The following is a 55,069-nucleotide window of genomic DNA, read 5'->3' as shown; positions in this document are numbered from 1 at the left end:
GCACCGGCGGCCACCTCGGCGCTGCCCGCTTGCAGGCCGTGGTCAACGACGACGGCCCCCACCCGGTAGGGGCGGACACCGTTGCGGGCGGGCCGGTTGAAAAATTCCGCGGCGACGGCCAAGGCCAGCGAATCCGGCCCGCCGCTGCAGGCCACCAGCAGCAACTGCGGTTCGGCTGCCTCCGAGGCCGCTGCCGGCGGGCCGAACTGCGCAAGCACCTGCCGCAACTGATGCCGGGCCTCCCCCACGCGTGGATGCAGCCGGGGCTTGCGCCGGACCGCAGCACCTTCGCTCATGGGCGGTTGAGGTCCATCCGGCTGATCCACCGGTCGGGATGGTGGATCTCGTCTTCGGAGGGCAGGTTCTCCGGCCGCTCCCACACCGCGTTGAAGCCCTCCATGCCGATCTGCGCCGTGACAGCCCGGACAAACTTGGCGCCGTCGGAGTACTGCCGGGCCTTGGCGTCCAGTCCCATAAGCCTGCGGATCCAGTTTTCCAGCGCCCCGCGGCTGGTGCCGCGCGCGTTGAACCGTTGCCGGATGGTCTTCACTGTCGGGACGATGGAGGAGTCCACCGCGTCCATCACCACATTGGCGTGCCCCTCCAGCAGGCTCATCACAGCGGTTAGGTGCGAGAAGACTGCTTTCTCCTCCGGTCCCTGGATCAACTCGAGGAGGGACCCCTTCAACGACGAACCCGGCCCTCCGCCGTCGTCCTTTCCGCTGTCCTTGGCCGCGGAAACGGCCGCCTTGACCGTTTGCTGCAGCCGCTCGCCCAGGGTGTCGGCTTTGTCCACCAGCGACGACGAGAGCTCGCCGATCTGCTCCATCATGTGGTCGCGCAGCCACGGCGCCGCGGCGAACTGCACCCGGTGGGTTTGCTCGTGCAGGCAGACCCATAGCCGGAAGTCAGACGGAACCACGTTCAGTTCCCGTTCCACCGTCACAATGTTCGGCGCCACCAGCATCAGCCGGCCGGCCGCCGGGCCGCCCGGCAAGAGCGAGCAGAAGGGATCGTACTGGCCCAGCACCTTGCTGGACAGGAAGGAGAGAATGGCACCCATCTGGGTGCCGGTGAGCGCGCTGCCCACGGCCGTGGTGGCGCTCTTCAACTGGTCCGGGCGCTTCTCGGCGAGCGCCGTGATGGCGGGGGCCAGCATGACCTCGAAACTGCGGGCATTGGCCCGGGACCAGGCCGCACGGTCAATGATCAGCACCTCGGAGTCGCGCAGGTTGCGGGCGGCCTCCAAGCCGGTAATGCGGTGCACATGGTCCACCGATTCTTCGGCCAGCCGGCGCAGGTCCGCTACGGCGGCGCGGATATCCGCAGCCTTCATCTTGGGGCCGGCAGGAGTCAGGGCGGCGGCCGTGGAGGCCGCCAGTTCCCAGTTGACCAGCCGCGGGGCCGGACCTCCGGTGGCGCCGGATTCGTTGGGGGTCGGTGCGCTGCTGTCCATCGTCCCATCAGATCACATCAGCGCGGGGGCGGTCACTACCGGCCCGGGCGGATCGGCGGCCCCTCAGCGGCAGCCGCAGCCTGCCAGCACGGTCGCCGCGCGGTCCGCGGCGACCCGGGCGGCATCGGTAGAACCGCTGAGCCCGTTGGCCACGAAGGCAAAGACCAACAGCCGCCCGTCTGCGCTGGCCACGTAGCCGCTGAGCGACGTCACGGCGTTCAGAGTGCCCGTTTTGGCCCGGACCAGTCCGGCGCCGGCGGAGTTCTCCCCCAGATAGCGTCCGGACAACGTGCCGGTCAGGCCGGCGACCGGAAGCGAGCCGATTCCGGCCCGGAGGTCCGGGTCCTCGGAGGTCGCCATCAACGTGACTGCCGCGGCCAGCTGGGCGGGACTGGCCCGGTTGTTCATCGACAGGCCGCTGGCGTCGGCGAGCACCATGCCTTCCGCCGGAATTCCCAGCCGTTCCACGGCCTCGCGCACGGCTTCGGTGCCTCCACCGAAGGAAGCGGGCTTCCCTACTGCCACGGCGGTGTTGCGGGCGAGCACCTCGGCCACGTAATTATCCGAGTGCTGCATCATGTAGGCCACCTGGCCGGCCACCGGGGCGGAATGCACGCCGGCCAGCACGGTGCCGTCCTCCGGTGCTGCTTCACGGCCCACCGGGCCCGCGACGGTCAGCTTTTGGCCGGCAGCAGCCTCGGCCAGTGCGTCGCGGAACACTGCCCCCGCCACCGCGGCGGCGTCGGCTACCAGGTCCCCGCCGCCGTCGGCCTGTTCCCGCCCGGCATACAGTGCCAGCGGATAGACCGCGGCGATTTCACCGTTCTTCACGTCCCCCGCGTCCCAGGCTGCGCTGATGGCGGCCCCGGAGTACAAGGAGTCGTCCACCGCCACGGACAGCTCGCCGCTATACCCCTCGGCGGCCAGCTTCGCGGCGGTCCGGGCCGCCAGTGTGGCCAGCCCTGCCTCGCCCCAGACCGCGCCCGGTGTGGACTCTCCCGCGCCCAGCAAGGCATCACCGCCGCCCACCAGGTACAACGTGCCGGGGCTGCTGCCGCGCTTGACCGTGGTGGTGAACCGCCGGTCGGCGCCGAGGGATTCCAAGGCGGCGACGGCGGTGAGCACCTTCAGGTTGGACGCCGGAATCAGCGGCTCGGCGGCGGCTTTGTTGTACAGCACGTCACCGGTGGCCGCATCCGTGACGGTTCCCGCGAAGCTTCCGGCGCCATCGAACGCCAACGCCTTGTCCAAGGCGGGCCCCAGCACGGCGGGATCCGGCGCCGGGGCCCCGTCGGCTGACGTGGCAGCCAGCGGATCCTCAGGCACCTCCGTGGGGGGCAACTGCGCCGCGGGCGTGCTGATCACCGGTTCTGGCTCCAGCCACTCGATGGCCTGGGCCAGGTTTATGCCCGCGGGGACGGCCAGCACGGCGAACACGGCAGCCAGCAAACCTGAGGTGAGCAGCCGGAAGCCACGCCCCATTACTGCCCTCCTGCGGATCTTGAAGTGTTGCGTTGCCCCGCACACACCCGATGCCGGGGCGGTAGGGCAAGACCGATATCGTTAAGCGTAGTCTGGCGCCGGGCAACGGTTGTGCATCGGCGGCGCCCTACCAATATCTGACCGTCTCCAAGGAGCGAAGCCATGCAGCATGACGTCACCATCGAGATCCCCAAGGGGTCCCGGGTCAAGTACGAAATCGACCACGAAACCCACCGCCTCCGCCTGGACCGGGTGCTGTTCACCTCCATGCAGTACCCCACCCATTACGGCTACTTCGAGGACACCCTGGGCGAAGACGGCGACCCGCTGGACGCGCTGGTCATGCTGCAGGACTTCGACCTGCTGCCGGGCGTGCTGGTCGAGTCCCGTCCCATCGCCGTGTTCAATATGACCGACGACGGCGGTGGAGACGCCAAGGTGCTGTGCGTTCCGGCCGACAAGCGCTTCGACCACATCCAGGAACTTGCCGACGTGCCGGAGTTCCTGGTCAAGGAGATCGAGCACTTCTTCACCCGGTACAAGGACCTGGAGCCGGGCAAATGGGTCAAGGCCGAAGGCTGGTCCGACCGTGCCGCCGCTGAGGCCGAACTGGAAGCGTCCATCAAACGCTTTGCCGACAAGGGCGAAGGGTCGGCCCACGACGAGCCGCAGGGCCGCGACGTCTAGGCTGAACTGAACCTGGCCGCCGGGAATCGGCGGAAGGACAACGACGGCGGTCCGGGCCCTTGAAGGCCCGGGCCGCCTTTGTCTGCCTGCACTGCTGCGCCAGGACACACCAGCCAACCGAAATCGGTTGTTCCGCACCTTGGGGGCGCAATACTTGTGCCATGTACGTGCTCACCATCAACCAGCGCGATTCCCGCGAGGTGGGCGATCTGGTGCCCGAGCTGATCCGGTCGCTGCGCCACCTTCCCGCGTCCATCCCGTTCCAGCGGTCCGTCGGCGACGAGGCGATCGGTGTGGTCGACGAGGCCGCCACGGCCATCGACGCGGCGATGATCGCACTGCGCAGCCGGCGCTGGCATGTCGGCATCGGCGTAGGGGAACTGCGGCCGCCGCTTCCACCTGACATTAAGGACGCCGAAGGCTACGGGCTGGTCTATGCACGCCGCGCGGTGAACCGCGCGCAGAAAACCGGAGAGCGCGTTCCCCTGGCCGTCTCCGGCCCGGACGCAGACATCGCGGCGGAAGCAGAGGCGGTGCTGCGGCTCATTGGCCAGATTGTCGCCACCCGCACCGACGCGGAGTGGAAGGTGCTGGACCTGATGACGCCGGGAGCGCGCGGCCAGCAGAAGTACATCGCCGAAGTGCTGGGCATTACCAGCCAGGCCGTGAGCAAGGCGGTGGTCCGTTCGCACTGGGTCGAGGAGTGGGCCTGCCGTCCCGCGGCGGCTCGGCTGCTGGGCCTGGTTTACGGGCCCAGCTCGCTACCTCCCGCCGTCCTGCCCTACTGACCGGCCGTGCTGCCGGGTGGTTGACGCCCCGCAAAGCTAGACTCCGTGTCAGGAGGGCGGAACATCCGCCAGTTGGCTTGCGAACAGAGGAGTGCACGCATGGTTCCGGAGATCAACGTCTGGGCGGTCATCGTGGCCACCCTGTCAACCATGGTCGTCGGCGCCATCTGGTACACGCCGAAGGTCTTCGGCAACTACTGGATGAGGGTTGCCAAGGTCACCCCCGGCGAAGGCAAAGACGCCGTCCGGCCGCTGATCCTCACCCTGATCGTCAGTCTCGTCAGTGCCTGGGTGCTGGCCGGCTCGGCTGCCATCGCGCAGGACTTCTACGGAGGCAACTTTCTGTGGAACACGGTGTTGACGGCCCTCATCCTCTGGGCCGGCTTCACCGCAGCCCGGCTGGTCACCCACGACGCCTTTGAAGGCCGGCCCGCCGGTTTGACCGTGCTGAACATCGTGCACGAGTTGGTCACGTTCCTGGTCATGGCCCTGGTCATCGGCCTCTTCGGGATCAGCGGCGCCTAGAGCCGGCCCGGCCGCGGGCCACCCCCGGCACCTGCCCGGGTGGGATGCACCCGGGCCGCAGCGTCAGTCAAGCAGGCTGCGCAGGACGGCGGCTGCGCCGTCTTCCTCGACCGTCCCGGTGATCTCGTGGGCGACGGCCCTGACCTCTTCGGGCGCCTGCCCCATGGCGACACCGCGGGCGGCCCAGTCGAGCATCTCGATGTCGTTGCGGCCATCGCCCATGGCGACAGTATGCGACGGCTCCACGTCCAGCTTCCGGCGCAGGGATTCCAGCGCGCTGGCCTTGGAGACGCCGTTGGCCGCGATGTCCAGCCACGCGGTCCAGCCCACCGAGTACGTCACGCCCTTGAGCCCGGCGGTGTCGATGGCTTCCTTGAACTCCTCCGGCGTGTTCTCGGCGCTGGAAACCACCACGCGGACAGCGGTGGCCTCCAGCAGGGCCTCGAAGTCCACACCCTTCGCCTCGATGCCGAAGCTGCCGTCCTGGAAACGCTCGGTGGACAGGAAGTTGCCTTCTTCGTCTTCCAGCGCGAACTTGGCGGTTGGCAGCTTGGACCGCATCACGCGCAGCGCGGGGCCTGGATTGAACGTCACCCGGTCGATGACTTCGTAGCCGCTGTCCAGCGAGGTGTCGATCCGCAAGGTGACACCGCCGTTGGAGCAGACTGCGTGGCCCTTGGTCAGGCCGATCAACTCGATAATCGGCAGCGTTGCGTTCAGCGACCGCCCGGTGGACACGACCACCTCGTGGCCTGCCTCAACGACGGCACGCGCTGCTTCGCGGACGGCGTCGCTCATGTGGCCGTCGTGGTTGACCAAAGTGCCGTCCACGTCCAGGGCCACCAGCTTGCGGGACCCGTTTTCCACGAAGTTGTGGCGCCGGGCTTCACTCTTTTTGTCTGTCATACCTTCTGTCGCAATCCGCTGGTCATCGATGCCAGCGTGAGCCTTGTCAGCTGTAGTTGTCATGTCCCTAGTCAAACATGGGCGGCCTGCCGCGGGGTAGGAAATTTTCTACCAGCGAATGAAAGGCAGGTGAACAGCGCGCCGCCCGGCCGTGCCGGGCCGGCCGCCAGACCCACGGGACCACGGGCTAGGCGAGGACCGGCAGGACGTCCATGCCGCCCAAGTAGGGCCGCAGGGCTGCCGGCACATTTACCGATCCGTCGGCGTTCTGGTGGTGCTCCAGGATGGCAACGATCCAGCGTGTGGTAGCCAGGGTTCCGTTCAGCGTGGCCACAGCCCGGGTGCCCTTCTTTTCGCCCTCCGCCGAGGCCTGCCGTTCCCGGATGTTCAGCCGGCGTGCCTGGAACGTGGTGCAGTTCGAGGTGGACGTCAGCTCGCGGTAGGCCTGCTGGGTGGGTACCCAGGCCTCGCAGTCGAATTTGCGGGCGGCGCTCATGCCAAGGTCGCCGGCAGCGGTGTCGATCACCCGATAGGGCAGTTCCACCTTCGCCAGCATTTCCTCTTCCCACGCCAGCAGCCTGGCGTGCTCCTCGGCAGCGTCCTCCACCTGGCAGTAGACGAACATTTCCAGTTTGTTGAACTGGTGCACCCGGATGATGCCCCTGGTGTCCTTGCCGGCGGCACCGGCCTCGCGACGGTAGCAGGAGCTCCAGCCGGCGTACCGCGTGGGCCCGTCCACGAGGTCCAGGATTTCGTCCGCGTGGTAGCCCGCCAGCGCCACCTCCGACGTACCCGTCAGGTACAGGTTGTCCCGCTCCAGGCGGTAAATCTCGTCGTCGTGCTCCACATCGAAGCCGGTCCCCTGCATGGTTTCCGGGCGAACCAGAGTGGGGGTGATCATCGGGATGAAACCGTTGGACACGGCCTGGTCCAGCGCCATGTTCATGAGGGCGATTTCCAGCCGGGCGCCGACGCCCTTGAGGAAGTAGAAACGCGAGCCGGAGACCTTGGCCCCGCGTTCCATGTCGATGGCGCCGATCAGTTCCCCGATGGCCAGATGGTCCTTCGGCTCGAACCCGTCCTGGGTGAAGTCCCGGGGCTTTCCGACGGTCTTGACCACGGTGTAGTCGTCCTCGCCGCCGGCAGGAACGCCGTCTTCGATCAGGTTGGGGATGCTGCGCAGCAGCGAGTCCTGCTGGTTCCGCGCGGCGTCGGATGCAGCCTGCGCTTCCTTGACCGAGGCGGCCAGTACCTTGACCTGCGCCAGCAGCGCGGCCTTCTCCTCGCCCTTGGCCTGGGCCACCTTCTTGCCGAAGACGTTCTGTTCGGCGCGCAGGCCCTCGTACCGGTTGATGGCCTCCCGGCGGGCTGTGTCCGCGGCGATGACGGCGTCGACAACCGACTCGTCGGCGCCCCGGGCGCGCTGGGAGGCACGGAAAATCTCTGGATTGGCGCGGAGTACGTTTACATCGATCACCTGCTAAGGGTACCGAAAAAGGCTTTCCTGCCTCGATCGCGGTGTATCCGCCCCACCCGGCGCCTTCCGGTGTGCCCCATCGTCGCGGCTGGATAGTCTGAGAGCAATATGTCTGCCGAATGGATAGCCGCCCTCATCATCGTTTCAGCGGTGGCCGCTTTGGTGGTGGGCTGGCTCGGTCTCCGCCGGCTGTCGCGTCGCCGCCGGGAAGCGGTGCCGGCTGGCCCTTTGCCTGCCCGGGCCCTGCCGGACCAGCGCGTGGTGTTCATCCTCAATCCGGTCAAAAACGAGGCCCCCGAGGCCCGCCGCCAGGTGGAAGCCGCCTGCGCCGCTGCCGGTTGGAGCCCTCCCCTGGTCCTCGAAACCACGCTGGGGGACCCCGGGCGCGGCCAGGCCAAACGGGCCATCGCCGAGGGCGCCGACGTTGTGATTGCAGGCGGCGGGGATGGCACCATCCGGGTGGTCGCCGCCGAGTTATCGGGAACGCAGGTTCCGATGGGCGTGCTGCCGCTGGGCACCGGAAACCTGCTGGCCCGCAATCTGGGGCTTGAGCCGGCTGCCCTGCTGGCCAATATCAATGTGGCCCTGCACGGGGCCACCCGCCAGATCGACACCGCTGAGATCACCCTGGAGAACGCGGTCACCGGCGAACGCTCCGTGGACAGCTTCCTGGTGATTGCAGGCATTGGCGTGGATGCGGACGTGCTGGCCGACACGCGTGACGACCTGAAACGCCGCTTCGGCTGGATGGCCTATTCGGAAGCCGGGGTCCGGCACCTGGCCGGCCGTCGGGAGCGGGTCATGGTCAGCATTGACGACGCGCCGGCACAGTCGCGCAGGGTCCGCAGCATCCTGCTGGCCAACTGCGGGAAGCTGCCGGCGGGCATTGACTTCATCCCGGCGGCAGAAATCGACGACGGCGAACTGGACATTGTGGTGCTTAGCCCGCGCAGCGTGGTGGGCTGGCTGTGGATCGCCGCCAAGACCCTGGTGCGGCACCGCGCACCGATTCCGGTGATTGAGTATCACCGGGGACGGAAAGTCCGCATCACCGCGCTGGAGCCGATGGGAAGCCAGCTCGACGGCGATCTCTCCGGGCCGGTCACTTCCCTGACGGTAGAGGTCAGGCCGCGGTCGCTGGCGGTGCGCACGGAGACGCTCCCGGCGGCCGGCAGCATCAAGGCCGCGGCCCGGGCCTGACGCACGCGGGAACGGGTCCGGAGGACAGTCCCCCGGACCCGTTCGTGGCGGACCGATCCTGCGCAGGTTACGTGTGGTCTCCTGCGGGGGTTAGGTGTCGTCGCCGCCGGAGTTCAGCGGATCGTCGCTGGCATCAGCCCCGTCTGTGTTGTGCAGCTCTTCACCCGGAATGTCGATGGGCTGTTCATCTGCTTCGAGGGCCGGAACATCCACATCCGGCTGCTGCAGGTCTTCGTCTGCCGGAATCGGAAATTCGCCGGCTGCCTGCTGGTCAATCAACTGCTGCTCCTCGGCGAAGCGCAGGTCATTTCCCTGGTCCCCGAGGTCTCCGGGACGGTTTTCGCTCGTGGTCTGGTTGAGCGCCTCAGCCGGCGTCGGCTGTCCGCCCTCGTACTGGTCCCTGCCGTTGTGCTCTGTCATGGTGCTCCGATCTTTGGTCGCGGCTGCGGTTTTCCTCAGCATACTGACCATAACCACTGGCCGACAGTCCGGGCGGTTCGGTCAGCGGGCCAGCAGAAGTTCCTGCACCCAGTCATCGGCCTTCCGGAACGCGTCGTCCTGATTGGGCCGCGGGACGGTGAGTCCGCGGCGATCGGCGCGCGGATAGGAGCCCAGGAAGCGCAGGCCCGGGCTGAGCCGGTGAAGCCCGCGGACCGCGTCGGCCACCCGCTCCTCGGCCAAGTGGCCTTCGGCGTCCAGACTGAAGAAGTAATCGCCCAGGAACTGGCCGGTAGGGCGGGACTCGATCCGGCTTAGATTCACGCCCCGGCTGGAGAGCTGTTCGAGGATGGCCACCAGCGCTCCCGGATGGTCCTGCGGCAGCGGCACCACCAAGGTGGTCTTGTCTGCGCCGGTGGGCGCGGGGAGGGCGCCGGGGCGGCCGACCAGGATGAACCGGGTGACCGCGTCGGGAACGTCGCCAAGGTCGTCGGCGGCCACCTGCAGGCCGCGCTGCGTGGCCACGAGCGGCGAACAGATCGCCGCCTCGTACCGCGGCGCGGGCTCCAGCAGTCCGACGGCTGCCCCGGCCGTCGAGGAAGCCGGCAGATATGCCGCTTGGGGAATATTGCTCCCGCACCACCCGCGGCACTGCGCCCAGGCATGCGGATGGGTGGACACCGTGCGGACATCTTTCAGCGCCACCCCGGGCCGCACTGCCAATACGAACCGGATGGGCACCAGCTCCTCGCCGATGATCCGCAACGGCTCGCCGCCGGCGATCGCGTCCAAAGTGGCACTGACGCCGCCCTCCACCGAGTTCTCGATGGGAACCATGGCAGCCTCGGCGTCACCGGCACGGACAGCTTCCAAGGCGGCCTCGACGTTCGGCGCCGGCATCCGGCGCGCGCCGGCAGCCCCTGGAACCTGGAGAAGCGCCGCTTCCGTGAACGTTCCCTCCGGCCCCAGGAAGGTATAGACGCCGCTCATTACTGGACCCGGGGCTCCTGCCCGTTCTCAGAGACGATGGGCTTGCCGGAATCCAGCCACGCACCCATGCCCCCGGTGATGTTCACCGCGGAGTACCCGTTGCCGATCAGCCATTCGACGGCCCGGAACGAGCGCCCGCCGCTGCGGCACACCACGTGCAGGTCCTCATCCGGGTCCAGCTCCTCGAGCCGCAGGGGCAGGTCGTTGAGCGGGATGTGCACGGCGCCGGCAATATGCCCGGCCTCCCATTCATAGTCCTCACGCACGTCCAGGATGGTGGCGTCGCCGCCTACGTCATTGACGTCCACGTTCTCGACATCGCTCATGGCAACCTCCGCAATCCGCGGCAGGCACTGCTGCCGCTGGTTTGTTCCTGACCGGGCTCACCCGTAATTTGCCCCTCTTCCAAGCCTATAGTGGGATCGTCCGCTGCACCTTAATGAGACAGGGGTACCCATGGCCGCAGACCAGCCGACCATCCTGGCAACCTCCGGAGGCTTCGCTCCCGGAGTGCGCAGCCGGATCGCGTTCAACCATCTGGTGCACCACGCGGTCGAACTGTCCGGGGCCACCGGGCGGGCACCTCGGCTGGTCCATCTGGGAACTGCCGCCGGCGACCAGCGGTGGTTCCAGGCCGAACTGGATGAGGCGGCCAGGGTAGCCGGCTATGAATTGAGCCACCTGAACCTGTTCACCATGCCCAATGTTCAGGACATCGAGGAGCACCTGCTCGCCCAGGATGTGGTCTGGGTGGGCGGTGGATCGGTGGCGAACCTGCTGGCCGTGTGGCGGGTGCATGGGCTGGATGCCATTTTCCGGCGGGTCTGGCACGCCGGGGTAGTGCTGGCAGGGGTTTCCGCCGGCTCCATTTGCTGGTTCCGCGGCGGCACCACCGATTCGTTCGGTCCCGAACTGCGGCCGGTCACCAACGGCCTGGCACTGCTGCCCTACGACAACGGTGTCCATTACGACTCGGAGCCCCGGCGCCGGCCGTTGGTGCACCGACTGGTGGCGGACGGCATCCTGGGTGAAACGCACTGCACGGACGACGGCGTGGGACTGGTGTACCGCGGCACCGAATTAGCGGAGGCAGTCAGCGAGACCGACGGCAAACTGGCCTACCGCGTGACGGCCCAGGCCGGAGATGGGCCGGAAGCCATCGCGGTGGAGGAGCCAATCGACGCCAGATTCCTCGGCTGAAGCAAATGCGCCGATTAGCCCGTGACACCGGCCGGGGCTACGCTTACGGGCGATGACTGCTTTGCATGACTTGACGGCCGTTGCCCAGCGCGACGCCGTGGCCCGGGGCGAATTATCGGCGCGGGAATTGACGGACCACTACCTCCGCCGCATCGAGACGCTGAATCCGCGGCTCGGTGCCTTCATCACGGTCACCGCCGATCAGGCGCTCAAGCAGGCGCGCGCGGCGGACGACCACCAGGCGCGCGGCGGGCCTTTGGGCCGGCTGCACGGACTGCCGCTGGCGTACAAGGACCTCACCGATGTCGCAGGGGTGCCGACCACACATGGCAGCGCCGCCTTGGAACATCGCCCGGCGCTTGCCAACCACCCGTTGGTCGACGTGCTCGAATCCGCCGGCGGCATCAGCCTGGGCAAGACCCAGGTACCCGAGTTCGGCCTGACGTCCTACAGCGAAAACCATGTGGCTCCGCCGGCCCGCAACCCGCTGGACCCCACCCTGAGCCCGGGCGGATCCTCGGGCGGAAGCGCCGCTGCAGTGGCGGCGGGCATGCTGCCCTTCGCCCCGGGGTCCGACGGCGGCGGCTCCATCCGGATCCCCGCGGCCGCCACCGGACTGGTGGGGCTCAAGCCTGGCCGGGGCCGCATCCCGGCCGGCAGCACCGGGGACGACGCCGGTCGGTTGGTGGTAGCCGGACCGCTGGCCCGCACTGCGGCCGACGCCGGTCTGCTGATGGACGCGATGGCCGACGAGCCGCTCGGCCGGGTGGCCTTCCCCGAAGAACCCGATTTCCTGGGCGCCGCGCTCCGCGCCGAGGGACGCTTCCGGATCGGTGTCAGCACCGGCTCCCCCTTCGAGTCCGAGTATCCGCTGTCGCTTGAACCGGAGGCGCGCGAGGCGCTGGACAAGGCCTTGGAACTGCTCCAGGGGCTGGGCCACTCGCTTGAAGAAGCCGAGATCCGGTACGACAACCGCTACCCGGAGGCCTTCGCCACGGTCTGGACCTCCGGACTGTCGCAGCTGGAACTGCCGGCCGGCCGGGAGCAGCTGCTCATGCCGCTCACGCGCGTCTTCCGCCGCCGGGCCGTGAAGCGCAGTCCGGCGGCGTTGGCGGAAGCCTTGGCCGTGCTGGCACGCTTCCAAGACGACACCCGGGCGCAGTTCGGGCGCTATGACCTGGTGCTCACGCCCGCGCTGGCACAGACGCCCCGGCCGGTGGGCTGGTACACCTCAACCGGCGCGGACGTGGATTACATGCGCCAGTGCCAGTACTCGCCCTACACATCGTTGGTCAACGTGTGCGGCCTGCCCGCCATCTCGGTTCCGGTCAGCTCCACCGGGGAGGGGCTGTCCATGGGTGTCCAGCTGATCGGCAGGCCGGGCTCCGAGGCCGTGTTGCTGGCTGCCGCAGCCCAGCTGGAGAGCGTCCGCTGAAGCGCCGTTTAACCCGTCGCTGACCTGCGGAAACGCACTAACACGCGAACCGGGCCCGGGCCCGGAATATGACAATACATCCAGCCGAATGTCACAATTGAACATCGTGAGCAATACCGTGCAGTCCGGGAATCCGCAGCCGGAACAAGCTATCAAGTCCAGCCAGACCGGCAAAACCTTCTTCGGGCATCCACGGATGCTGGCGAATCTGTTCTCCGTAGAACTCTGGGAGCGTTTCTCCTTCTACGGCATGCAGGGCATCCTGCTCTACTACATGTACTACTCGGTCGCCGAGGGCGGGCTGGGCATCGACGAAGGCATTGCCACCGGCCTGGTGGGTGCTTACGGCGGCGGCGTGTATCTCTCCTCGATCCTGGGAGCGTGGGTTGCCGACCGCGTCCTGGGTTCCGAGAAGGTTCTCTTCTACACGGGCATCATGGTCATGCTGGGCCACATCGCGCTGGCACTGATTCCGGGCGGCACGGGGCTGGCCGTCGGCCTGATCCTGGTGGCCATCGGTTCCGGCGGCCTGAAAGCCACCGCAAGCTCGCTGGTCGGATCGCTCTACAGCCTGAAGGACGACCGCCGTGACGCCGGCTTCTCCATCTTCTACATGGGCGTGAACATTGGCGGGCTCTTCGGTCCGCTGCTCACCGGCCTGGCCCAGGTGCAGCTTGGCTTCCACTACGGCTTCGGCCTGGCCGCGCTGGGCATGGCGATCGGCCTGACCCAGTACGCACTGACCCGCAAGAAACTGCCCGAGGCAGCGCACCATGTGGCCAACCCGCTGCCGCGCGGCAACTACGGCAAGGTTGCCGCCGTCGCCGTGGCCGCCGTCGTCGTCATGGTGCTGCTGGTGGCCTTCGGCTTCGTCACCGCTAAGAACCTGGCCCCGATCATGGCCTGGCTGGCGATTATCGCCGCGGTGGTGTATTTCGTGGTGATCCTCTCCAGCAAGCGGGTCGATGCCGTGGAGCGCAAGCGCGTGTACGCCTTCATCCCGCTGTTCATCGCCTCGGCCGGGTTCTGGGCATTGTTCCAGCAGCAGTTCACCGTGGTGGCCCTGTACGCGGACAAGCAGCTGGACCGCACGCTGGGCGGCTGGGAAATGCCGGCCAGCTGGGTGCAGTCCATCAACCCCGTGTTCATCATCATTTTCGCCGGCATCTTCGCCGCGGTCTGGACCAAGCTCGGCCCCAAGCAGCCCAGCTCGCCGCTGAAGTTCGCCCTGGGCCTGGTCGTGATGGGCCTGGCGTTCCTGGCGTTCATCCCGCTCACCGGCGGCGGCGCCAACTCCACCCCGCTGCTGGCGATGGTCGGCATCCTGTTCCTGTTCACCATGGCGGAGCTGTTCCTGTCCCCCACCGGTTCCTCGGTCTCCACCAAGCTGGCGCCGAAGGCCTTCCAGACCCAGATGGTGGCGCTGTTCCTGCTCTCCATCTCGCTGGGCACCACGCTGGCGGGCATCCTCGCCGGCCACTACGACCCCGCCAATGAGGCGCCGTACTTCGGTTTCATCGGCGTGACCGCGATCATCCTCGGCGTCGGCCTGGCGGCCGCCGTGCCCTCGCTGAAAAAGCTGATGGGCGGCATCCGCTAGGACTCGGCCATACCAACGACGGCGATGCCCGGGCGGGATACAACCCCACCCGGGCATCGCCGTCGTTATGAGGATTGCAGGCCCCTGCCGGATGGACCTACAGGCCGCTGAGAATGCTGATGAGGATCAGCACGCACCAGATGCCGGTGACCGCGTAGCCCATGATCAGGCCTGCCAGCGCGAAGGTGCGGCCGGTGGGCTCCTTGCCCAGCGCGATGTGGCCGAACACGATGGCCAGGACCTGCGGAACCAGCATGAAGCCGAAGGTCACCACTGAGACGATGCCCAGCACCAGCGCAGCGATGCTCAGGCCCTTTGGCTGGGCCTGCGGCGTGTAGTACATCGGCTGGTTGTAATCCGGTCCGCCGTAGGGCTGCTCGCCGGAATACGGCTGCGCACCCGGGCCGGGCTGGTACGCATAAGGATTTCCTGTTTCAGGCAGCGGCGGCTGCGGCAGGGCCTGGCCGGGGTTCGGATCCGTGTACCAGCCCGGGTGCTTCGGATCGTTGAAGGGCGGCCTGTTTTCCGTGCCGGACATAGTGTGGATTCCCCCTGGGGTTGGTTCGCTGCCGCCCGCAACTGCACGGGGGCTGCCTCCCAGTCTAGGCTCGCGGGAAGATCCATGGGCGATTGCGCGTGATCCGTCACGCAAGCGCTACGGATCCTCGGTTTTTTGGCATGCTGGAGACATGGCAAACCGTGCGGGCACCGTGGCCCTACCCAGCGACCTTGTAGATCTCACCGCCCTGCGTGACGCGTATTTCGACGTTAAACCCGATCCGGCCGAGCCGTCGCAACGCGTGGCTTTCGGCACGTCGGGACACCGCGGCACCAGCCTGAAGGCCTCTTTCAACGAGGACCACATCGCGGCCATCACGCAGGCCATCGTGGAGTACCGCGCCGGGCGGGGCATCACCGGCCCGCTGTTCGTCGGCAAAGACACGCATTCGCTCTCCGATCCGGCGCAGGACACCGCCCTTGAGGTGTTGGCGGGGAACGGCGTCACCGTGCTCGTGGATTCGCGCACCGGGTGGACGCCAACGCCGGCGGTCAGCCACGCGATCCTGACCCACAACGCCGCCCACCCCGGCGTCCAAAGCGACGGGATCGTGATCACCCCCTCGCACAACCCGCCAGGTGATGGCGGCTTCAAGTACAACCCGCCGCACGGCGGCCCGGCGGACTCCGACGCCACCGGCTGGATTGCCGCCCGGGCAAACGAACTGCTGGAAGCGGGACTGCAGGGGGTGAAGCGGATCACGCTGGGGCAGGCGCAGTTCTCCGGCGCCGTCGGGACCTACGATTTCCTGGGCACGTACGTGGACGACCTGCCACAGGTGCTGGATCTGGACGCCATCCGATCCGCCGGCGTGCGCATCGGTGCGGACCCCATGGGCGGGGCCTCGGTGGACTACTGGGGCGCCATCGCCGAGCGGCACCGGCTGGATCTGACAGTGGTCAACCCGGCGGTTGACCCGCAGTGGGCCTTCATGACACTGGACTGGGACGAAAAGATCCGCATGGACTGCTCCTCGCCGTCGGCCATGGCCTCGCTGATCAGCGCGGTGCGCGGCGGCGGAGCTTCCTTTGACATTGCCACCGGGAACGACGCGGATGCGGACCGGCACGGGATCGTCACGCCGGACGCCGGGCTGATGAACCCCAACCACTACCTCGCTGTGGCCATCGACTACCTCTACACGCACCGGCCGGACTGGCCGGCGGGTGCGTCCGTGGGCAAGACGCTGGTGTCCTCCTCGATGATCGACCGGGTGGCGTCCAGCCTGGGCCGGCAACTGGTGGAAGTCCCGGTGGGCTTCAAGTGGTTCGTGCCCGGCTTGCTCTCAGGCGAAGGGGTCTTCGGCGGCGAAGAGTCGGCCGGGGCCTCCTTCGTGCGGTTCGACGGCAAGCCGTGGACCACGGACAAGGACGGCATCCTGCTGGCGCTGCTGGCCAGCGAAATCACTGCCGTGACCGGAACGTCGCCGTCCGAGCTCTATGCCGGGCTGACTGCAAAATTCGGGTCGCCGTCGTATGCGCGGATCGACGCCGCGGCCACGCGGGAGCAGAAGGCGGCGTTGGCAAAACTCTCAGCCGCCGACGTCGCCGCCACTGAACTGGCCGGCGAGACGATTACTGCCAAGCTGACGGAGGCACCGGGCAACGGTGCCCCCATTGGCGGACTGAAGGTCACCACCGACAATGCGTGGTTCGCGGCCCGGCCCTCCGGCACGGAAGACGTCTATAAGATCTACGCGGAATCCTTCCTCGGACAGGACCATCTGGTGCAGGTGCAGGCCGAGGCCAAGGCTATTGTGGACGCCGTGATCGCCTGAGGCCGTGGATAGCCTTGCCCGGCGGGCCTGGCGGGGCCGGCCGGGAGGGCCTGGCGGTTATGGTCTGGCAGGCGGCCTGGCGGGTAGGGGCGAGATCATCGTGCCGCGGTGACCTGCGGCGCGGCGTCGTCCACCCGTCACGACGGCGCGGCGCGGCTGCCTGGGCGGTAGGATGTCCTCCGGATAATTCCCGCTGACCCCCCTTGAAGAGGCCCACCATGAGCACGCCCGTAAAGTCGTCCCCGTTCCGCTGGACCGTGCATGGTGACGGCAGGAGCATATCTTCGGGCACAGTGGTGGGGCCGCAGGAGCGCCTCACCTGGCCGCGCACCATCGGCATCGGCGCGCAGCACGTGGTCGCCATGTTCGGCGCCACCTTTTTGGTACCGCTGCTGACCGGTTTCCCACCGGCCACCACGCTGCTGTTTTCCGGCCTGGGGACCATCCTGTTCCTCATCATCACCGCCGGCAGGGTGCCCAGCTACCTGGGCTCCAGCTTCGCGTTCATTGCCCCGATTGGCGCTGCGACCAACCAGCACGGGATGGGAGGAGCGCTCGGCGGGCTGATCATGGCCGGGGCAGTGCTCGCCGTGATCGGCTTGGTGGTGCACAAGGCCGGCACCCGCTGGATCCACGTGGTGATGCCGCCAGTGGTGACGGGCGCCATCGTGGCACTGATCGGGCTCAATCTGGCGCCGGCCGCCAAGCAGAACTTCGAGAAGGGGCCGGTCACCGCGCTGGTCACGGTTGTGGCGATCCTGCTCGTCACGGTGCTGTTCCGCGGACTGCTGGGCCGGCTGTCCATCCTGCTGGGCGTGCTGGTCGGCTACGTGGTAGCCATCCTGCGGGGAGAAGTGGACTTCTCGGCGATCAATGACGCAGGCTGGGTCGGGTTGCCGGACTTCCACGCGCCCGAGTTCCATGTTTCAGTCATCGGCCTGTTCGTCCCCGTGGTGCTGGTGCTGGTTGCGGAGAACATTGGCCACGTGAAGTCCGTCTCCGCGATGACCGGGCAGGATCTCGACCCGGTCACCGGCCGCGCGCTGATGGCGGACGGTCTGGCCACCATGCTGGCCGGCAGCGGCGGCGGCTCCGGCACCACCACTTACGCCGAGAACATCGGCGTGATGGCAGCCTCCAAGGTGTACTCCACGGCCGCCTACTGGGTTGCCGGCATCGTGGCCGTCCTGCTCAGCCTGTTCCCGAAGTTCGGAGCCGCCATTGCCACCGTCCCGGTGGGCGTCCTGGGCGGCGCCGGCGTCGTGCTTTATGGCATGATCGGCATCCTGGGCGTGCGGATCTGGGTCCAGAACCGGGTGAACTTCGCCAACCCCATCAACCTGTCGGTGGCCGGAGTTGCCTTGGTGATCGGCATTGCCAACTTCACCTGGACAATCGGCGCGCTGAAGTTTGAGGGCATCGCACTGGGCACCGCGGCCGCGCTGCTGATTTTTCACGGCATGAGCGCTGTGGCGCGCTGGCGCGGCACCGAGCCGGTGGATGCCGCCGAGGACGAGGGCGTCAAACCGTCGAAGCTTGGCTGACCGCCAGGCCATCGGCCGCCGGACCTCTGGCGCAGCCATGCTCCAGCCTGCAGCACCCTAGACCGCCCGGACGCCGGGGGCTAGCGTTGCAGGCACCTCCGGGGAGTCCGCCCCGGGGCCGTCAGCAGGAGGAAGCATGGCCAACCACGTCTACAACGTCACCGAAATTGTGGGAACCTCGCCCGACGGTATCGACGCCGCGGTCACCAACGCCATCAGCGAAGCGTCCAAGACGCTGCGGAACCTGGACTGGTTCGAGGTGAAGTCGGTGCGCGGCCATCTCGCGGAAGGCAAGGTCTCCGACTGGCAGGTGACCATCAAGCTCGGTTTCCGGCACGAGAGCTGACCACACCGTCCTGGCTTCCGGCGGGAGCCCGGCGCACCGGGGATTGCTGCCTCTCGTCCCCGCGCCCGGACTCCTTCGCCTGGCCGGACCCCCCATTGTGCCCGGCGCGATGCGGTGGTGTGCTGGAGGCATGAGCCAGCAACCAGACCATGACGGACTGCCCCACGACGAACACCTGCGCGACGACATCGGCGCTCCGGCCCCGGAGAAGGAATCTGCCGCAGAGTTCGACGGCGAGCATTTCACCTCCAGCCTGCTAAACGCAGGGCAACGGGTCCCGGGTCTGAGCCCGGACGGCGAATACCGCGAGGGCGAGGACCCGGAGCACGACAACGAACCCGGACAGGACGGGTTCATTCCCCTCGACGGGGCCAAGGGGTAGTTCGCAGGCCATCGTGGCCGGGGCTTGGGCGCACCAGCGAGGTCCGTTATATGATGGAGTTCTAAATCAATGAACTCCTGAAGGAAGCTCATGGACCGCTCTTCCGCCACCGATGCCCCGCTGTATGAAGTCAAGGCCAACCTGTTCAAAGGGCTCTCACATCCGGTCAGGATCCGGGTGCTGGAGATGCTCGCAAACGCTTCGGAAGTCACTGTCGCAGAGCTGATCGCCCAGACGGGCCAAGAGGCCTCCAACCTGTCCCAGCACCTGGCTGTGCTGCGCCGGCACAACCTGGTGACGGCGGAACGCCGGGGTGTGCAGGTTTTCTACCGTCTGGCCTATCCGCAAGTAGCGGATTTGCTCACGGTGGCGCGCAGCCTGCTGCAGCAGCTCCTGCACACCGCTACCCAGCAGCTGGCCGGTTTCGGGGCGCCGGCCGACAGTGCGGCGCCCCAGGAGGCAGCTGCTAAACCGGACCCGGCCAGATGAAGGCCTTGAAGGCTGCCGCCGGATTGCTGCCTGGCAAGGCGGACTACGCACAGCTGCCGCGAACCTGGAAGAACGACCTCGTCGCTGGCATAACGGTCGGGATTGTTGCGCTGCCGCTGGCCCTGGCGTTTGGCGTCAGCTCGGGAGCGGGTGCTGCCTCCGGCCTCATCACCGCGATTGTCGCCGGCATTGTGGCGGCAATTTTCGGCGGTTCCAATATCCAGGTTTCGGGCCCCACCGGTGCAATGGTGGTGGTCCTGGCACCGGTCATCGCCAGCTACGGCATGTCCTCGCTGGCGGTGGTAACCCTCATGGCCGGGATTATTGTGCTGGCCGCCGGGGTGCTGAAACTCGGCCGGGCGGTCAGCTTCATACCCTGGCCGGTCATCGAAGGCTTCACGCTGGGCATCGCCGTCATCATCTTCCTGCAGCAGGTACCGGCGGCCTTCGGGGCCGAACCGGGGCCGAGCACCAATGCTGCAGTGTCAGCGGTCCAGGCATTGGGCACAGCTTCCCTGGCCGGCCTGGTCTGGCCGGTCGTCCTGGTGTTGATCGTGGCGGGCATCATGGCCGCGGCGCCTAAAATGCACCCGCAGCTGCCCGGCTCCATCCTGGGCATTATGGCGGCCACCCTTGTGGCACAGCTGGCGGGCCTGGACGTTGCCCGGATCGGCGAACTGCCCAGCGCCCTGCCAGCGCCGGCGCTGCCGTCAGTGGATTTGGCCCTGGTCGGTACCTTGGCCGGGCCCGCCCTGACCATTGCCGCATTGGCCGCCATTGAGTCCTTGCTCTCGGCCCGGGTCGGTGCGTCCATCTCCGACACCGGCCCCTACGACGCCGACCGCGAGCTGGTGGGCCAGGGCCTGGCGTCGCTTGCCTCGGGCTTCTTCGGTGGCATGCCGGCCACCGGCGCGATTGCCCGCACGGCAGTGAACATCCGTGCCGGAGCGCGCACCCGTGTCTCCGTCGTTGTGCATTCGCTGGTGTTGCTGGGCGTGGTGTACCTGGCCACCGGGCCGGTCTCGCAGATTCCGCTGGCCGCGCTTTCCGGCGTTCTGATGGTGACGGCTGTCCGCATGGTCCCCTTGAACAGCCTCCGCAGCGTACTCGGCTCCACCCGGGCGGACACGGCTGTCTTCATCGTCACCGCGGTCATCACGGTGTCATTCGACTTGATCCAAGCAGTGGTGATCGGCATTGTCTTCGCGGCGTTCTTTGCACTACGGGCACTGGGCTATTCCAGCGGCGTACACCGCGAGGAAATCCCCGGACCGGCCGCCGAGGGCGACGAGCAGATCGCGGTCTTCCGGCTGGACGGAGCCCTGTTCTTCGGCGTCGCCGACAGGGTGCTGGAGCGCGCCAGCTCCATTCGGAATGTTCAGGTGGTGATTATCCGGATGTCCCAGTTGCAGATCCTGGATGCAACGGGGGCCAAGGTGGTTGCCGACCTGGTCACGGCACTGGAGCGCCGCGGCATCACCGTGCTCATCAAGGGCATTCAGGAGCGGCACCTGCTGCTGGCCCGCCGGGTAGGTGTCCTGGAGTCGCTGCGCCACCACAAGCATCTATTCTCCGAACTGGACGCCGCGGTGGAGCATGCCCGCAGCCATGTGCGGCGCACCCGCGACAGTCAGCGGCTCCGCAACACCTGACATCGCGCGAGCTGAAGGCAGGGCGGGAGGCATCGCCGCTCAGTTGCCGGAGGGAGACCTTCCTGCGCGGGCTTCGGCTGCCGCGCGGTAGGCGAGGACCGTCGCGGCAATCGCCAGCCCGACGGCGAGGATTCCGCAGGGATTGCACAACGCGGTGGACATTCCCAGAGCGGACGGACCGGCCACCAGCGACAGCATGGACGCGCCGTCTCCAGCGCCGCCGCCGAAATCCGGGACGGTGAAACCGAAGGAGAGGCCCAGCAGCCACGACAGCGCCGGCGCCACCACGGCCCGCACCGGAAGCAGCGCACCCCGGCGCGCCGTCTCCCCGAGCTTGAGGGCGGTCAGCATGAGCAGCACCAGCAGTACCGGACCCAGGCTGATCCCCAACCACAGCACCATCTGGCCGCCGATGCCGAACATCACCCGTCCGGCCACCACCCACAGCGGCACCAGCACGGCCATGGGAAAGGCCAGCCAGAGTACCAGGGTGCGAAGAAAGCCTTGGCGCACGGCCACGGGCGGCGGGACGACGGTGCTGCTCATGCCCCTCATGATACGGCTAGCGCTCTGGCTCAGGCCCCCTCGAGCGCCTGCTGCGTGGCCAACGCAACATAGCGCGCGGCGTCGGCCATCGCCTGTTCCTGGCTCCGGGCCGCCTCGACCACGCTGGCGGCCGCGTGAACGCCATGTCCGGCCAGCTGTTCCGGCGTCAGGCTAATCTGCCCCGCAACGACGACGACGGGAATCCCCCGGGCGCGGGCCCGCGCAGCCACGCCCAGCGGCGCCTTTCCAAACTCGGACTGTCGGTCCAGCGATCCCTCGCCGGTCAGCACCAAATCCGCATCGGCCAAGGCAGCATCAAGTCCCACCAGGTCGGCGACCACGTCGAATCCCCGCTCCACGCGCACGCCGGCCAGCGCCATGAAGCCGGACGGAAAGCCTCCGGCCGCTCCTGCGCCGGCGACGTTGACGTCGCGGCCGGTTGCCTGCAGCAGCAACTGGGCCCAACGCTGCAGCGCCTCGTCCAGCAACCGCCGCGAAACCGGGTCGGCGCCCTTCTGTTCGCCAAAAGCATGCGCCGCACCATCCGGGCCGTACAGCGGGTTCGACACGTCGGCTGCCACCCGGATCACGGTCTTCGCCAGCCGGGGATCCAGCCCGGAGATGTCCAGGTGCGCAGCAGTAGCCAGGGCCGCACCTCCGAGCAGGATTTCAGCGCCGCCGTCGTTATGAATCGTGAGACCGAGGGCGCGGAGAGCTCCGGACCCGCCGTCGGTCATCGCGGAGCCGCCCACTCCGAGCACGATCTCCTCGGCCCCGGCATCAAGCGCCGCCTCGATCAACTGGCCGCTGCCGTAGGAATGGGCCGCCAGTGCCGACTGCACACTGGGCTCGGTGAGAAGCAACCCGGACGCCCGCGCGGTTTCAATCACTGCGGTCTTGCCGTCCGGCCGTTCCAGCAGTGCCCAGGACGCGGTGACCTCACGCTCCAGCGGACCGACCACGCGCTCGGTGTGCTCGGTGGCTCCGGCGGCGAGCGCCGCCTCCAGGGTGCCCTCTCCGCCGTCGGCGACCGGGAGCAGCTGCACGTCCGCATCCGGATAGACGCGCAGCACCCCTTCCGCCATGGCGGCGGCGGCCTCCGCGGCCGACAGGGTTCCCTTGAATTTATCCGGTGCGATCAAGACCTTCATGCAGACTCCCTCTGCGGCCAGCAGCCGCGTTCGGCCATGACGTCAGCCAGAATTTCGGCCCGGTCGGAGATCAATCCATCGACCCCCAGGGCCAGCAGCCGTTCCATCTCCGCGCGTTCGTTGACGGTCCACACATGGACCTGAAGGCCGGCACGGTGGCAGCGCCGGACGAATCCCGGCGTCACGACGGTGAACCGGCCGTACGTCACCGGCACCTGGACGGCGTGGATCCGTAAAAGGCGTGCCACCAGGCGCGCCAAGCCAACATAACCGAAGAGACATATAGCCACGGTTGCATATACCCCGCCGGAGCCCGCCACTGGCCGGCTGAGGCCCCGCAGCACACGGAAGCGCCGGCGGTCGGAAAACGAGGCGACCAGCACCCGGTCGTGCGCATTGTAGGCCTCGATCAACCGGGCCAGCTCGTCGGCGGCCGCCATGTCCTTGACGTCCACGTTGAGGCGCACATCGGGCCAGGCGGCCAGCAACTCCTCGAAGGTTGGAATCCGCTCGCCGTCGATCCGCACCTGCGCCAGTTGACCTGAGGTGTGGGCAGCCAGTTTGCCGCGGCCATCGGTCGTCCGCTCCAGCGTGGGATCGTGGAACGCCATCAGCACACCATCGCGCGTGGACCGGACATCGGTCTCCAGGTAGGCGTAGCCCAGCTCGACGGCCGCGCCGAAGGCCGCCATCGAGTTCTCCCGGCCTTCCCGCGAGAAACCGCGGTGGGACATCGCCAGCGGCCGGTCCCGCCCGGATCCGGGAAACGTAGGATTGAAGTACAGGCTGGTACTGCTCACACCCGGTACTCTACCGGCCCGCCGCCATCGATCAGGAGGAACCCATGCGTCTTGCCCTGGTGCAGGCTGCGGGGCTGCACAGCGATGCCGCGCTGGTGCGCAGCCAGCGCTGGCTCGAACAGGCCGCGGGTTTGGGCGCCCGGCTGTTGGTGCTGCCGTCCGGCTTCCCGCCCGGATTCCGCCGTGAGCTGGGCCGGCTCGCCGCACTGCACCGCATGGCCGTGGCCGGCGGCAGCACCGCCGGCGGCAGCACAGAACTCTGGCTGGTGGATGCCGCCGGCGGGCTCCAGGCCTGCACGGACGCTGCTGTGGTGGTGCCGCTGGACGGGCTGCTCGTCGCCCTGGCTACCGAGGACGACGCCGGCCGGATCGGACCGGATGCGGACAGCGGGTTCACTCGGCCGGGTTCAGGCGCCGGAGTGCAAGTACTGCTGGTGCCCGGCGGCAGCGACGGCCGGGACGGCTGGTTCCGTGCCCTTGCCCGCCGCGGACCGTCCGCACCGGTGGTGGCCTGGAGCGGGCCGGGCCACAGCTTCATTGCGGCGCCGGTGACGGGCGTAGCGGCGGAGGCTGGCCTCTACGAAGAGTTGATTGTCGCCGATGTTGAGCCGCCCAAGCGGCACGCGGGCGTGGGGCCCAGCTGGTTCGCCCGTCGGTATCTAGCCGAGCGCCCCCAGACTCCGCGCCGGCCGGTGAGGACCGGACCTCCGGGAGGCTCCTGACCCTCAGGCGGTGGTCAGCGGTCCCTGCTGTGCCGGCCGCAAGCCCGCCAGTCGCTCCTCGATCACCTGGGCGACGCCGTCGTCGCTGAAGGCCGGGGCGCGGAAGGAAGCTGCTTCGAGCGCGCTGCGGTGGCCGGAGGCCATGGCGTAGCCCGCCCCGGCCCACTGCAGCATCTCGATGTCGTTGGGCATATCGCCGAAGGCCACCACGTCCTGGGCGCCAATGCCCAGCGAACCGGCGTACTGGGCCAGGGTGACCGCTTTGTTAATTCCCGGCCGCGCCATCTCAAGCAGCGGATTGCCGGGGGCCGAATGTGTCACCGCGGCCAGATGCCGCACCGCGGGGCCGACCTCGGCCAGGAAGTCGTCCGGGTCGATGTCCGTGCCGCGGGCCAAGAGCTTCACCACCGCATCGGTGGGACGCAGGCTTTGCGGCAGCAGTTGGGGCACAATGCCACCCAGCAGCTCCACCGAACCCTGTTGAATGAAGCCCGGTTCCAGCTGGAAACCCTCAGTGGTTTCCACGGCGAACGTCACCGCCGGGTGCAGATCGAGGATGATGCCCCGCACTTCAATGATGTTTTGGTACGGCAGCGTCTGTGCCGAGAGAACGCGGCTGGACTCGAGGTCGTAGACGACGGCGCCGTTGGAGCAGATCACCCTTCCGCGGTGGCCGATCTGCTCGGCCAGCGGCGCCAGCCAGCGCGGCGGCCGGCCGGTGACGAAAACCACCTCCACCCCAGCGCTGGCGGCATCCCGGAAGGCGCGGACGGTGCGGGGGCTGATTTTCCCGTCCCGGCCGATGATCGTGCCGTCCAGGTCGCTGGCGATGAGGCGCATTGAACCAGTGTAGGGATGTACCGCCGGCGGAGGCCGCTCAAGCCAGTTCGTCGCGGTGCGGCGGATTGGCCCCTGCCCGGGACACAGTGACGGCCGCTGCCCGGGCAGCGTGGGTCATCACGTCTTCGAGCGTCGAGGAAGCCATGTCCCGCAGCTTCCCGCGCCGGGCGGAACCGGAGAACCCGGCATCCAGCAGCGCATCGAGCAGCCCGGACATGTAGGCATCGCCGGCGCCTACGCTGTCCACGACGGAAGCCGCCGGTGCCGCGACGGCCACCGATCCTGCACGGACCAGTCCCCAACTGCCCTTTGCGCCGTGCGTGACCACCACGGCAGCCGGGCCCTGCTTCATCCATTCGCGGGCCGTCTCTTCGACCGGGCGGTCCGGGTAGAGCCAGCACAGGTCTTCATCGGAGGCTTTGACCACGTCGGCCAGCAGCACGAATTTTTCCGCCTGACGGCGGGCAAAGTCACGATCGGTGACCAGCGTGGGCCGGCAGTTCGGGTCATAGCTGACCAGCGCCCGCGGGTGGGCCCGCTGCACCGTCTTGTGCACCGCGTGGGCGCCCGGCTCCAGCATGGTGGCGAGGGATCCGGTGTGCAGCCAGACGGTTTCATCAAGCAGCCGGGGCCGGACGCGTTCGAGTTCCGGGAGCTCCCAGAGCACGTCGAAAGAGTAGTGGGCGGCACCGGCGGGATCCAGGCTGGCCGTCGCGGTGCTGGTCGGCGAGGCATCCGGGTCCAGCGGCACCAGCACGGAATTGTTCCGCAGGTGGCTGTGCACCAAGTCCCCGAACCGGTCCTTGCCGTACCGGCCAACGAACTGGACGGGACGGCCCAGCCGGGCCAACCCCACCGCGACGTTCAACGGGCTGCCGCCGACATGCGCGCGCGGAGGCCTCGCGGCGGAGCGGACTACGTCCACCAGGGCTTCGCCTATGACCGTGAGCACAGTGCCAACGTAGCAGAGCGCCGTCGCTGAGCGCACCGGCCTCAGCCCAGCCTGGCCAGCACTTCGCGGATCCGCGCGAAGGCAGCGGCGCCCGGATCGATCAGCGCGTAGTGGTCCCCCGGAACGAGTACCAGCTCGGCAACCCCGCCGGCCGCCCGGGCAGCGGCAACGTAGCGCTCGGACAGCTCCCGCGGCACGTCGGCATCCTGCTCGGCGTGGAAGGCGTAGACCGGGACCGGAAGCGGCAGGCCACGCATGGGGTCCGCGAACGCGCGGGGATCCAGGCCTGTGCCTTCCGCCGGTGCGGACTCCCGCGACGGGCACACCAACGGCCCCCGCGACGGCGGGCCCAGCAGGTTTTCCACCGCGCCGTCGCTGAGGCCCAGCTCCTGCGCCCGGGCCAGATCCAACACTCCGGACTGGCTGATCACCGCTTCGAGCTCCACCCGCGGAGCGGCCCCGGGCACGCGGGCACCGGAGACTTCCAGCGGCCACATGCCGCGTCCGGCGGCCCACACCGCCAACTGTCCGCCGGCCGAGTGACCGAGGCCCACCACGCGGTCGGCATTGAATCCCAGCCGTTGCGCAACAACGGCGAGCTGGTCGAGGGCGGAAGCAACGTCGTCGAACGTTTCGGGCCATCCGCCGCCGTTGCCCACGCGGCGGTATTCCATGTTCCAGCAGATCCAGCCGCGGCCGGCCAGGTCCCGGGCGGTCGGACGCCCGAGCTCCGCGCCATAGGCGGCGCGCCAGTACCCGCCGTGAATAATGACCACGACGGCGGTGTGCAGGCGCCGGGCGGGCAGGTACAGTTCCGCGAACTGGCTGGGATCCGGGCCGTAGCTGTGCCGGGTGCACTCCATGCCTGCACTCTAGCCCGGCCCGCGGCACAGACGTCTGCTGGCTGCGGCTACGGCACGCCGTTGGAGACGCTGTCTTCCACCTCGTCCGAGCCGTCCGTGGCGCCGCCGGGTCCACCGGCCACAGTGGTCCCGCGGTGTTGCAGTTTCCACGGTGACGGCACCAGCCGGCCGCTGGCGGGCGCGCGGCCCTCCAGACGGTCGATCAGCAAGTCCACCACGGTGCCCACCAGCGGCTCCGGTCCCACCGAGCTCAGCGGCGGGTCGGAGTGGTGCCCGAGATCCGAGGTGTCCACGCCGATGATCTCTAGGTCCTCCGGGATTTTGAGTCCGGCTGCGGTCGCGGATCCAGAGACGCAGAGGGCTTCCAGGTCCGCGGTGGTGAAGAACGCCGTGGGCGGATCGGCCAGCTTGAGCAGCTCGCCGGCCACCTCGTGGGACTCTCGCCAGGACCCATGGGTTGCCCGCACGAGGTTCTCGTCCAACTCGGCGCCGAGGTCGGTCATTGCCTGCCGGAACAACCCCAGCCGGGTACCCCGGCGGCCCGGGGACGGCCCGCCTCGATGCAGCACCGCGATCCGGCGATGCCTGGCAGCCAGATACGCAGCCGCCTGGCCTATGCCCACTTCCGCGTCCACGGCCAGCACGTCGAAGCCGTCGGGCTGCAGGAACTGCGACACCACCACCTGGGCGACGCCCCGGTCTGCGAGGTCACGCAAGGTGTGGTCTTCCTCGGGCGTTTCCGTGCTGAAACCCAGGATGGCGCCGTCCGCCCCACCGGACAGCATGAAGTTCCGCCAAGCCTCCTGGCCCAGAAGGACAACCACCCGGTAACCGTGCTCGGGCAGCACGCGGTTCGCAACCTCCGCCAACTGCCGGTCCCAGGCCGAATCCAGGTTTTCCACCACGACGGCGACCGTGTCTGTCCGTCCACGGCGCATGCCGCGGGCGGCGTGGTTGGGTACGTATCCCAGCGATTTGGCGGCCTCGACCACCCGGGCTTTGGTCGGCTCGCTGATCCGCGTTGAACCTCCGTGGCGGCCGGACAGCACGTAGGAGACGGTCGCCAGCGAGACTCCCGCCCGCTCCGCAACGTCGCGAATAGTCGGCTTAAATGAACTCCCCATAATGCGGTCTGCCTTCTTCCCCAAGAAACATCCCCCGAAACTTCCCCCTGAAGTTCCCCTGGGTAAAGACTAACGATTCATCCGCAGAATGATAGGGGTTGGGTGCAAAATCTTTCAGCGCCTGGCCCTCCTGAAGCGGAGCCTCCGGTCCGTCGCACGTGCAGCGCCAGGGGCTCCACAGACGGACCAGCAGACCCTTTGCACGCGCCGCCGCAAGCCCTGCGCAGAGGCGGCGAACCCTCGGCCAGTGCCGTGTCAAGCCCGCTGCATCAGACGTGTACTTAAGGGATTTCGACGACGACGTCCGACGGTTTTTTGTCCGGCCGGAAACCCCGCCAGACCGGATGGCGCAGCTTCCCGGCTTCGGTGCGTTCGCTGAACTGCACTTCTCCAACCAGCGCGGGCCGGACCCAGTGCGCGTCCGCGGCGTCAGCAGAGGGCACGCCCTCCAGCGGCGGCGTCTTGCGTGACATCTTCTTGAGCCGGGAACCGATCTCGGCCAGCTCGCGCTCCGTCAGCCCGGACCCTACGCGGCCGACGTAGCTCAGTTCAACTCCGTCGGGCACGGCGACCAGCAGCGAGCCAACCTTGCGGGCGCGGGAGCCTTTGCCCGGACGCCACCCCACAATGACCACTTCCTGCGTCAGCTGGTTCTTGATCTTGATCCAACTCCTCGTCCGTATCCCCGGGGCGTAGTTGCTGTCCGTGCGCTTGGCGATGATGCCTTCCAGTCCGACGTCCCGGCTGGCTGCGACGGCTTCAGCGACGCTGGCGTCCAATTCCGGCGGCACCTGGATGTGGCCGTCTGCCGGGGCTTGCACTGCCTCGGCGAGGATTTCACGCCGTTGGGAGTATTCCAGCCCAAGCGTTGATGTTCCGTCCAGTTCCAGCAAATCGAAGAGGAAATACTCAACCGGGTACTTGGCGGCGGCACGCTCGATGTCGGCCTTTTTGGTCAGGTTCATGCGGTTTTGCAGCCGGCCGAAGTCGGGCCGCCCTTTGGCGTCCAGCGCAACGATTTCACCGTCCAGCACTGCGGTTTGGGCGAGCAGATGTTCGGGCAGGTCAGCCAGTTCCGGGTAGGTCTTGGTCATGTCGTTGCCGTTGCGGCTGATGAGTTGCACCTGCCCGTCAGCAACGACGGCGATGGCCCGGATTCCGTCCCATTTCAGCTCGTAGGCCCAGCCCTCGTCCTCGTCGATGGAGGCCTCTGTGCCTTGGACGGCCAGCATTGGTTTCACCGGCTGGGGAGGGGCAGTGTGGGGCCCGGTGCCGGCATCTTGGCTTTCAACGGCGGTGTCCCTTCGTGCGGCCCCCGCGTCCCTTGGTGAGGAGCCAGTGCCCTCTGCCTGCACACCCGTCCCGGCAGCGCCCTTGTCCTTGCCCGCACGGCCGCCGTTCTGGTCAGGCTTGGCTCCGGGACCCGGCTGCTCCTTCATCAAGTGCATCAGCCAATTGTCCTTGCCGCCTTCACCGCCGGTGCGGATCAAGGCGTACCGACGCGGGCCGGAGGGTCCGCCGTCGTTCGCCAGGCCCCCGTCTGTGGAACCATGCAGCACAATGATGGCTTCCTTGCCCTCTCGCCACTTCTCCGCTTCATAGGTGCCGGTGTCCCAAATGGTCATCACCCCGGCGCCGTATTCGCCCTTGGGGATAGTGCCTTCGAAGGTGGCGTATTCCATCGGGTGGTCCTCGGTGTGGACGGCCAGGTGGTTCTTGCCGGTCGAGGTCGGCGGCCCCTTTGGCACGGCCCAGGACACCAGCACCCCCTCGTGTTCCAGCCGGACGTCGTAGTGCAGCCGGCGTGCGTGATGCTCCTGGATCACGAAAAGCCGTTCGCTTGAGTCCCGCCGCTCGACAACCGCGGGCACCGGCTCGGGCGTCCGGTCCGGATCGCGCATGGAACGGTACACACTGAGCCGGTCCGGCCCTGACTCCGGCTTCCCCGTTCCGGCGGTGTCCGGCTCAGCCGCTTCCTGCAATGACTGCTCGTCCGCGGTACCGCCCGACATGCCCGCGAGCGGATCACCGATCTCCTTGACCCGCTCCAGAACCTGGCGGAAGTCGAGGTGGGCCAGGTCCGGGTCCTCCAGCTCGCCCCAGGTGCGGGGAACCGCCACGGTGGGATGCACGCGCCCACGCAGCGAGTACGGGGCGATGGTGGTCTTGGCCCAGTTGTTCTGGCTCCAGTCCACCAGGACTTTGCCCGTGCGCAGCGACTTCTTCATGTCGCTGACCACCAGGTCCGGATGGTCGGATTCGAGCAACCGGGCCAACTCATGCGCCACCTGGCTGACCTCCTCCGATGTCTGCCGGCCGTCCAGCCCGGCGTAAAGGTGGATCCCCTTGGAGCCGGAGGTTACCGGCCGCGGATCCAGCCCCATTCCCTCCAGGATGTCTTTGATCAGGAAGGCCACTTCAACGCACTCCGCCAACCCGGCCCCTTCTCCGGGGTCCAAATCCAGCACCATCCGGTCCGGATTGTTGACCTTGCCTCGCGGGCCGAACTTCCACTGCGGGACGTGGATTTCCAAGGCGGCAATCTGGGCAAGCCACGTCAGCGTCGCCCGGTCGTTCACGAGCGGGTACACGTTGGTGTTGCTCTTGTGCTCAATGGAGTGCCGCTCGACCCAACTGGGTGCCGATTTGTCCAGGTTCTTCTGGAAAAACACCTCGCCGGGTTCGGCTGCGGTGCCGACGCCGTGAACCCAGCGCTTGCGCGTCACGGGCCGGTCCGCCGCATGCGGGATCAGGTAATCGGAAATTTCCGAATAGTAGGCAATGACGTCTGCCTTGGTGGTTCCGGTTTCGGGGTACAGCACCTTGTCCAGGTTCGTGAGCCTGAGCCGGTGCCCGTCCACGGCTACGGTCTGGCTTGGGCTCGATTTCTGGCTGGCCATACCCCCATCCTGTATGCGACGAGGGCGATTGGCTAGCCGTCTGCCTCTGGCTTTGTACCGCTCGCGGGTGTTGACTAGTGCCATGAGAGCCATCTGGAAAGGAGCTGTGGCCTTCGGTCTGGTCAATGTGCCCGTCAAGCTGTACAGCGCCACCGAAGACCACGATGTAAGCCTGCACCAGGTCCACGACCAGGACGGCGGGCGCATCCGGTACCAGCGCCGCTGCGAGGTCTGCGGCAAGACCGTCGACTACCAGAACATCGACAAAGCGTACGACGACGGGGAACACACCGTGGTGATCACCGACGAAGATTTCAAGTCGCTGCCGGTCGAAAAAAGCCGCGAGATCGAGGTAGTCGAGTTCGTCCCGAGTGACCAGATCGATCCGATCATGTTCGACCGCAGCTATTATCTGGAGCCGGATTCAAAGTCCACCAAGGCCTACGTCCTGCTGCGGCGAACGCTCGAAGAAACCGACCGCACAGCCATCGTGCAGTTCGCGCTGCGGCAAAAGACCCGGCTGGCCGCGCTGCGCGTCCGCGGCAAGGTCCTGATGCTCCAGACCCTGCTGTGGGAGGACGAAGTGCGGGAGGCCAGCTTCCCGTCTCTGGAAGAAACCGTGCGCATCTCCGCCAAAGAAAAGGAGATGTCTGCGGCACTCGTGGACTCCTTTTCCTCCGATTTCACGCCCGCCGACTACACCGATGAGTACCAGGAACAGCTCCGCACGCTGATTGAGGCAAAGCTGGAGCAGGGCGAGGCGCTGGACACGGAAAAGACCTTTGGCCAGGACGAGAAGGAAGAAGGCGGCAAGGTCCTGGACCTGATGGACGCACTCCGCAAGAGCGTGGAGAAAAACCGCGAGGCCAAGTCGTCCTCCGGCGCCTCCGCTTCCAAGAAGAAGTCCGGGTCCAAGTCCAAAGGCGCCTGAGGCACGCAGCGGAACGACGGCGGGTGGTTCGGCGCGACGGCGAAAACGACCCGGGTGGGACGGTGCGGCGCCACGGCGGTGGGACGGTTCCCCGCGCTACTGCCGGTAGTGTTCCACTTCCTCAACCGGCCGGGTCTCTGCTTCGCCCGGATCCTCGCCCGCTTTGCGCTTGGCCCGGCGCTGGCGCAGCAGGTCCCAGCACTGGTCCAGCTGCTCCTCCAGCCGGCGCAGCTCGGCTGCGCGAGCCGACGCCTTGTCCGGATCCTCCGGCATGGAGTCGCGCAGTTGTTGTTCCTTCTCGACCAGTTCGTGGATGTACTTCTGGATGTCCTGGTCCATGGCAGGCCCCTCCCGGCGGTGGTCACTTCAGGCTACTTGGCCCGCCGGCTGCGTGCTAGGCCGTCTCCTCAATGAATTAAGTTCTGTGGTTGACTTCCTGCAGGGGTACACACCGGTGACCGGCATGATGGAGGGGCAAAAAACTCATGGCATATGGCGAGCTTGATTCCTCGTCCGGCGTACCCCTGTATCGGCAGATCAAGGAAATTCTGCGCCGGGAAGTCACCGAGGGAACTGCGGATCCCCACAAGCCCATGACAGAGGCGCAACTGCTCAGCCGCTTCGAGGTCAGCCGGGCGCCTATCAGGCAGGCACTCCTGGAGCTTGCGAGCGAGGGATACGTCTACAGAAAGCAAGGCAAAGGGACGTTCCCGGTCACGGGCACCCGGGTCCAGCGGCCCGCCGACGTGCGGTCCGGTGCTTTGTACCAGTACCTTTCCGACAGCGGGCTGCATCCGACGGGCAAGGTCGCCGGTATCGAGCGGGTCGAGCCACCTGCCCGGATCCGCGATATCTTGAACCTGCAGGCCCATGAGCGGCTCCTGCACTTTACCCGCCTGATTTCGGTCGAGGACGAGCCACTCGTCGAAGCCGACGTCTACATCCGGGCACCCGAGGACTTCGGCCCCACTGCCAAGGAACTCGAAGACCAAGGCTCCGCCTTCGAACTCCTCAAGAGGGATTTCGGCATCACGCACGTGCGGGCCGAGCATGAAGCGTGGGCGGCGGCGGCAACCGCCGAACAGGCGGCGACCTTCAGGGTCAGCGAGGGAAGCCCGCTGTTGGTGATCGAAACCGTCTTTTTCACCACGGGAGACCTCCCCGCCGGGTGGCGCTCAGCGGTGCACCAAGCAGAAAAATTCAAGTACCGGTTCAGCACCAGCCAGTAGCCCGCCACAGTGCGGGACCGCCCCGCGCACCCGATCCCTAGCCTCGGGCTTTCGAGGGCTGCTTCCCTTGACTTTGACATGACATCGTGTAAACCTAGTTGACAGGTAATCAAGGTCACATCAGCGCGGGACTGCTACATAGCGGACGCCAGGTCCCTCGGTGGACTGCCTCCTTCGTTTACTACCGCCTGCACCGAGTTCGGCGAGGAATGAATCCAGAGGTCGCGGTGCATGATCCTTCCCAGTGCGCAACGCCGCAGAGGTGCCGCGCAAGACGAAAGGTTGTGCCAATGACGGATACAACGACTGTCCCCAGCCACACCGTAAACACTGTCCTCGGTCCCGTTCCCGCCCAGGACCTGGGCGTGGTCGCGGTCCACGAGGCCCTGCTCTCCGTCCTGCCCGGCGCCCAGTACGCCCCGGACATCTCCATGGACCGGGCCGAGATCTTCGAGGCCCTGGCCGCGAAGCTCACCGACTTCCGCGACGGTGGCGGCAAGACGATCGTGGACAGCACGGGTATGTTCCACGGCCGCGACCTGAAGCTCTACGAGGCGCTGTCACGCTCCACCGGCGTGCACATCATTGCCTCCACCGGCCTGGGCCCCGAGGAGGAACTGGGCGGTTACTTCCTCACGCCGCAGACCAACCCGCCGACCCCGTGGCCGGCCGAGAAGTTCGAGGACCTCTTCGGCAAGGAGGTCACCGAGGGCATGGTGGTCCCCCGTGTTGAACGCCGCGCCGCCGCCGGGATCGTCGCCACGGTCGCCGACCGCGCCGGCATGACCCCAACCGAGGAAAGCCTGTTCCGCGGCTCCGCCCGGGCAGCCAGGAACACCGGTGTTCCGGTCTCCATACGCTTCGGCGCGGACGTCCTGCATGACCTGAACATCGTTCTGGACGAGCAGATCGACGCCGACCGCGTGCTCGTCGGCGGCCTGGACCGAAAGGATGCCGCCGGCTCCGCCCTCCAGGTCGCCGGCCGCGGGGCCTTCGTCGGGATCGACCACGTTGGCCTTGACGACGACGAGGACTACCTCACCGACCGCGAGCGTGCCGAGCTGGTGCTCGAGCTGGTCAAGGCCGGCCATGCAGACAAAATCATCCTCTCGGGCAACTCGATCGGTGTGGCCAAGGGCCTGCCGGAGTACAACCTGCCCTACAGCCACGTCCTGACGGTCTTCGTCCCCTTCCTCAAGGACCAAGGCCTGAGCGACGACGAGGCACAACGCATCCTGGTGGACAATCCGCGCAACCTGCTGACTGTGCGCTGAGCACCGCTGCCCACCATCAACAAGCTTTCGAAACTCCTGAGGTGAAGGAATGACCAAGGTCAACACCGTGCTGGGAACCATCCCGGCCGAAGAACTGGAAATCGTGGCGGTCCACGAACACATCGGCTACGGCATGCCCGGCTCCGAACTCGACACCAAGTGGTGGAAGTCGCCGGAGCAGGCCTACGAGGAAACCGTGCCGAAGCTGCGGAAGTTCCGCGAGTACGGCGGCGGCACCTTCGTGGATGCCACCGGCATCTGCAACGGCCGCGACGTCGACTACTACAAGTCCCTCTCGGCCAAGACCGGCGTGCACATCGTGGCCTGCACCGGCTTCGTCGGCGGGGACACCGCCCTGCCGCACTTCTCCCGGGCATCGGTGGACTACCTGACGAAAGTGTTCCTCCACGAGATCACCGTGGGCATCGGCAATACCGGCGCCAAGGCCGGCGTCATCAAGGTCGGCGTGAGCCGCGGCGGCAAGATGACCGAACTGGACAAGCGGATCTACCGCGCCGCCGCCCGCGCCGCCGTCATCACTGGCGTGCCCATCCTCACCCACCTGGCCATCGATCCCGAGCCCGCCGTGAACATCTTCAACGAAGAGGGCCTGCCGCTGGATCGCGTTCTCTTTGGCCACGCGGACGACGGGCTGAATGCCCCGATCACCCCGCACGACTGGATTTACGAACAGGGCGGCCGCATTGGTTTCGATACCTTCGGCTACGACCTCGAATTGCCCGACCCGCCGTTCTGGGGCCGCAAACGCGCCGAGCGGATGGAGCACTTCGTCAAGCTCGTGAACAAGGGCTACACCGACAAGCTGCTCGTCTCGGCCGACGCCAACTGCAGCCCGCTGGGATGGCCGGGCGTGAAGGGCCACACCATCAACTACATGTTCGAGGACATGATCCCGGACATGCGCGCCGCCGGCATCGACGACGCCACCATCAAGCTCCTCCTCGAGGACAACCCGGCCGACTTCCTCTCCATCAAGGCCTGACTCGCATCCCTCCAATTCGGCGCGCACGCGTCGGCCCCGCTTCCGCCTATGACGACGGCGGCGGGTCCCCATCCACCACACTCACCCCGAGGACGCCTGCACCGGCGTCCAGTGAAGGAACAGAACAATGCAGACTTCCGACATCCAGAACCTGAAGGTTGCCGTTGTGGGCGGCGGCTACGCCGGCGCTTCCGCTGCCCTGGCCCTGCTGCAGCTCGGCGCCGACGTGCACGTCTACGAGCAGGCCCCCGAGCTTGGCGAAGTAGGAGCCGGCATCGGCCTGCGCCCGCCGACCGTCGAGGTGCTGCGCAAGTGGGGCGTGTTCGAAGAGTTTGCCAAGGTCTCCGCCCCGTCCGAGGCCATCGAGGTCTACCAGGCCAACGGCGAGCTCATTGCCCGCGACCCGTGGCCCGGCATCAACGAATACGCCCAGACCAACCACTGCCGCATGGTCCACCGCGGGGACGTCATCGAAACCCTCCTGCGCCTCCTGCCGGCCGAGCGCGTGCACATCGGCCACAAGATGATCACCGTCACGGACAACGGCGACTCCGCCACCGTGAAGTTCGAGAACGGCGTCGAAGTCACTGCCGATCTGGTGCTGGGCGCCGACGGCATCCGCTCCAGCGTCCGCAACCAGATCTTCGGCGAGGTCCAGCCAGTGTTCTCCCACACCATTGCCATGCGCGCCGTGATCTCCGCCGACGATGCCTACGGCCTGGTGGAAAACGACAACTTCCGCGTCTACGTGGGCCGGAACGGCACCACCGTGTACTTCCTGCCGCTGCGCCACCGCAACCAGGTGTCCTTCGACATCACCGCCCCGAGCGAGGACACCGCCTGGGCGCCGGAGGTCACGCACGAGTACATCGGAGCGCTGCTGGAGGGCTTCGACGAGCGCCTGCAGAAGATCGGCCAGGAACTGGACATCGCCTCGATGACCAACCGCGGTGTCTACGACATCGACAAGCAGCCGAACTGGCACACCAACAGCGTTGCCCTGGTGGGCGATGCCGCGCACGCCATGCTGCACCACCAGGGCCAGGGCGCGAACTCCGCCATGCAGGACGCCGCCTGGCTGGCCGACGCCATCAAGGACGGGTCCGACCTGCAGGATGCCCTGCGCACTTACCAAGCCAAGCGCAAGCCCATCACCGACGTGCTGCAGGACATCTCCCGCAAGCCGTTCGACATTGGCGACTCCTTCCCGGAGACCACGTCCTTCAAGAAGGGAGCTGGTGTCGAGTGACCATCCACCCCGAGATCGGCAAACTCCTCGCCACGCTGCCGCCGTTCGACCACAGCACGCGGCCGGACCCCGAGGGCAAGCGCGCGGGCGACCTGCAGTTCGTCGCCCCGCTGGAGCAGCGGCTGCCGCTGCACGCCGTGGAGGACACCGTTGCAGACACTGCGGCAGGCAAGGTCCCTGTGCGGATCTACACCCCGGCCGAGGCCGCGTCCTACGGGCTGCTGGTGTACTTCCACGGCGGTGCGTTCTTCTCCGGCAGCCTGGAGACGCATGACCACGTGGCGCGGGCGCTGGCGAAGGAGAGCGGCCACAAGGTCATCTCCGTCGGCTATCAACTGGCACCGGAGGCCTCCTTTCCGACCGCCCTGCAGGAATGCTACGGCGTTGTCCAGTGGGCCGCGGGGCAGGGCGAGCGCCTGGCGTGGGACGGCAAGAACCTGGCTGTCGCGGGCGACAGTTCCGGGGCCAACTTCGTGGCCGCGGTGACGGCGATGGCCCACGACGAGGGCTTCGATCAGATCACGCACCAGATCCTGTTTTACCCATCGGTGGACCTGGACTTCGACGAGGACCGCTACGCCTCGCTGCGGGAGAATGCCACCGGCTATGGCCTGGAGACGCCGGCCCTGTTGCCGTGGAATTCCTTCTACCTCGAGAGCGGCGCGGATCCCGCCGACCCGCTCGTCTCCCCGATCAAGCGGGAGGACCTTTCCGGCCTGCCGAAGGCCCTGGTCATCACCGCCGAATACGACCCCCTGCGGGACGAGGGCGAACTCTACGGGCAGCGGCTGAAGGAGGCCGGCGTGGACACCACCGTCACCCGCTACGACGGGGCGAACCACGGGTTCATCCAGAACTTTTTCTGGATTCCGGAGATGTACCGGGCCTACCAGGAGGCTGGCGAGTTCCTGAACCGGGGCTGATTCCCGTCCACAGGCACAGGCGGCGCGCACCCCGAAGTGCCCGCCGCCGTCGTCGTTGTGGCGTGCCGGGGCTGGTCAGGCCTTCTTGCCGTACAGCCTGCGGTAGCCGTGCAGCGTCGTAAAGAACGGCGAAGGCTCCAGCTTCGGATCCCCGGTGTAGCTGAGTTCCTCAGCCACCGCCGCGAACGGCGAATAGGGCGAGTCGGTCTCCTGCAGGCCGACCTCCAGCGAACGCCGGGCGGCTGCGCGGACGCGGGCCTCAACGTCCAGGCTTTCCTGCAGGGCCTGCTGTGCCGTCGCGCGGTCCATCCCGATATCAAAGGGCACCCCCTCGGTGTTGCGGTAAGGGTGGCCCAGATAGAGCCGCTCGGGACGGATTTCGTCGCGCAGGTACTGGAGGCTGGACCGGTAGGCCTCCGGGTCCTCATAGCCCGGGAAGTGGTTGGCGGCGCCATGGACCTGCACCGAATCGCCAACGAAGACGGCGTTCTGCCCGTCCACCACATAGGCCACGGATCCGGCAGTGTGGCCGGGAATGTGGTGCACGGAAATGCTGACGTCGCCGCCGAGGTTGAGGGTCTCGCCGCCTGTCAGGACCATTCCCGGCTCCATCTCCCCCGAGATGGCGTGCTCGGCCGCCGCCCTTTGCTCCGCGATGGCGTTGGGGTTGTCCAGGTACTGCCGGCGCACCTCCACGTAGTTCTGCACGTGCGCGCCGCGCGAGCGCAGCAGCGGAGCGTCGGCTTCGTGGATCGCAACGGTGGCTTTCCGGCCCGTCATTTCCCAAAGGGCGTGTGCACCCCCGAGGTGGTCGATGTGGCCGTGGGTCAGCAGGATCCACTTGACGTCCTCGATGCGTCGGCCCAGCTTCTCCAGCTCCGGGACCATGCCCTCTGCCGGGGAGCTGGTGATACCGGTGTCGACAATGGCTGGTTCGGGCGCGTCAATAAAGAAGCTGTAGAGACCGAACCGACCCCAGGGTGAGACCAGCGGATGGATTTTCACGTCGTGCGTCAATGTTCTCTCCTCAGCTTCGGGACCCATTGACGGTCCTGATGTCCACGGCGGTGCGGCCTGTGCCCTGCACCGAGCGTTCCAGTGCCGCTGGTCGAGCGCAACGCTCTACCGCCTTGCAGCGACTTTATTATAATAATATGATCGAGTCACGCTCTGGAGAGCATGTCGGCCAGCGGGACGCACCTGGCACTCGAACGTTGACAAGGAAGTGCACATTCATGACCGATTTCACGACGTGGAATGCCGGCGGCGAGACCATCAAGATCAGGAAGGACCTGCGGATCCCGATGCGCGACGGCGTCGAGCTCGCCGCAGATACCTACCAGGGCCTCGAAGACAAGCCCCGGCCGGCGCTGGTGGCCCTCAGCCCGTACGGCAAGGAGTTGCAGGCGCTGGCGCTGACCACTCCGCCGCAGCGGCGCCCGAGCCCTATGTGGGACGGCTGCATCGAAGCAGGCGACATCGCGCGCATCGTCAGGGAGGACTATGTCCACGTCATCGGTGACCTGCGCGGTTCCGGCGACTCCGGCGGCGAACACATCGGGAACTACAACGCGGGCGGTGTTCCGCTGGGCCAGGATGCGTACGACTTCATCGAATGGGTCGCCGAACAGCCGTGGTGCGACGGCAACGTCGGCATGGTCGGCATCTCCTATTTCGGTTCCATGCAGGTGCTGGCTGCCGCCGAACGTCCGCCCCATTTGAAGGCGATTTTCGTCAGCGGCGGGCACTATGACTTCTACGAAACCACCTACCACGGCGGCATCATGTGGTTCATGCCCCGTGCGGCCCGTGAAGGCCGCGGCGGCGACTCGGGCTGGGCTTTCACGGACAACGTCAAGTCCCGCATGATCGAGAAGTACTCCCCCGAGGAGCTCAAGAAGCTCGTCGCCAAGCGCCTCGAAGACCCCGACGTCGCCGCCTGGCCGAATCTGGTGCACGTACTGAACTATCCGAAGAATCATGAGGCTTGGTTCGACATCGTCATGAACGAGCTGGACGGCGAGTGGTACGAGGAGCGCAACCCGATCACGCTGGCTCCGAACATCGACATCCCGGTCTGGCTGCAGATCGACCAAGGCCGCGGCTGGACCATGGACGGCACCATCGAGCTGTACAACGCGCTCAAGGGCCCCAAAAAGCTGACCATCGGCCCGTACCCGCCCATGCAGTCGCGCCCCTTCATCGAGGAACACGACAAGATGTTCCGTTGGTACGACTACTGGATCAAGGGCATCGACAACGGCGTGATGGACGAACCTGCCGTGAGCGTCTTCGTCGAAGGCTCCCGCGAGACCGTCACCGCCGACCAGTGGCCGCCGAAGGAGATCGAGTACAGGTCGCTGTACCTGCGTCCGCGCCACAAGCTGTCGACCGAGCCCGAGTTGATGGGCGTGGAGTATGCCGCCCCCGATGGCTTCTATCAGGCCCCGCTGACGGTCACCGACAAGGTGGAGATCATCAGCTGGAGCACGGCCCCGTTCGAAGCGGACACGGAGATGATCGGCACCGGTGCTGCGCACATCTTCGCCGAAATCGACCAGCCGGACTCAAACTTCGTCCTGCGCCTGTGGGACTACGCCCCCAACGGCAGGCGGCAGTTGATCACCACCGGCTACCTCAAGGCATCGCACCGCGAGCTGGACGAGGAGCGCACCAGTGAGGGCAGCCCTGTCCACCCGCACACCCGTGCCGTTCCGGTGGAACCAGGGAAGATCGAGGAGTATGTGCTCCGGCTGTACCCGTTCGCCAACACCTTCAAGCCTGGACACAAACTGGTCGCCGAACTTTCCAACGGGGAGCCGCTGGCCGACGAGCACAATGCGCTGCTGCCGCCGGATGCCTTCCATCTTCCGGTGGGACGTCCGGTGACACACAAGATCTATCGGGACGCGGCCCACCAGTCCCGTCTGGTCCTGCCGTTCACTACGCGCTAACGGCAAACCACGCGCGCTGAGGCCCCGCGACGTACGGCTGCGGGGCGTGTGCCGGCGCCGCGGCGTCCAGGCCGTGAGGTCCGGGGTGACCCTGAACCTCACGGCCTGCGGGGCTTAAGCCCGCTTATGCTTAGGGAATGGAGAAGCCTCAGCCCGGAGCCGTGCAGAGCAGGGGCGTGGACCACCGCCAGCTGGCCGTGGCCTTGATCGACATCTCATCCGATGTTCGCCGTAAATCGCATGAAACTGCCGGGATCCCCCTGCTGCCGAACGGCATGGTGGACATCATGCGCGTCATCGAGTCCCAGCCCGGCATCACGGTGGCAGAAGTTGCCGCTCGCCTGGACCGCCAGTTCAGCAATGTCAGCACGCAGCTGCGCGAGCTGGTGGCCCGCGGCCTGGTGACCCGGATCCGCGATGCAACAGACAAGCGCTACGTCACCTTGCACCCCACGGAGGAATCGCAGCGCATTAGGACTCTGCTCGAGGGCGCCTGGGCGCAGGCGCTGGGAGCCGCGGCCGCGAAACTGGGGCCCGAAGAACAGGAGCAGCTCGCCGGAAGCCTTCCGGCCCTCCAGCGCTTGGCCGCCCTGATCGGCGAACCCGGATGAGGACCCGGTCTGCGCTCTCGTGTGCGTATATACTTATAGTTTTGTAAGTATTACAGGCGAAGTCGCCTCCCACCCGCACGATCAGAAAAGGTGTTCATGAAAGACGTCCTAGAGGAGAAAATTCCGCCCGGAGAGGTGGAGGCGGCAAGCGCCGTGGAGCCTGAGAGGATCTCGCCCAAGCGCGTTGCCGCCGTGATCACCGCGCTGGTGCTGTCAGCACAGATCATGATCCTCAATGAGACGGTGCTGACCGTCGCCCTCCCCAACCTGATGGCGGACCTCAGCATCGAGGCAACCACCGCGCAGTGGCTGACCACCGGCTTCATGCTCACCATGGCCGTGGTCATTCCGACCACCGGTTTCATGCTGCAGCGCTTCACCACCAAGGGCCTCTTCGTCACCGCGATGCTGCTGTTCATCGTCGGCACCGCCCTCGCGACCGTCGCCCCGACCTTCGCGGTCCTGCTGATTGCCCGTATCGTCCAGGCAGGCGGCACAGCGATCATCCTGCCGCTGCTGATGACCACCACCCTGACGTCCGTGCCGGTCCAGCACCGCGGCACCGTGATGGGACTGAACTCCGTGGTCATTTCCGTGGCTCCGGCCATCGGCCCCACTCTCTCCGGCGCCATCATCAACACCTTCGATTGGCGCTGGGTCTTCGGCCTGATGGTCCCGGTTGCCATCATCGTCTTCCTCTTCGGCGTCTTTGCCATCAAGACCAACAAGGAGACCCGCAAGGCGCCGCTGGATGTCCCGTCGGTGATCCTGTCCGCGTTCGCCTTCGGCGGCATCGTCTACGCCCTCTCGTCCATTGCCGATCTGATGCACGGGGCGTGGGCTCCGGTCGTGGCCCTCGTGGTCGGAGGCATCGCGCTGGTGCTGTTCATCAACCGCCAGCGCGCGCTGCGCAAGACCGAGTCGGATCTGCTGGATCTGCGGCCGTTCAAGGTGCGCAACTTCCGCGTCTCCGTGGTCATTGTCATGATCGCCATGGCGACCATGCTCGGCACCGTCATGGTCATGCCGATTTTCATGCAGAACGGCATGGGTTTGGGCACCCTGACCATCGGCCTGGCGCTGCTGCCCGGCGGATTAATCCAGGGCGTCGTTTCCCCCATCGTGGGCCGCATCTACGACAAGGTCGGTCCCCGCCCCATCGTGATTCCCGGCGCCGTGCTGCTGGCCGGGGGACAGTGGCTGCTGGGCAGTGTCCACGTCGACACCGCGGTGGCAACGATCATCATCTTCCACACGGTGTTCTGCATCGGCATGGCCATGCTGATGACTCCGCTGATGACCGTTGCCCTGGGTGCGCTGCCGCGTGAGCAGTACGGCCATGGCAGCGCCATTATGAACACGCTGCAGCAGCTGGCGGGCGCCGCCGGCACCGCGGTGCTCATTGCGGCCATGACGATCGGTACCACTCTGGCTGCATCCAGCGGCGTCGCAGACAATGTTGCGCTGGTCGACGGCGTTCGGGTCGCGTTCACCGTTGGCGGGATCCTCGGCCTCGTCGCCATCGTCTGTGCCCCGTTCGTGCGCCGGCTGAAGCAGGACCAGGACCACTAGGGGCCTGGCGGGTCCTGCTCTCGCCACAACGAAGCCGGCCATCCCCGAAAGGATGGCCGGCTTCTTCCATCCGGTTGTGCGGCGGCGTTACGCCAACAGCCGGATTACGGGGCGGTCTCCAGAACCGGCGCCTCCGGTTCCGCCTCTTTGACGCCGTGCAACCCAAAGAAACTCAGGAGAGCCGCGGCCAGCGCTGCGATGGCCACCACCAGGAACGCCTGGGTGAACCCGCTGCCCAGGGCCTCGAGCGCGAATTGGCTTGCGCCCGATCCGGGCACGCCCTCCGGGATGCTGTTGAGCGCGATGGGGCCGCCTGCCTCGGCGATGCCCATCGCCGGACCCAGTTGGTCCGGGGCCAGACCGGATGTCCGCAGCGAGCCCATCAGCTGGCCGCCGGCGGTGGACAGCGCGATGGCGCCCACCAACACCGGGCCCAAGGCGAAGCCAAGGTCGCGCAAAAGGTTGGTCGTAGCGCTGGCCATGCCGGTCATCTCCCGCCGCACCGAGTTCACGGCGATGGCCGTCATCGGGCTCAGCGTAAAGGCGAAGCCCAGCCCGACCAGCAGCGACGGCAGGACAAACGTGGTGACGTCGCGGCTGGTCACGTCGGCATGGGAGTTGATCAGGGCGCCCATGCCCATGGCCAGGAAGCCGAAGGTCATCAGCCAGCGGGAGGAAACCCTTGCCTGGAGCCGGGAGAGCACGGGAATCAGCACGAAGGCCGGGCCCTGCAGCAGCAGGAAGAGCAGTCCGAGGTACAAAGGATTCTGGTGCTGCACCGGGCCAAGCCACATGCTGGTGGAGAAGCACGCCCCCAGGAAAGCGAACATGCCGACCACTGCCACGATCGAGGAAATGGTGAACTGGCGGTTCAGGAAAAGCCTTAGCTCCAGCAGCGGCGACTCCACGCGCAGTTCGATCGCCACAAAGACCGCCAGCAGGGCGGCGCCGGCGACCAGCGCGGCCAGCACGTGCGGGCTGGTCCAGCCGTCTTCGGGACCCTGCACCAAGCCAAACAGAACCAGAATCAAACCCAGTGCGAAGGTGATCTGGCCCCAGATGTCCAGCCGGCGCTCCCGGGCCACTTTCGCTTCGGCGGAACGCAGGGCGGTCAGCAGCAGGGCGGCCAGGGCGGTCACCACGACTGCCGCGTACGCGCCACGCCACCAGCCGAAGCCGGCGAACACACCGCCCAGCAGTGGTGACAGCGCGGAACCTGCGGACAAAAATCCTGCCCAGATGGCGATGCCGCGCACCCGCTCCTGCATTGTGCGGGCCACCGAGGCGACCAAGGCCAGCGATGCGGGGAAGATGGCGCCGGCACCAAGACCGTTGATGGCCGAGCCGATCCACATGGCCTGGACCGTGGGGGAGATGGCGCAGACCAGGGAACCGATCATCACCAGGACGGCGCCGCCAAGGACCAGCTTGCGGTGGCCGTACTTGTCCCCCAGCACCCCGAAGGTCAGTTCGAAAACGACTACCGGGATCATGAAGGCCGCGGTGATCCAGGTCAACTGGGAGCCAAACGTATTGAAGGTCAGTTGGAACTCGCCGTTGAGGGCACCTGGCAGCGCGTTGGCAATCTGGGCAACCATGACCGCCAATGAGGCAGCCGCCAGGGTGCCCTTGCTGCGCGCCGGTGCTGCTTCTACCGGAGGCGCCTGGGGCGGTGGATAGGGCTGCGGTGACGAGGCGTGGGTCCCCTGGTCCTGACTCATATGAAACTCCCTTGGCATGGTGCGGGCGATGTGTTGAACGGGTGTCGCTTGGGTCGTGCTTCGCTGCGGTCTGGGGTGCTGTTGCGGCCGGTCGGCGGCGCTGTTCGACGTCGGCCCGGCGCAGTGCAGGCTCAGTCCTCACCATCGAGGTCGCGGGTATCGGGACTTCGGAGGCCCCGCTGGCCGGTGAAGTCGCAGGGCATCCACCGGCGCGGCCGCACCGAGGCTGTGATTCGCACAACAGAGTCACTGTGATGGAGCCAACAGTAGTGATTGGGAATACACAGTGTCAAGTAAGCACTCTCCATGTTGTGCAGAGGGCCTGCTTGGAGGCCCGGTCGTGCACCGAACCGCGCCGTCAACGGCCGCGTGGGCCCTGCGTGTGGCTGCGCGTGGTCCCAAGGCGTCGCGGCCGCACGTTATTCTGTGTGCCATGGCAACACTCCGCGAAGCCCAAAAACAGCAGACCAGAAAGCTCCTCTTGGAGACCGGTCTGGAGCTCTTCGAGTCCAAGGGCTATGCGGCCACCACGATCGATGACATTGCGGCAGGCGCCGGAACTACCAGGACCACCTTTTACCTCCACTTCGCCTCCAAGGCCCAGCTGATGGGCGACGTGGTGAAGTCGGTGGACGCGATCCTGACAAGCGTTGACGATCCTCCCCTGTCAACCGTGGTGGAAAAGGGCCAACGCGACCTGGTCCGCACCTGGCTCAACCGCAAGTTCGACCAGTGGGAAGAGACCCGACCGTACCTTCACGCCGTGTTCCAGGCAGCGCCCATCGAGCCGGAAGTCGCACAGGTCATGGAGGACTGGTTCCGCGACGTGGCAGCTGACATGACAGCGGGGCTGGACCGGTCCGGACGGTTTGACCCGGCCAGCCGACAGATCCGCTGCGTCCTCGCCTTCGGCCAGCTGGAATATCTCTCCCAGCGCTGGATTCAAACAGGCTGGATCATGGACCGCGAAGTGTGCCTTGAGACCCTGACGGACTCCTGGTGCCACCTGCTGTCCGAAGAGTAAACCGGCCGCTCAGCCCTCGCGGGCTCCCGCCAGCAGTTCGGCCAGCGCACCGCGGCCCAGCACCGGCTGGCGGTACTCATCACTGAGGATCTGCATCATCGAGCCGGCATAGTCTTCATTGGTCGAGGCCAGCACGTCTTTGGCGAAGACCACCCGGAAGTTGTGGGCGAAAGCATCAGCAGCCGTTTGTGCCACGCAGTTGTGGGTGGCAACGCCGGCCAGCACCAGCCGTTCCACGCCATCCCGGCGCAGCCGCGCGGCCAGATCGGTCCCGAAGAATGCACTGTCGCGGGTCTTGACGACGCGCTCCAGGCCCTCGGTCTGCAGTCCGGGGAGGAATTCGGCCTGCTCGGTGCCCTCGAACAGAAACCCCTGGTCGTCGTCGAGCATGCTTAGCGTCCAGGTGGAGCGGTCCCGGCGGTGCTGCGTATAGACCATCAGCACCGGCACCTGCGCCGCCGTCGCTGTTCTGGTGAGGAGATTGGCCGACTCCACCACGGCTTCCTGCCGCTTGGCCAAGGCAGGGTCCTCGAAGTACGCGTTCTGCAAGTCGATCATCAGCACCGCTGTTTTCATGCCCTCCGCCTTCTGCCGGCCGTCGTTGCTTCCATCCTGTCAGGTGCCCGGGCCGTTTGGGTCTTGACGCGCCAGCACGGACAGGGTGTGGTGTGTAATACCGGCCGAAAGGACAGCACCATGCATTCGCTCTGGCTCGACACCGCACCAGGGATTCCTGCTGATACCTACACCGGCCAGACCGGGTTCGACTCGGTGGTGGTGGGGGCCGGCCTGACCGGCCTGGCCACCGCTGTCCTGCTCGCCAGGGCCGGGCACCGGGTTGCCGTGCTGGAGGCCCGGTTTGTCGGAGCGGCCACAACCGGCAATACCACCGCCAAAGTGTCCCTCCTGCAGGGCAGCCAGCTCTCGCGCATCACCAGCCACCACAACCCGGACACTGCTGCCGCCTATGTTGCGGCCCAGCAGGAAGCGCAGGCGTGGATTTTGCGGTACTGCGACGAGCACCAGGTGGGGTACGACCGGCGCGATGCCTACACCTACGCCACCACCACCCAGGGCGCCGAGGACTTGGCCGCCGAGCAGCGCGCCAGCGAATCCGCCGGCCTGCCGGTAGAGACAGTTTCCGGATCCGGCGACCTGCCGTTCGAAGTCAGCGGCATGCTCCGACTGGCCGACCAGGCCCAGATCCACCCCATGCACTTGCTTGCCGCACTGGTTGCAGAACTGCGCAGCCGCGGTGGTGTGGTCTTTGAGGGCATGCGGGTCACGGGGGTTGCTCACGCGGACGACGGCGGTGCCGGCACCGGGGCACGGAGCGTCACCGTGCGCACGGGGCTGGGGGATCTGCACACCGGAATCCTGGTACTGGCCACCGGAACACCCATCCTCAACCGAGGGGGCCACTTCAGCGTGCTCACGCCCAGGCGTTCCTACGCGGCCGCCTTTACGGTCCCTGGCCGGATTCCCGCCGGAATGTTCTTGTCCATCGATTCGCCCACCCGTTCGCTGCGAACGGCACGCCACGGGGACCGTGAGCTCCTGCTCGCCGGCGGCAACGGCCACGTGGTTGGCCGGCAGGACCATACCCGCGGCAACGTGGACGACCTGCTGCGCTGGGCCCAACAGCATTTTCCGGGCGCCGACCCCACGCATACCTGGTCGGCCCAGGACTATGAACCGGCAGGAGCTGTGCCCTACGTGGGGCCCGTTTTGCCTGGGGAGAAACGGATCATGGTGGCCACCGGATTCAACAAGTGGGGCTTAACCAACGGCGTGGCGGCGGCGCTGGCGCTCTCGGCCTCCATCCTGGGCGGGGACAACCACTGGGCCAAGGATCTGTACAAGTCGCGCATCTCGGGCCGGGACGCTGTCAGTACTGCCGGAACCAATCTCTCCGTCGGGTTGGAAATGCTGTCCGGCTGGCTGGGCGGTTTGACCCGGACCGCGCAGACCGCGCCGCCGGAAGGCCAGGGGACGGTAATCCGCGAAAACTCGCGGCCAATGGGCATCTGCACTGTGGACTCTGCCACCCACAGGGTCAGCGCGGTCTGCACCCATCTGGGCGGGGTCCTGAGTTGGAACGACGCAGAAGGCAGCTGGGACTGCCCCCTGCATGGGTCCCGCTTCAGTGCGGACGGAAAGGTACTCGAAGGCCCGGCCGTCAAAGACCTCGAGACTCGGTAGCGCCTTGGGATTGGCACCGACACACCGGTACGCTAGTGCGGATGCCTCAGCTGAAACGCCGCGCGGCCGCCCTCGGTACCGCCGCCCTGATGTCCTTGTCCCTGGCCGCTTGCGGCTCCGACTACCCGCTGGGTCCTGAGCAGGAAGCCGCTGCCCGGCAGGGCTCCTCCCTCTCGGGCACACTGACGGGGGCGGGAGCGTCGTCCCAGAACGCGGCCATGGACGCGTGGGTGGCAGGGTTCGGACTGCTCCATTCCAACGCGCAGGTCCAGTACTCCCCGGACGGCTCCGGTGCCGGCCGCACCGCCTTCCTGGCCAATGCCGTCGATTTCGCCGGCTCGGACGCCTATCTGGACGACGAAGAAGTGGAACAATCGCGCAAGGTCTGCGGACCGGAGGGCGGGTTTAACGTCCCGGCTTACATCTCGCCGATCGCCGTGGCATTCAATCTTCCGGGCGTCACCGACCTGAACCTGGACGCTGAGACCATCGCGAAAATCTTCCAGGGCAAGATCAAGTCGTGGAACGATCCGGCCATCGCGCAGCACAACCCGGGCGTCAAACTGCCCGATCTTCCGGTCACTCCGGTCAACCGCTCCGAGGACTCCGGCACCACCGAGACCTTCACCGAGTATCTGCACGCCGTGGTTCCGGACGTCTGGACTCCGGAACCGAGCGACACCTGGCCGGGCGAGTACGCCGGGGAGAATGCGCAGGGAACCACGGGCGTCGTCAGCATGGTGGCCGGTACTCCCGGAGCCATTACCTACGCGGACGATTCCGCCGTCGGTGCCCCGTTGGGCCAAGTCAACCTCAAGGTCGGCGACGAGTACGTCCCGGTGAGCGCAGAAGCCGCCGCCAAGGCACTGGACCAGGCGAAACCTGTCGAGGGGCGGCCGGAATATGATCTGGCTTTGGAACTGGACCGCAGGACCACTGCGCCCGGAGCCTACCCGCTGATGCTGGTCTCCTACCATATCTACTGCACCACGTATGAGGACCAGGACAAGGTGGACATCGTCAAGGCCTTCGCCGAGTACGTCCTGAGCCCCGAAGGCCAGGCCGACGCGGCGGACTCCGCCAAGAGCGCGCCGCTGTCGGAGGAGCTGTCGAAGCGCGCCGTGGACGCGGTGGAGCGGATCAGCGTCCGCCCCTGACCGCGGCAGCAGCATGCCGCCCGGCTTAGCTGCCTGAACCGGTGCCGTCCTCCTTGGCCCGCGGTTTGGGCAAGCCGGGATCGTCCTGCAGGGAATCGCCGGCCCCACCGGCCGCCTTAGTGCGCAGCTTGCGGAGTCTGCCGGTTCTCAGGCCCCGTGCCGTGCGGCTTTCCGGTTCCTGGATATCGGGCGCCCGGCTGTAGGCGTTGGCGTCCTCATTGCGGGGAAGATCGCGTCGTGTCGAGGCGGCAGGAGGGAATCCGCCGGCGAACGTTCCGCCGTAAAACTGCTGGCCGCCCTGCGCGTGATCGGCCGGCGGGTCGTGCGTTTCGGACCCTCCGGACTCGACGAAGTCCTTGAAGCGCCACAACTCGTTGCGCACCTCCCGGTGGGCAGACCCCAGCCCCGAGCCTGCCTTCTCCAGCAGTGTTCCCGGCTCCCAGTCGATGTGCACGTGCATTGACGTGGTGTCGGCGTCGACCGCGCCGAACGTCACGGTGCCGCTGTGCCGGACCCGGCCTTCGCCACTCCACACGATCCGCTGCCCGGGCTCGTCCTCGGTCACAGTGGTATCGAATTCACGCTGCTTCCCGCCCACTTTCGTGACCCAGTGGTGCGTGGTGTCGGTCAAGCGGGTTACGGACTTCACGCCGTGCATGAACGAGGGAAAGTAGTCGAAGCGGAGCCACTCGGCGTAGACCGTCTGCGGTGGCCGGGCGATTTCGACCGTTTCATCCACACTTGCCATGGTCATCCTCATTCCACCGGGGAACGGCGCCGCGGAAGCCGCCTGCAACGGCTGCCACTTGGCCTTAACGCTACAGAAGGGCCTGCGGCTCGGCAATGAATTGCCTCGTCTGCTGCGCATCCGGGCAGTTCACGGCAAAGGCCCCCTCCGTCCGGCCAGAGAGGGCCGCCCCGGCGGCATTGGGTAGTCTGTGTGATAAACCACTGCGTTGATGTTGAGGGGGCGGTATGCCGCGCTGTTTTCCGGAACAGCCTGAGTTCGGCCGGGACCGGCATGCCGAACGGGAGGTCTGGGAGGCCCTGGTGCGCACCCTGCCCCCGCACGCCTCCCTGCTGCATTCGGTCAACATCATCGAAAACGGCACCGAGCGGGAGATCGACCTCTTGGTCATCTGGCCTGGGGTCGGCATCGCGGCGGTTGAAGTCAAAGGCGGGCACGTCAGCTTCGACGGCGGCCAGTGGTACCAGACCAGCAATGGCCGGCAGCACCGCATGAAGGACCCGTTGGTGCAGGTCCAAGACGCCCGGCATATGCTTCAGCGGTACCTCGGCGCCCAGCTGGGACTGGGACGGAAGGTCCGCTTCGCCCATTTGCTGGCATTTCCCTACACCTCAGTACCGCGGCACTGGGACATTCCCGGCCTCAGGCGCTCCATGGTGATCGGGAGCCAGGACCTGAAGTATCCCGACGACACCGTCCGGGAAGCCATTAATTTCTGCGGCGACGGCGACGGCGAAACCTCCCCGGAGGTAGCCGACCGCATCTTGGCGCGGTTGACGCGCCCTCTGCTTGAGCCCGGCGCACTTTCCGTGGCGGCTGAGCACGAAAGCCGCGCCGCCCAGATGACCCGGGACCAGTCGGCGATATTGGATGTTCTAAAGAACCAGCCGAGGGCCCGCATTATCGGCGGGGCAGGTACCGGCAAGACCTGGCTGGCGATGGAGCAGGCACGCCGGCTCACCCGCGCCGGAAAACGGGTGGCGCTGCTGTGTTACAGCCGTGGCTTGGCCAGGTACTTCCAGACCGAGACCGCCGGATGGAAGCCGTCCGATCGACCTGCCCACGTGGGCATGTTCCACGACCTGCCGGTTCGCTGGGGCGCCCATCATCCGTTGGATCCCCGGCTGCTGACTGACCAGTACTACGAGCACTATTTGCCCCGGACGCTGAAACGGTTGGCGAAGAACCAGCCGGGGTACGAACTTTTCGATGCCGTCGTGGTGGACGAAGGCCAGGACTTCGGAGCGCTGTGGTGGGAGGCCGTCCTGGTGTGCTTAAAGGATTCTGCAGCCGGCGGTCTGTATGTGTTCATGGACGAAGACCAGCGGATTTTCGGCCGTGACGGCCGGCCGCCGATCGAAGCGCCGCCCTTTGTCCTCAACGAAAACCTCCGGAATACCAAGCAAATCGCTGCACTGTGCGGGGCGCTGTCCACCGAACTGGTGATTCCCCGGGGCCTGTCCGGTCCGCGCATCCGGTGGGTGGAGGCGCCGGCAAGCACTGTCATCCCGCGGGCCGATGACGCCGTGACCCAACTGGTCGAGCACGAAGGCTGGGCTCCGCAGCAGGTGGCGCTGCTGACAACCAAGCGCAAGCATCCGGTCCAACAACAAGACGTCGACGCGCTGGGCTGGCGCGGATACTGGGACGCATTTTTTGACCACAGCGACGTGTTCTACGGAAACGTGCTGGGGTTCAAGGGACTGGAACGTTCAGTGGTGGTACTGGCGATCAACGGATTCGGCGACCCGAAGCGGGCCCGCGAAATGCTCTACGCCGGCTTTTCCCGCGCGCGGAGCCTGTTGGTCGTCGTCGGCGAGCGTTCGCTCATCGCCGGAATTGGCGGGCCTGCCGTGGCCAAGCGGCTGACCCAGGCCGAGCCCTGGAACCCGCAGGAGTAACGCCCGGCTGACCCATTGACTTTTGCACCCCCGCGGAGGATTCTAAAACCACTAATTCGGTTTTTAGAAGGTGGGGAGGTTCCCATGGCTACCACCACTCCAACTCTGCAGCGGGTCCGGACCGAACCCGCCTACGGCGCCTTCTGGCTGCTTAGGCTGGGTTTCACCGTCTTGCCGATCCTGATGGGACTCGACAAGTTCTTCAATCTGCTCACGGACTGGGAGCAGTACCTGGCGCCTTGGGTCGTGAGTCTGCTGCCCGTGAGTGCCCATATGGCCATGCTGATCGTCGGCGTGGTGGAAATCGCCGCCGGCGTGATGGTCTGGCTGAAACCTCGCTACGCCGCATACGTCGTGGCACTCTGGCTGGCGGGCATCATCATCAATCTGCTGACCCTGCCAGGCTTCTACGATGTCGCGCTGCGAGATGTCGGCCTGATGCTGGCGGCGCTGACCCTGGCACGGCTGGCCACCCAGTTCGATCCGGCTTGGCACCGCACCCGGTGATCCATCGAGCCCGCGCCCGCCTTCAGTGCCCGGTGAAGGCGGGCGCTTCCTTGGCCAGGAAAGCATCCCGCCCAATCCGGGAATCCTCGGTGGTGAAGGCCTGGCCGAAGGCCCGGCGCTCTACCAGCAGCCCGTCACCGGTGGGAACCCCCAGGGCCGCATCGACTGTCCGCTTGGCATTTGCGACTGCGGCGGGTGACTTCGCGGACATTTCCCGACAGGTGGCGGCTGCGGCATCCAGCATGTCGTCCTTGCTGGCGAAGACCGCATTGGCCAGTCCGATCCGGAGCGCTTCGTCTGCGCCGATGCTCCGTCCGGTGAAGATGAGTTCCTTGGCACGCCCGGGGCCAACCCGCTGCGGCAGCCGAACGGTCCCGCCGAAGCCCGGTATGAGGCCCAGCCCGACTTCCGGCAGGCCAAACTTGGCGTTCGAGGTGGCGTAAATAAAGTCGCACGCCAACGCCAGTTCCAAACCTCCCCCCAACGCGAACCCATTGACGCACGCCACCACCGGAAGATCCAGGGTTTCCAGCACCCGGGTCAGGTCCTGCATGGCCGCACTGTGTGCTTCCGCTTCCTCCGGACCCATGGAGGCGAGCTCGCGGATGTCGGCGCCGGCGGCGAAGGCCTTCCCGCCGGCACCCGTGATCAGGATGCTGCGCACCTCCCGGCCCTCCGGCGAGCGGACGTCCGCGACAAACTGCGCCAGATCCGCCACCACTTGGGTGTTCAGCGAGTTAAGCGACTCGGGACGGTTAATGACCACGGTGGCCAATTCGCCAAGGCATTCGAGCTGGAGGGTTTCGTAGGTCTTTTCCACAGCCCCACTATGCCACGCCGAAGGGCACGAACCGGGACTTAGTCATCCCCGCAACAGGGCCACGGCGTCGGCCACCTGCTGCCGGCCGCCCGCCACCGACCAGCGGTAGCCACCCACCTCCACGACGGCGGTGGAACCGCCGGCCGCTTCCACCAGCGTCTTGCCCGGAAGCCAGTCCCAGTCAGGCAGCCCTTGCTGGTACCAGACGCCGAAGATGCCCGCGGAGGTAGCCGCCAGCTCGCAGGAGGCCGAACCCCAGGTTCGGTACGTGGCCGAGCCCAGCAGTGTGCGCAGGTACGGATCGCCCGCGGCTTCATCGCGCAGATACGTATGGTGCAGGTACGCCGACGCGCTGCTGGCTGCCAAGGGGGCACTGGTGATATCACTCACCCGGAATCCGTTCCTGACCGTGGGCAGGTTCCGCCCGCCAATCCACAGGACGTCCTCGGCCGGATGGTATACCGCACCCAGCCGGGATCCGGCGTCGTCGGTCAGGGCCAGCGCCGAGCACCAGTAGTGGCCGCCCGTGAGGAAGTTGTAGGTGCCGTCTACAGGGTCGATGACCCATGTTCGGCCCGAGGTTCCCTGGTGGGTGGAGCCTTCCTCACCCAAGATCGAGTCCTGCGGCCGCAACTGCCGCAGGGTGTCCACCACCAGCTTTTCGGCGGCATGGTCGGCAGCGGTCACGACGTCGGAGATGCTGGTCTTCTCTTCGAAGGTCGTCACCCCGGAACGCATTCCGTTGGCCAGCGTGCCGGCGGCGCGCACCAGCCAGGCCGCGAGTTCGGTGTCGTCCAAATGGTCAGGGCTGCTCACGGTCATAGCTGAAGCCTAGCCAAACGCACCGGAGAACGAGGACAGCTGGCGGGTTGTTACCGGCGGCCGCGGCGTGGCCCGCGGCCCTTGGGCGTTCGCCCGCCGCCAGCCCTGCCTTGGCCCTGGCCGGACTGCTTGCCGCCGGATCCTGGTGCCCGCCCCGTCCCGGACCCCTTCCCGGCGCCCTTTCCGGAGCCGGCACCTTTGCCCGCGCCGGAGGCTCCGCCGTCGCTCCTGGCGCTGTTCTTGCGGCCCTTGCCCTTTACCTGCTGCTCCTGCACCGAGGGCTGACGCGAACTGCGGGCGGTACGGCCCCGCACGATGCCGATGAACTCTTCAATGGCGGGGTCGGTCCGGTCGGCCAGCCACGCGAGGCCGATCTGGGTTTCGGGCTGCCCGGTGACGGTCCGGTACACCACGTCCTTGCGGTTATAGAGCCGGGCCACGGACATCGGCAGGATCATCAGCCCTGCCCCCGACGCCACCACTTCGATGCCGGTCTTGGCGCCGCCCATCTGCTCCGGGTCCAGAAAGTTCTCGCCGGCGATCTCCTCGTAGGGCACCTCGTCGTCGTAGAGGGCAACGTCGTGTTCCTTGGGAGCGACCACCACGGGCAGTTCGGCATACAGCGGGATGATGCTCAGCCCCTCCCGATCCACCGGCAGCCGCACGAAGCACAGGTCCGCCCGGCCGTCATGCAGGATGGCTGTTTGCTCGTCCTCGGGGCATTGGAAGGCGGTCAGCGGGACATCCGGCAGCCGGTCGGCCCATCGGCTGGTCCACTTCCCCGGCGTCACCCCCGGGACATAGCCGACCTTGAGTCCGGCCAGCGGGGCCGTCGTTTGCGGCTTTGGGTCTGCATCCTGCACTTCATCACCGTAGCGCAGGGCGGCTAGGCTGGGTTCATGAGCGCGAAATCCTCCCAGTCCATGAAACCGGCCACCGCCGCCAAGAAACTGGGCATTTACCTGCCCGCGGCCCCGCAGGAGTTCCAGGACAACCTGATCTCGCGCGAAGAGTTCAACCAGTTGCAAACGGATCCGCCCGAGTGGCTGGCCGAGCTGCGCCGCAACGGCCCGCACCCGCGTCCCGAGGTAGCCCGCAAGTTGAACGTCTCCATCTCCGGCCTGGCCCGCGGTGGCATCAGCGAACCGCTGACGACGGCGGAGATCACCGCACTGCTCCAGGATCCGCCGGAATGGCTGGTTGCCGAACGCGCCTCGTTCGCGGCGGTCCGCGCGGAAGAACAACGGGTGAAGGCCGGCGGCAAGCAGGGCTGACCGCCGTGGGTCCGGCCGGGTGGCGACCCCTACCCCGGCCGGCGCCCCTGCTCGGCGCAAAGGCGGGAGCTGCGGGCCGGGCACACACCGCCGCCGCCCAACGGCTCTTTCCTCAACTCCGGGGGGAACGGCCGCCGCCAACGGCTCTTCCCCAGCTCCGCGGGAAAGTGGCGGTCCGTAGGTTAACGGCAAGAGCCCCGGTCCGTAGACCGGGGCTCTTGCTCTGCGTGCGCGAGGGGGGATTTGAACCCCCACGCCCTTTCGGACACTGGCACCTGAAGCCAGCGCGTCTGCCGTTCCGCCACTCGCGCGCAGT

Annotated in this window: 54 protein-coding genes and 1 tRNA gene; 29 read left to right on the top strand and 26 right to left on the bottom strand. The window is 66.9% G+C overall.

All coding sequences use genetic code 11. From position 1 onward, the window contains the following. From AC5RWT_RS15330 to dacB, 3 genes are all read right to left on the bottom strand, one after another. A partial coding sequence (locus AC5RWT_RS15330) for a PP-loop family protein (RefSeq protein ID WP_494080912.1) occupies positions 1-296 on the bottom strand: 296 nt, incomplete at its 3' end. Beyond that, positions 293-1,456, bottom strand: coding sequence for a zinc-dependent metalloprotease (locus tag AC5RWT_RS15325; protein WP_494080911.1), 1,164 nt, complete (start codon positions 1,454-1,456; stop codon positions 293-295). The genes AC5RWT_RS15330 and AC5RWT_RS15325, both read right to left, overlap by 4 nt. 63 nt (positions 1,457-1,519) lie before the next feature. Continuing rightward, entirely contained in the window at positions 1,520-2,938 is a 1,419-nt protein-coding gene (gene dacB / locus AC5RWT_RS15320; protein ID WP_494080910.1) for a D-alanyl-D-alanine carboxypeptidase/D-alanyl-D-alanine endopeptidase, read from the bottom strand. 162 nt (positions 2,939-3,100) lie between these two features. On the opposite strand from dacB, the gene AC5RWT_RS15315 reads away from it, so the two are divergent. The 3 genes from AC5RWT_RS15315 (at position 3,101) to AC5RWT_RS15305 (ending at position 4,938) form a co-directional block, all read left to right on the top strand. Beyond that, the gene (locus AC5RWT_RS15315; RefSeq protein ID WP_493969339.1) at positions 3,101-3,625 is read left to right on the top strand and encodes an inorganic diphosphatase; all 525 of its coding nucleotides are present in this window, start codon (positions 3,101-3,103) and stop codon (positions 3,623-3,625) included. 161 nt (positions 3,626-3,786) lie between these two features. Next, on the top strand, positions 3,787-4,413 hold the full coding sequence (locus tag AC5RWT_RS15310; protein WP_494080909.1) for a hypothetical protein: 627 nt from the start codon (positions 3,787-3,789) through the stop codon (positions 4,411-4,413). Between the two features lie 99 nt (positions 4,414-4,512). After that, on the top strand, positions 4,513-4,938 hold the full coding sequence (locus AC5RWT_RS15305; protein WP_494080908.1) for a DUF1761 domain-containing protein: 426 nt from the start codon (positions 4,513-4,515) through the stop codon (positions 4,936-4,938). 63 nt (positions 4,939-5,001) lie between these two features. Here the strand turns inward: AC5RWT_RS15305 and AC5RWT_RS15300 are convergent, their stop codons facing one another. Together AC5RWT_RS15300 and serS are read right to left on the bottom strand one after the other, a co-directional pair. Continuing rightward, a complete protein-coding gene (locus AC5RWT_RS15300) occupies positions 5,002-5,844 on the bottom strand; it encodes an HAD family hydrolase (protein WP_494080914.1) in 843 nt (280 codons plus the stop codon). 187 nt (positions 5,845-6,031) lie between these two features. Continuing rightward, complete coding sequence (gene serS / locus AC5RWT_RS15295) at positions 6,032-7,321, bottom strand: serine--tRNA ligase (protein ID WP_494080907.1); 1,290 nt, start codon at positions 7,319-7,321, stop codon at positions 6,032-6,034. 108 nt (positions 7,322-7,429) lie between these two features. Here serS and AC5RWT_RS15290 point away from each other — a divergent pair, with 108 nt between their 5' ends. Further along, on the top strand, positions 7,430-8,521 hold the full coding sequence (locus AC5RWT_RS15290) for a diacylglycerol/lipid kinase family protein (RefSeq protein WP_494080906.1): 1,092 nt from the start codon (positions 7,430-7,432) through the stop codon (positions 8,519-8,521). Positions 8,522-8,611: 90 nt separating this feature from the next. On the opposite strand, the gene AC5RWT_RS15285 is transcribed toward AC5RWT_RS15290, so the two are convergent. The 3 genes from AC5RWT_RS15285 to AC5RWT_RS15275 form a co-directional block, all read right to left on the bottom strand. Next, entirely contained in the window at positions 8,612-8,941 is a 330-nt protein-coding gene (locus AC5RWT_RS15285; RefSeq protein WP_494080905.1) for a hypothetical protein, read from the bottom strand. A gap of 81 nt (positions 8,942-9,022) precedes the next feature. Then, positions 9,023-9,949, bottom strand: coding sequence for a prephenate dehydratase (gene pheA, locus AC5RWT_RS15280; RefSeq protein ID WP_494080904.1), 927 nt, complete (start codon positions 9,947-9,949; stop codon positions 9,023-9,025). Beyond that, a complete protein-coding gene (locus tag AC5RWT_RS15275) occupies positions 9,949-10,275 on the bottom strand; it encodes a rhodanese-like domain-containing protein (RefSeq protein ID WP_494080903.1) in 327 nt (108 codons plus the stop codon). The genes pheA and AC5RWT_RS15275 overlap by 1 nt, the downstream gene beginning before the upstream one ends. A gap of 130 nt (positions 10,276-10,405) precedes the next feature. Between AC5RWT_RS15275 and AC5RWT_RS15270 the strand changes: the two genes are divergently transcribed. From AC5RWT_RS15270 to AC5RWT_RS15260, 3 genes are all read left to right on the top strand, one after another. Then, positions 10,406-11,149 carry a Type 1 glutamine amidotransferase-like domain-containing protein gene (locus AC5RWT_RS15270; RefSeq protein WP_494080902.1) on the top strand — a complete coding sequence of 248 codons (744 nt, stop codon included), beginning with the start codon at positions 10,406-10,408 and terminating at the stop codon, positions 11,147-11,149. Positions 11,150-11,201: 52 nt separating this feature from the next. Then, the gene (locus AC5RWT_RS15265) at positions 11,202-12,584 is read left to right on the top strand and encodes an amidase (RefSeq protein WP_494080901.1); all 1,383 of its coding nucleotides are present in this window, start codon (positions 11,202-11,204) and stop codon (positions 12,582-12,584) included. Between the two features lie 97 nt (positions 12,585-12,681). Continuing rightward, positions 12,682-14,184: a peptide MFS transporter gene (locus tag AC5RWT_RS15260; protein WP_494080913.1), complete on the top strand. Its 1,503-nt coding sequence runs from the start codon at positions 12,682-12,684 to the stop codon at positions 14,182-14,184. A gap of 97 nt (positions 14,185-14,281) precedes the next feature. Here the strand turns inward: AC5RWT_RS15260 and AC5RWT_RS15255 are convergent, their stop codons facing one another. Continuing rightward, on the bottom strand, positions 14,282-14,722 hold the full coding sequence (locus tag AC5RWT_RS15255) for a DUF4190 domain-containing protein (protein ID WP_494080900.1): 441 nt from the start codon (positions 14,720-14,722) through the stop codon (positions 14,282-14,284). 151 nt (positions 14,723-14,873) lie between these two features. Between AC5RWT_RS15255 and pgm the strand changes: the two genes are divergently transcribed. The 6 genes from pgm (at position 14,874) to AC5RWT_RS15225 (ending at position 20,933) form a co-directional block, all read left to right on the top strand. Beyond that, entirely contained in the window at positions 14,874-16,520 is a 1,647-nt protein-coding gene (pgm, locus tag AC5RWT_RS15250) for a phosphoglucomutase (alpha-D-glucose-1,6-bisphosphate-dependent) (protein WP_494080899.1), read from the top strand. Between the two features lie 218 nt (positions 16,521-16,738). Then, entirely contained in the window at positions 16,739-18,064 is a 1,326-nt protein-coding gene (locus AC5RWT_RS15245) for a uracil-xanthine permease family protein (RefSeq protein ID WP_494080898.1), read from the top strand. A gap of 136 nt (positions 18,065-18,200) precedes the next feature. Beyond that, complete coding sequence (locus AC5RWT_RS15240; RefSeq protein ID WP_493969325.1) at positions 18,201-18,410, top strand: dodecin; 210 nt, start codon at positions 18,201-18,203, stop codon at positions 18,408-18,410. A gap of 130 nt (positions 18,411-18,540) precedes the next feature. Beyond that, on the top strand, positions 18,541-18,792 hold the full coding sequence (locus tag AC5RWT_RS15235; protein WP_494080897.1) for a hypothetical protein: 252 nt from the start codon (positions 18,541-18,543) through the stop codon (positions 18,790-18,792). A gap of 90 nt (positions 18,793-18,882) precedes the next feature. Beyond that, positions 18,883-19,281, top strand: a complete 399-nt coding sequence (locus tag AC5RWT_RS15230) for an ArsR/SmtB family transcription factor (protein WP_494080896.1) — start codon at positions 18,883-18,885, stop codon at positions 19,279-19,281. Then, complete coding sequence (locus tag AC5RWT_RS15225; protein ID WP_494080895.1) at positions 19,278-20,933, top strand: SulP family inorganic anion transporter; 1,656 nt, start codon at positions 19,278-19,280, stop codon at positions 20,931-20,933. Before AC5RWT_RS15230 ends, AC5RWT_RS15225 begins: the two co-directional genes overlap by 4 nt. A 39-nt stretch (positions 20,934-20,972) precedes the next feature. Here AC5RWT_RS15225 and AC5RWT_RS15220 read toward each other — a convergent pair whose 3' ends face one another. The 3 genes from AC5RWT_RS15220 to AC5RWT_RS15210 are packed head-to-tail and all read right to left on the bottom strand — an operon-like array spanning position 20,973 to position 23,430. Further along, complete coding sequence (locus AC5RWT_RS15220; protein ID WP_494080894.1) at positions 20,973-21,479, bottom strand: hypothetical protein; 507 nt, start codon at positions 21,477-21,479, stop codon at positions 20,973-20,975. Between the two features lie 29 nt (positions 21,480-21,508). Continuing rightward, complete coding sequence (locus AC5RWT_RS15215) at positions 21,509-22,630, bottom strand: glycerate kinase (protein ID WP_494080893.1); 1,122 nt, start codon at positions 22,628-22,630, stop codon at positions 21,509-21,511. Next, a complete protein-coding gene (locus AC5RWT_RS15210; protein ID WP_494080892.1) occupies positions 22,627-23,430 on the bottom strand; it encodes a glycerophosphodiester phosphodiesterase family protein in 804 nt (267 codons plus the stop codon). The genes AC5RWT_RS15215 and AC5RWT_RS15210 overlap by 4 nt, the downstream gene beginning before the upstream one ends. Before the next feature lie 44 nt (positions 23,431-23,474). Between AC5RWT_RS15210 and AC5RWT_RS15205 the strand changes: the two genes are divergently transcribed. Next, a complete protein-coding gene (locus AC5RWT_RS15205; protein ID WP_494080891.1) occupies positions 23,475-24,152 on the top strand; it encodes a hypothetical protein in 678 nt (225 codons plus the stop codon). Positions 24,153-24,155: 3 nt separating this feature from the next. On the opposite strand, the gene AC5RWT_RS15200 is transcribed toward AC5RWT_RS15205, so the two are convergent. The 5 genes from AC5RWT_RS15200 to AC5RWT_RS15180 all read right to left on the bottom strand — a co-directional run bounded on the left by AC5RWT_RS15200 (position 24,156) and on the right by AC5RWT_RS15180 (position 30,831). Continuing rightward, positions 24,156-24,992 (bottom strand): HAD family hydrolase, encoded by an 837-nt coding sequence (locus tag AC5RWT_RS15200; RefSeq protein WP_494080890.1) that lies wholly within the window; start codon positions 24,990-24,992, stop codon positions 24,156-24,158. Positions 24,993-25,029: 37 nt separating this feature from the next. Next, on the bottom strand, positions 25,030-25,944 hold the full coding sequence (locus tag AC5RWT_RS15195; protein ID WP_494080889.1) for a carbohydrate kinase family protein: 915 nt from the start codon (positions 25,942-25,944) through the stop codon (positions 25,030-25,032). A gap of 41 nt (positions 25,945-25,985) precedes the next feature. Next, entirely contained in the window at positions 25,986-26,807 is an 822-nt protein-coding gene (locus tag AC5RWT_RS15190; protein ID WP_494080888.1) for an alpha/beta hydrolase, read from the bottom strand. Between the two features lie 47 nt (positions 26,808-26,854). Next, entirely contained in the window at positions 26,855-27,931 is a 1,077-nt protein-coding gene (locus tag AC5RWT_RS15185) for a LacI family DNA-binding transcriptional regulator (RefSeq protein ID WP_494080887.1), read from the bottom strand. A 281-nt stretch (positions 27,932-28,212) separates the two neighbouring features. Then, a complete protein-coding gene (locus AC5RWT_RS15180) occupies positions 28,213-30,831 on the bottom strand; it encodes an ATP-dependent DNA ligase (protein WP_494080886.1) in 2,619 nt (872 codons plus the stop codon). 82 nt (positions 30,832-30,913) lie between these two features. On the opposite strand from AC5RWT_RS15180, the gene ku reads away from it, so the two are divergent. After that, complete coding sequence (ku, locus tag AC5RWT_RS15175) at positions 30,914-31,762, top strand: non-homologous end joining protein Ku (protein WP_493969315.1); 849 nt, start codon at positions 30,914-30,916, stop codon at positions 31,760-31,762. Positions 31,763-31,858: 96 nt separating this feature from the next. Here ku and AC5RWT_RS15170 read toward each other — a convergent pair whose 3' ends face one another. After that, positions 31,859-32,101: a DUF2630 family protein gene (locus AC5RWT_RS15170; protein WP_494080885.1), complete on the bottom strand. Its 243-nt coding sequence runs from the start codon at positions 32,099-32,101 to the stop codon at positions 31,859-31,861. Between the two features lie 146 nt (positions 32,102-32,247). On the opposite strand from AC5RWT_RS15170, the gene AC5RWT_RS15165 reads away from it, so the two are divergent. The 5 genes from AC5RWT_RS15165 to AC5RWT_RS15145 all read left to right on the top strand — a co-directional run bounded on the left by AC5RWT_RS15165 (position 32,248) and on the right by AC5RWT_RS15145 (position 37,440). Next, complete coding sequence (locus tag AC5RWT_RS15165; RefSeq protein ID WP_494080884.1) at positions 32,248-32,991, top strand: GntR family transcriptional regulator; 744 nt, start codon at positions 32,248-32,250, stop codon at positions 32,989-32,991. Between the two features lie 290 nt (positions 32,992-33,281). After that, positions 33,282-34,265 (top strand): phosphotriesterase family protein, encoded by a 984-nt coding sequence (locus tag AC5RWT_RS15160; RefSeq protein WP_494080883.1) that lies wholly within the window; start codon positions 33,282-33,284, stop codon positions 34,263-34,265. Between the two features lie 49 nt (positions 34,266-34,314). After that, entirely contained in the window at positions 34,315-35,268 is a 954-nt protein-coding gene (locus AC5RWT_RS15155) for a phosphotriesterase family protein (RefSeq protein WP_494080882.1), read from the top strand. Between the two features lie 127 nt (positions 35,269-35,395). Further along, positions 35,396-36,517 carry an FAD-dependent oxidoreductase gene (locus AC5RWT_RS15150; protein ID WP_494080881.1) on the top strand — a complete coding sequence of 374 codons (1,122 nt, stop codon included), beginning with the start codon at positions 35,396-35,398 and terminating at the stop codon, positions 36,515-36,517. Beyond that, entirely contained in the window at positions 36,514-37,440 is a 927-nt protein-coding gene (locus tag AC5RWT_RS15145) for an alpha/beta hydrolase (RefSeq protein ID WP_494080880.1), read from the top strand. The genes AC5RWT_RS15150 and AC5RWT_RS15145 overlap by 4 nt, the downstream gene beginning before the upstream one ends. A gap of 75 nt (positions 37,441-37,515) precedes the next feature. On the opposite strand, the gene AC5RWT_RS15140 is transcribed toward AC5RWT_RS15145, so the two are convergent. Continuing rightward, on the bottom strand, positions 37,516-38,457 hold the full coding sequence (locus tag AC5RWT_RS15140) for an MBL fold metallo-hydrolase (protein ID WP_494080879.1): 942 nt from the start codon (positions 38,455-38,457) through the stop codon (positions 37,516-37,518). A gap of 218 nt (positions 38,458-38,675) precedes the next feature. Between AC5RWT_RS15140 and AC5RWT_RS15135 the strand changes: the two genes are divergently transcribed. The 3 genes from AC5RWT_RS15135 (at position 38,676) to AC5RWT_RS15125 (ending at position 42,577) form a co-directional block, all read left to right on the top strand. Further along, a complete protein-coding gene (locus AC5RWT_RS15135; RefSeq protein WP_494080878.1) occupies positions 38,676-40,394 on the top strand; it encodes a CocE/NonD family hydrolase in 1,719 nt (572 codons plus the stop codon). A 137-nt stretch (positions 40,395-40,531) separates the two neighbouring features. Then, complete coding sequence (locus AC5RWT_RS15130) at positions 40,532-41,005, top strand: MarR family winged helix-turn-helix transcriptional regulator (protein WP_494080877.1); 474 nt, start codon at positions 40,532-40,534, stop codon at positions 41,003-41,005. Positions 41,006-41,101: 96 nt separating this feature from the next. Continuing rightward, on the top strand, positions 41,102-42,577 hold the full coding sequence (locus tag AC5RWT_RS15125; protein ID WP_494080876.1) for an MDR family MFS transporter: 1,476 nt from the start codon (positions 41,102-41,104) through the stop codon (positions 42,575-42,577). A gap of 104 nt (positions 42,578-42,681) precedes the next feature. Here the strand turns inward: AC5RWT_RS15125 and AC5RWT_RS15120 are convergent, their stop codons facing one another. Further along, positions 42,682-44,298 carry an MFS transporter gene (locus AC5RWT_RS15120; protein ID WP_494080875.1) on the bottom strand — a complete coding sequence of 539 codons (1,617 nt, stop codon included), beginning with the start codon at positions 44,296-44,298 and terminating at the stop codon, positions 42,682-42,684. A 433-nt stretch (positions 44,299-44,731) separates the two neighbouring features. Between AC5RWT_RS15120 and AC5RWT_RS15115 the strand changes: the two genes are divergently transcribed. Further along, positions 44,732-45,322, top strand: a complete 591-nt coding sequence (locus tag AC5RWT_RS15115) for a TetR/AcrR family transcriptional regulator (RefSeq protein ID WP_494080874.1) — start codon at positions 44,732-44,734, stop codon at positions 45,320-45,322. 9 nt (positions 45,323-45,331) lie between these two features. Here AC5RWT_RS15115 and AC5RWT_RS15110 read toward each other — a convergent pair whose 3' ends face one another. After that, complete coding sequence (locus AC5RWT_RS15110) at positions 45,332-45,898, bottom strand: cysteine hydrolase family protein (RefSeq protein WP_494080873.1); 567 nt, start codon at positions 45,896-45,898, stop codon at positions 45,332-45,334. A 120-nt stretch (positions 45,899-46,018) separates the two neighbouring features. Here AC5RWT_RS15110 and AC5RWT_RS15105 point away from each other — a divergent pair, with 120 nt between their 5' ends. After that, entirely contained in the window at positions 46,019-47,524 is a 1,506-nt protein-coding gene (locus AC5RWT_RS15105) for an FAD-dependent oxidoreductase (RefSeq protein ID WP_494080872.1), read from the top strand. A 41-nt stretch (positions 47,525-47,565) separates the two neighbouring features. Further along, a complete protein-coding gene (pstS, locus tag AC5RWT_RS15100) occupies positions 47,566-48,681 on the top strand; it encodes a phosphate ABC transporter substrate-binding protein PstS (protein WP_494080871.1) in 1,116 nt (371 codons plus the stop codon). 25 nt (positions 48,682-48,706) lie between these two features. Here the strand turns inward: pstS and AC5RWT_RS15095 are convergent, their stop codons facing one another. Then, positions 48,707-49,429 carry an SRPBCC family protein gene (locus AC5RWT_RS15095; protein ID WP_494080870.1) on the bottom strand — a complete coding sequence of 241 codons (723 nt, stop codon included), beginning with the start codon at positions 49,427-49,429 and terminating at the stop codon, positions 48,707-48,709. Between the two features lie 227 nt (positions 49,430-49,656). On the opposite strand from AC5RWT_RS15095, the gene AC5RWT_RS15090 reads away from it, so the two are divergent. After that, on the top strand, positions 49,657-51,330 hold the full coding sequence (locus AC5RWT_RS15090) for a nuclease-related domain-containing DEAD/DEAH box helicase (protein ID WP_494080869.1): 1,674 nt from the start codon (positions 49,657-49,659) through the stop codon (positions 51,328-51,330). An 84-nt stretch (positions 51,331-51,414) separates the two neighbouring features. Beyond that, the gene (locus AC5RWT_RS15085; RefSeq protein WP_494080868.1) at positions 51,415-51,837 is read left to right on the top strand and encodes a hypothetical protein; all 423 of its coding nucleotides are present in this window, start codon (positions 51,415-51,417) and stop codon (positions 51,835-51,837) included. Between the two features lie 22 nt (positions 51,838-51,859). On the opposite strand, the gene AC5RWT_RS15080 is transcribed toward AC5RWT_RS15085, so the two are convergent. Genes AC5RWT_RS15080 through AC5RWT_RS15070 form a run of 3 tightly spaced genes read right to left on the bottom strand, consistent with a single transcriptional unit; the run spans position 51,860 to position 54,342 of the window. Next, a complete protein-coding gene (locus AC5RWT_RS15080; RefSeq protein ID WP_494080867.1) occupies positions 51,860-52,657 on the bottom strand; it encodes an enoyl-CoA hydratase/isomerase family protein in 798 nt (265 codons plus the stop codon). A 42-nt stretch (positions 52,658-52,699) separates the two neighbouring features. Further along, entirely contained in the window at positions 52,700-53,479 is a 780-nt protein-coding gene (locus AC5RWT_RS15075; RefSeq protein ID WP_494080866.1) for an inositol monophosphatase family protein, read from the bottom strand. A 50-nt stretch (positions 53,480-53,529) separates the two neighbouring features. Beyond that, entirely contained in the window at positions 53,530-54,342 is an 813-nt protein-coding gene (locus AC5RWT_RS15070) for a LysR substrate-binding domain-containing protein (RefSeq protein WP_494080865.1), read from the bottom strand. Between the two features lie 36 nt (positions 54,343-54,378). Here AC5RWT_RS15070 and AC5RWT_RS15065 point away from each other — a divergent pair, with 36 nt between their 5' ends. After that, positions 54,379-54,753: a DUF5997 family protein gene (locus AC5RWT_RS15065; protein WP_493972217.1), complete on the top strand. Its 375-nt coding sequence runs from the start codon at positions 54,379-54,381 to the stop codon at positions 54,751-54,753. 228 nt (positions 54,754-54,981) lie between these two features. Here AC5RWT_RS15065 and AC5RWT_RS15060 read toward each other — a convergent pair. Then, positions 54,982-55,064: transfer RNA gene (locus AC5RWT_RS15060), tRNA-Leu, on the bottom strand. Between the last annotated feature and the right edge of the window lie 5 nt (positions 55,065-55,069).

Source organism: Arthrobacter sp. Dra40, from assembly GCF_059091905.1.
The sequence above is the reverse complement of the archived record's forward strand: the minus strand, read 5'-3'. Positions and strand labels throughout refer to the sequence as shown.

Coding starts and splice junctions, on each gene's coding strand:
- AC5RWT_RS15150 (WP_494080881.1), top strand. CDS start 35,396: ATGCAGACTTCCGACATCCAGAACCTGAAGGTTGCCGTTGTGGGCGGC.
- AC5RWT_RS15270 (WP_494080902.1), top strand. CDS start 10,406: ATGGCCGCAGACCAGCCGACCATCCTGGCAACCTCCGGAGGCTTCGCT.
- AC5RWT_RS15130 (WP_494080877.1), top strand. CDS start 40,532: ATGGAGAAGCCTCAGCCCGGAGCCGTGCAGAGCAGGGGCGTGGACCAC.
- AC5RWT_RS15290 (WP_494080906.1), top strand. CDS start 7,430: ATGTCTGCCGAATGGATAGCCGCCCTCATCATCGTTTCAGCGGTGGCC.
- pheA (WP_494080904.1), bottom strand. CDS start 9,949: ATGAGCGGCGTCTATACCTTCCTGGGGCCGGAGGGAACGTTCACGGAA.
- AC5RWT_RS15135 (WP_494080878.1), top strand. CDS start 38,676: ATGACCGATTTCACGACGTGGAATGCCGGCGGCGAGACCATCAAGATC.
- AC5RWT_RS15315 (WP_493969339.1), top strand. CDS start 3,101: ATGCAGCATGACGTCACCATCGAGATCCCCAAGGGGTCCCGGGTCAAG.
- AC5RWT_RS15160 (WP_494080883.1), top strand. CDS start 33,282: ATGACGGATACAACGACTGTCCCCAGCCACACCGTAAACACTGTCCTC.
- ku (WP_493969315.1), top strand. CDS start 30,914: ATGAGAGCCATCTGGAAAGGAGCTGTGGCCTTCGGTCTGGTCAATGTG.
- AC5RWT_RS15115 (WP_494080874.1), top strand. CDS start 44,732: ATGGCAACACTCCGCGAAGCCCAAAAACAGCAGACCAGAAAGCTCCTC.
- AC5RWT_RS15200 (WP_494080890.1), bottom strand. CDS start 24,992: ATGCGCCTCATCGCCAGCGACCTGGACGGCACGATCATCGGCCGGGAC.
- AC5RWT_RS15155 (WP_494080882.1), top strand. CDS start 34,315: ATGACCAAGGTCAACACCGTGCTGGGAACCATCCCGGCCGAAGAACTG.
- AC5RWT_RS15075 (WP_494080866.1), bottom strand. CDS start 53,479: ATGACCGTGAGCAGCCCTGACCATTTGGACGACACCGAACTCGCGGCC.
- AC5RWT_RS15170 (WP_494080885.1), bottom strand. CDS start 32,101: ATGGACCAGGACATCCAGAAGTACATCCACGAACTGGTCGAGAAGGAA.
- AC5RWT_RS15220 (WP_494080894.1), bottom strand. CDS start 21,479: ATGAGCAGCACCGTCGTCCCGCCGCCCGTGGCCGTGCGCCAAGGCTTT.
- AC5RWT_RS15125 (WP_494080876.1), top strand. CDS start 41,102: ATGAAAGACGTCCTAGAGGAGAAAATTCCGCCCGGAGAGGTGGAGGCG.
- AC5RWT_RS15240 (WP_493969325.1), top strand. CDS start 18,201: ATGGCCAACCACGTCTACAACGTCACCGAAATTGTGGGAACCTCGCCC.
- AC5RWT_RS15305 (WP_494080908.1), top strand. CDS start 4,513: ATGGTTCCGGAGATCAACGTCTGGGCGGTCATCGTGGCCACCCTGTCA.
- AC5RWT_RS15165 (WP_494080884.1), top strand. CDS start 32,248: ATGGCATATGGCGAGCTTGATTCCTCGTCCGGCGTACCCCTGTATCGG.
- dacB (WP_494080910.1), bottom strand. CDS start 2,938: ATGGGGCGTGGCTTCCGGCTGCTCACCTCAGGTTTGCTGGCTGCCGTG.
- pgm (WP_494080899.1), top strand. CDS start 14,874: ATGGCAAACCGTGCGGGCACCGTGGCCCTACCCAGCGACCTTGTAGAT.
- AC5RWT_RS15205 (WP_494080891.1), top strand. CDS start 23,475: ATGCGTCTTGCCCTGGTGCAGGCTGCGGGGCTGCACAGCGATGCCGCG.
- AC5RWT_RS15275 (WP_494080903.1), bottom strand. CDS start 10,275: ATGAGCGATGTCGAGAACGTGGACGTCAATGACGTAGGCGGCGACGCC.
- AC5RWT_RS15085 (WP_494080868.1), top strand. CDS start 51,415: ATGGCTACCACCACTCCAACTCTGCAGCGGGTCCGGACCGAACCCGCC.
- AC5RWT_RS15215 (WP_494080893.1), bottom strand. CDS start 22,630: ATGAAGGTCTTGATCGCACCGGATAAATTCAAGGGAACCCTGTCGGCC.
- AC5RWT_RS15310 (WP_494080909.1), top strand. CDS start 3,787: ATGTACGTGCTCACCATCAACCAGCGCGATTCCCGCGAGGTGGGCGAT.
- AC5RWT_RS15300 (WP_494080914.1), bottom strand. CDS start 5,844: ATGACAGACAAAAAGAGTGAAGCCCGGCGCCACAACTTCGTGGAAAAC.
- AC5RWT_RS15065 (WP_493972217.1), top strand. CDS start 54,379: ATGAGCGCGAAATCCTCCCAGTCCATGAAACCGGCCACCGCCGCCAAG.
- AC5RWT_RS15110 (WP_494080873.1), bottom strand. CDS start 45,898: ATGAAAACAGCGGTGCTGATGATCGACTTGCAGAACGCGTACTTCGAG.
- AC5RWT_RS15105 (WP_494080872.1), top strand. CDS start 46,019: ATGCATTCGCTCTGGCTCGACACCGCACCAGGGATTCCTGCTGATACC.
- AC5RWT_RS15190 (WP_494080888.1), bottom strand. CDS start 26,807: ATGGAGTGCACCCGGCACAGCTACGGCCCGGATCCCAGCCAGTTCGCG.
- AC5RWT_RS15180 (WP_494080886.1), bottom strand. CDS start 30,831: ATGGCCAGCCAGAAATCGAGCCCAAGCCAGACCGTAGCCGTGGACGGG.
- AC5RWT_RS15090 (WP_494080869.1), top strand. CDS start 49,657: ATGCCGCGCTGTTTTCCGGAACAGCCTGAGTTCGGCCGGGACCGGCAT.
- AC5RWT_RS15185 (WP_494080887.1), bottom strand. CDS start 27,931: ATGGGGAGTTCATTTAAGCCGACTATTCGCGACGTTGCGGAGCGGGCG.
- AC5RWT_RS15245 (WP_494080898.1), top strand. CDS start 16,739: ATGAGCACGCCCGTAAAGTCGTCCCCGTTCCGCTGGACCGTGCATGGT.
- AC5RWT_RS15235 (WP_494080897.1), top strand. CDS start 18,541: ATGAGCCAGCAACCAGACCATGACGGACTGCCCCACGACGAACACCTG.
- AC5RWT_RS15120 (WP_494080875.1), bottom strand. CDS start 44,298: ATGAGTCAGGACCAGGGGACCCACGCCTCGTCACCGCAGCCCTATCCA.
- AC5RWT_RS15230 (WP_494080896.1), top strand. CDS start 18,883: ATGGACCGCTCTTCCGCCACCGATGCCCCGCTGTATGAAGTCAAGGCC.
- AC5RWT_RS15095 (WP_494080870.1), bottom strand. CDS start 49,429: ATGGCAAGTGTGGATGAAACGGTCGAAATCGCCCGGCCACCGCAGACG.
- AC5RWT_RS15265 (WP_494080901.1), top strand. CDS start 11,202: ATGACTGCTTTGCATGACTTGACGGCCGTTGCCCAGCGCGACGCCGTG.
- AC5RWT_RS15255 (WP_494080900.1), bottom strand. CDS start 14,722: ATGTCCGGCACGGAAAACAGGCCGCCCTTCAACGATCCGAAGCACCCG.
- AC5RWT_RS15325 (WP_494080911.1), bottom strand. CDS start 1,456: ATGGACAGCAGCGCACCGACCCCCAACGAATCCGGCGCCACCGGAGGT.
- AC5RWT_RS15225 (WP_494080895.1), top strand. CDS start 19,278: ATGAAGGCCTTGAAGGCTGCCGCCGGATTGCTGCCTGGCAAGGCGGAC.
- pstS (WP_494080871.1), top strand. CDS start 47,566: ATGCCTCAGCTGAAACGCCGCGCGGCCGCCCTCGGTACCGCCGCCCTG.
- AC5RWT_RS15285 (WP_494080905.1), bottom strand. CDS start 8,941: ATGACAGAGCACAACGGCAGGGACCAGTACGAGGGCGGACAGCCGACG.